At 74.1% G+C, this 55,679-nt stretch carries 58 protein-coding genes and 1 tRNA gene (1 of these 59 running past the window's edge); 30 read left to right on the top strand and 29 right to left on the bottom strand.

Translation table 11 applies throughout. The features are described from left to right. From JQN70_RS19305 to JQN70_RS19285, 5 genes are all read right to left on the bottom strand, one after another. A protein-coding gene (locus tag JQN70_RS19305) for a MurR/RpiR family transcriptional regulator (protein ID WP_204133018.1) crosses the window boundary here: on the bottom strand, positions 1-69 show its 5' portion. Its footprint begins 807 nt before the window's first position; 69 of the gene's 876 nt are visible here — the first part of the coding sequence; its start codon is at positions 67-69; its stop codon lies beyond the left edge, outside the window. Positions 70-78: 9 nt separating this feature from the next. After that, a complete protein-coding gene (locus tag JQN70_RS19300) occupies positions 79-1,821 on the bottom strand; it encodes a serine hydrolase domain-containing protein (RefSeq protein WP_307836105.1) in 1,743 nt (580 codons plus the stop codon). Next, the gene (locus JQN70_RS19295; protein ID WP_204133017.1) at positions 1,818-3,128 is read right to left on the bottom strand and encodes an exo-beta-N-acetylmuramidase NamZ family protein; all 1,311 of its coding nucleotides are present in this window, start codon (positions 3,126-3,128) and stop codon (positions 1,818-1,820) included. Before JQN70_RS19295 ends, JQN70_RS19300 begins: the two co-directional genes overlap by 4 nt. A gap of 31 nt (positions 3,129-3,159) precedes the next feature. Next, positions 3,160-4,968: a glycoside hydrolase family 3 protein gene (locus JQN70_RS19290; RefSeq protein ID WP_204133016.1), complete on the bottom strand. Its 1,809-nt coding sequence runs from the start codon at positions 4,966-4,968 to the stop codon at positions 3,160-3,162. A 185-nt stretch (positions 4,969-5,153) separates the two neighbouring features. Continuing rightward, a complete protein-coding gene (locus JQN70_RS19285) occupies positions 5,154-5,990 on the bottom strand; it encodes a helix-turn-helix domain-containing protein (protein WP_204133015.1) in 837 nt (278 codons plus the stop codon). A gap of 55 nt (positions 5,991-6,045) precedes the next feature. Here JQN70_RS19285 and JQN70_RS19280 point away from each other — a divergent pair, with 55 nt between their 5' ends. From JQN70_RS19280 to JQN70_RS20430, 6 genes are all read left to right on the top strand, one after another. Next, positions 6,046-6,417 (top strand): VOC family protein, encoded by a 372-nt coding sequence (locus tag JQN70_RS19280; RefSeq protein ID WP_204133014.1) that lies wholly within the window; start codon positions 6,046-6,048, stop codon positions 6,415-6,417. Positions 6,418-6,528: 111 nt separating this feature from the next. After that, entirely contained in the window at positions 6,529-8,436 is a 1,908-nt protein-coding gene (locus tag JQN70_RS19275; protein ID WP_204133013.1) for a propionyl-CoA synthetase, read from the top strand. A gap of 53 nt (positions 8,437-8,489) precedes the next feature. Then, on the top strand, positions 8,490-9,413 hold the full coding sequence (locus JQN70_RS19270; protein ID WP_204133012.1) for an AEC family transporter: 924 nt from the start codon (positions 8,490-8,492) through the stop codon (positions 9,411-9,413). 10 nt (positions 9,414-9,423) lie between these two features. Next, entirely contained in the window at positions 9,424-9,816 is a 393-nt protein-coding gene (locus JQN70_RS19265) for a hypothetical protein (protein ID WP_204133011.1), read from the top strand. Between the two features lie 5 nt (positions 9,817-9,821). Then, a complete protein-coding gene (locus JQN70_RS19260) occupies positions 9,822-10,277 on the top strand; it encodes a guanyl-specific ribonuclease (protein WP_204133010.1) in 456 nt (151 codons plus the stop codon). Beyond that, entirely contained in the window at positions 10,274-10,624 is a 351-nt protein-coding gene (locus JQN70_RS20430) for a barstar family protein (protein ID WP_204133009.1), read from the top strand. The genes JQN70_RS19260 and JQN70_RS20430 overlap by 4 nt, the downstream gene beginning before the upstream one ends. A 152-nt stretch (positions 10,625-10,776) precedes the next feature. Here JQN70_RS20430 and JQN70_RS19250 read toward each other — a convergent pair whose 3' ends face one another. After that, on the bottom strand, positions 10,777-12,426 hold the full coding sequence (locus JQN70_RS19250) for a helicase HerA-like domain-containing protein (RefSeq protein WP_239111886.1): 1,650 nt from the start codon (positions 12,424-12,426) through the stop codon (positions 10,777-10,779). Between the two features lie 62 nt (positions 12,427-12,488). Here JQN70_RS19250 and JQN70_RS19245 point away from each other — a divergent pair, with 62 nt between their 5' ends. After that, complete coding sequence (locus JQN70_RS19245; RefSeq protein ID WP_204133007.1) at positions 12,489-12,779, top strand: type II toxin-antitoxin system VapB family antitoxin; 291 nt, start codon at positions 12,489-12,491, stop codon at positions 12,777-12,779. 8 nt (positions 12,780-12,787) lie between these two features. Further along, positions 12,788-13,339, top strand: a complete 552-nt coding sequence (locus JQN70_RS19240) for a LytR C-terminal domain-containing protein (protein ID WP_204133006.1) — start codon at positions 12,788-12,790, stop codon at positions 13,337-13,339. Between the two features lie 4 nt (positions 13,340-13,343). On the opposite strand, the gene JQN70_RS19235 is transcribed toward JQN70_RS19240, so the two are convergent. From JQN70_RS19235 to JQN70_RS19205, 7 genes are all read right to left on the bottom strand, one after another. Next, on the bottom strand, positions 13,344-14,006 hold the full coding sequence (locus JQN70_RS19235; RefSeq protein WP_307836104.1) for a DedA family protein: 663 nt from the start codon (positions 14,004-14,006) through the stop codon (positions 13,344-13,346). A gap of 300 nt (positions 14,007-14,306) precedes the next feature. Continuing rightward, positions 14,307-15,698, bottom strand: coding sequence for a PAS domain-containing sensor histidine kinase (locus JQN70_RS19230; protein WP_204133004.1), 1,392 nt, complete (start codon positions 15,696-15,698; stop codon positions 14,307-14,309). A gap of 83 nt (positions 15,699-15,781) precedes the next feature. Then, positions 15,782-16,192 (bottom strand): response regulator, encoded by a 411-nt coding sequence (locus tag JQN70_RS19225; RefSeq protein ID WP_204133003.1) that lies wholly within the window; start codon positions 16,190-16,192, stop codon positions 15,782-15,784. Next, positions 16,189-16,887, bottom strand: a complete 699-nt coding sequence (locus JQN70_RS20425) for a response regulator transcription factor (protein WP_307836103.1) — start codon at positions 16,885-16,887, stop codon at positions 16,189-16,191. Before JQN70_RS20425 ends, JQN70_RS19225 begins: the two co-directional genes overlap by 4 nt. A gap of 424 nt (positions 16,888-17,311) precedes the next feature. After that, positions 17,312-17,401, bottom strand: a tRNA-Ser gene (locus JQN70_RS19215). 62 nt (positions 17,402-17,463) lie between these two features. After that, positions 17,464-17,724: a GlsB/YeaQ/YmgE family stress response membrane protein gene (locus tag JQN70_RS19210; RefSeq protein WP_204133002.1), complete on the bottom strand. Its 261-nt coding sequence runs from the start codon at positions 17,722-17,724 to the stop codon at positions 17,464-17,466. 134 nt (positions 17,725-17,858) lie between these two features. Further along, the gene (locus tag JQN70_RS19205) at positions 17,859-18,290 is read right to left on the bottom strand and encodes a nucleoside deaminase (RefSeq protein ID WP_204133037.1); all 432 of its coding nucleotides are present in this window, start codon (positions 18,288-18,290) and stop codon (positions 17,859-17,861) included. Positions 18,291-18,342: 52 nt separating this feature from the next. Between JQN70_RS19205 and upp the strand changes: the two genes are divergently transcribed. From upp to JQN70_RS19180, 5 genes are all read left to right on the top strand, one after another. Beyond that, positions 18,343-18,984, top strand: a complete 642-nt coding sequence (gene upp / locus JQN70_RS19200; RefSeq protein WP_204133001.1) for a uracil phosphoribosyltransferase — start codon at positions 18,343-18,345, stop codon at positions 18,982-18,984. 121 nt (positions 18,985-19,105) lie between these two features. Then, positions 19,106-19,273 carry a hypothetical protein gene (locus JQN70_RS19195; RefSeq protein ID WP_204133000.1) on the top strand — a complete coding sequence of 56 codons (168 nt, stop codon included), beginning with the start codon at positions 19,106-19,108 and terminating at the stop codon, positions 19,271-19,273. A gap of 3 nt (positions 19,274-19,276) precedes the next feature. Continuing rightward, positions 19,277-20,197: a PH domain-containing protein gene (locus JQN70_RS19190; protein ID WP_204132999.1), complete on the top strand. Its 921-nt coding sequence runs from the start codon at positions 19,277-19,279 to the stop codon at positions 20,195-20,197. 95 nt (positions 20,198-20,292) lie between these two features. Beyond that, positions 20,293-21,789, top strand: a complete 1,497-nt coding sequence (locus JQN70_RS19185; RefSeq protein ID WP_204132998.1) for an amino acid permease — start codon at positions 20,293-20,295, stop codon at positions 21,787-21,789. Between the two features lie 152 nt (positions 21,790-21,941). Further along, the gene (locus JQN70_RS19180) at positions 21,942-22,889 is read left to right on the top strand and encodes a hypothetical protein (RefSeq protein ID WP_204132997.1); all 948 of its coding nucleotides are present in this window, start codon (positions 21,942-21,944) and stop codon (positions 22,887-22,889) included. A 148-nt stretch (positions 22,890-23,037) separates the two neighbouring features. Here the strand turns inward: JQN70_RS19180 and purF are convergent, their stop codons facing one another. Continuing rightward, positions 23,038-24,666, bottom strand: coding sequence for an amidophosphoribosyltransferase (gene purF / locus JQN70_RS19175; protein WP_204132996.1), 1,629 nt, complete (start codon positions 24,664-24,666; stop codon positions 23,038-23,040). Between the two features lie 25 nt (positions 24,667-24,691). Further along, the gene (locus JQN70_RS19170) at positions 24,692-24,934 is read right to left on the bottom strand and encodes a hypothetical protein (RefSeq protein WP_204132995.1); all 243 of its coding nucleotides are present in this window, start codon (positions 24,932-24,934) and stop codon (positions 24,692-24,694) included. Positions 24,935-25,060: 126 nt separating this feature from the next. Here JQN70_RS19170 and JQN70_RS19165 point away from each other — a divergent pair, with 126 nt between their 5' ends. From JQN70_RS19165 to JQN70_RS19150, 4 genes are all read left to right on the top strand, one after another. Further along, on the top strand, positions 25,061-26,665 hold the full coding sequence (locus JQN70_RS19165) for a molybdopterin-dependent oxidoreductase (protein ID WP_204132994.1): 1,605 nt from the start codon (positions 25,061-25,063) through the stop codon (positions 26,663-26,665). 198 nt (positions 26,666-26,863) lie between these two features. Next, positions 26,864-27,505 (top strand): fasciclin domain-containing protein, encoded by a 642-nt coding sequence (locus tag JQN70_RS19160; protein WP_204132993.1) that lies wholly within the window; start codon positions 26,864-26,866, stop codon positions 27,503-27,505. A gap of 22 nt (positions 27,506-27,527) precedes the next feature. Beyond that, positions 27,528-28,130, top strand: a complete 603-nt coding sequence (gene sigK, locus JQN70_RS19155; protein ID WP_204132992.1) for an ECF RNA polymerase sigma factor SigK — start codon at positions 27,528-27,530, stop codon at positions 28,128-28,130. After that, positions 28,127-28,876: an anti-sigma factor gene (locus tag JQN70_RS19150; RefSeq protein ID WP_204132991.1), complete on the top strand. Its 750-nt coding sequence runs from the start codon at positions 28,127-28,129 to the stop codon at positions 28,874-28,876. The genes sigK and JQN70_RS19150 overlap by 4 nt, the downstream gene beginning before the upstream one ends. Positions 28,877-28,880: 4 nt before the next feature. On the opposite strand, the gene JQN70_RS19145 is transcribed toward JQN70_RS19150, so the two are convergent. Together JQN70_RS19145 and JQN70_RS19140 are read right to left on the bottom strand one after the other, a co-directional pair. Beyond that, the gene (locus JQN70_RS19145) at positions 28,881-29,741 is read right to left on the bottom strand and encodes an LLM class flavin-dependent oxidoreductase (protein ID WP_307836100.1); all 861 of its coding nucleotides are present in this window, start codon (positions 29,739-29,741) and stop codon (positions 28,881-28,883) included. Beyond that, positions 29,738-30,115: a sterol carrier family protein gene (locus tag JQN70_RS19140; RefSeq protein ID WP_204132990.1), complete on the bottom strand. Its 378-nt coding sequence runs from the start codon at positions 30,113-30,115 to the stop codon at positions 29,738-29,740. The genes JQN70_RS19145 and JQN70_RS19140 overlap by 4 nt, the downstream gene beginning before the upstream one ends. Before the next feature lie 52 nt (positions 30,116-30,167). On the opposite strand from JQN70_RS19140, the gene JQN70_RS19135 reads away from it, so the two are divergent. Next, the gene (locus JQN70_RS19135; RefSeq protein ID WP_307836099.1) at positions 30,168-30,974 is read left to right on the top strand and encodes a spermidine synthase; all 807 of its coding nucleotides are present in this window, start codon (positions 30,168-30,170) and stop codon (positions 30,972-30,974) included. A 3-nt stretch (positions 30,975-30,977) separates the two neighbouring features. Here JQN70_RS19135 and JQN70_RS19130 read toward each other — a convergent pair whose 3' ends face one another. From JQN70_RS19130 to JQN70_RS19110, 5 genes are all read right to left on the bottom strand, one after another. Then, positions 30,978-32,096, bottom strand: coding sequence for a DNA glycosylase AlkZ-like family protein (locus JQN70_RS19130; protein ID WP_204132988.1), 1,119 nt, complete (start codon positions 32,094-32,096; stop codon positions 30,978-30,980). 49 nt (positions 32,097-32,145) lie between these two features. After that, positions 32,146-33,258, bottom strand: a complete 1,113-nt coding sequence (locus tag JQN70_RS19125) for a winged helix DNA-binding domain-containing protein (protein ID WP_204132987.1) — start codon at positions 33,256-33,258, stop codon at positions 32,146-32,148. Next, complete coding sequence (locus tag JQN70_RS19120; protein ID WP_204132986.1) at positions 33,255-33,674, bottom strand: DivIVA domain-containing protein; 420 nt, start codon at positions 33,672-33,674, stop codon at positions 33,255-33,257. The genes JQN70_RS19125 and JQN70_RS19120 overlap by 4 nt, the downstream gene beginning before the upstream one ends. A 14-nt stretch (positions 33,675-33,688) precedes the next feature. After that, positions 33,689-37,603, bottom strand: a complete 3,915-nt coding sequence (purL, locus tag JQN70_RS19115) for a phosphoribosylformylglycinamidine synthase (RefSeq protein WP_204132985.1) — start codon at positions 37,601-37,603, stop codon at positions 33,689-33,691. 123 nt (positions 37,604-37,726) lie between these two features. Continuing rightward, positions 37,727-38,359, bottom strand: coding sequence for a TetR/AcrR family transcriptional regulator (locus JQN70_RS19110; RefSeq protein WP_204132984.1), 633 nt, complete (start codon positions 38,357-38,359; stop codon positions 37,727-37,729). An 82-nt stretch (positions 38,360-38,441) separates the two neighbouring features. On the opposite strand from JQN70_RS19110, the gene JQN70_RS19105 reads away from it, so the two are divergent. Genes JQN70_RS19105 through JQN70_RS19095 form a run of 3 tightly spaced genes read left to right on the top strand, consistent with a single transcriptional unit; the run spans position 38,442 to position 39,860 of the window. After that, entirely contained in the window at positions 38,442-38,825 is a 384-nt protein-coding gene (locus tag JQN70_RS19105) for a VOC family protein (protein WP_204132983.1), read from the top strand. Positions 38,826-38,856: 31 nt separating this feature from the next. Further along, on the top strand, positions 38,857-39,288 hold the full coding sequence (locus JQN70_RS19100) for an SRPBCC family protein (RefSeq protein ID WP_204132982.1): 432 nt from the start codon (positions 38,857-38,859) through the stop codon (positions 39,286-39,288). Further along, the gene (locus JQN70_RS19095; RefSeq protein WP_204132981.1) at positions 39,285-39,860 is read left to right on the top strand and encodes a TetR/AcrR family transcriptional regulator; all 576 of its coding nucleotides are present in this window, start codon (positions 39,285-39,287) and stop codon (positions 39,858-39,860) included. The genes JQN70_RS19100 and JQN70_RS19095 overlap by 4 nt, the downstream gene beginning before the upstream one ends. A gap of 24 nt (positions 39,861-39,884) precedes the next feature. Here JQN70_RS19095 and JQN70_RS19090 read toward each other — a convergent pair whose 3' ends face one another. Then, positions 39,885-40,271 carry a YbjQ family protein gene (locus tag JQN70_RS19090; RefSeq protein ID WP_204132980.1) on the bottom strand — a complete coding sequence of 129 codons (387 nt, stop codon included), beginning with the start codon at positions 40,269-40,271 and terminating at the stop codon, positions 39,885-39,887. Further along, positions 40,268-41,236 carry a phosphoribosylaminoimidazolesuccinocarboxamide synthase gene (locus JQN70_RS19085; protein ID WP_204132979.1) on the bottom strand — a complete coding sequence of 323 codons (969 nt, stop codon included), beginning with the start codon at positions 41,234-41,236 and terminating at the stop codon, positions 40,268-40,270. Before JQN70_RS19085 ends, JQN70_RS19090 begins: the two co-directional genes overlap by 4 nt. A gap of 171 nt (positions 41,237-41,407) precedes the next feature. Between JQN70_RS19085 and JQN70_RS19080 the strand changes: the two genes are divergently transcribed. Genes JQN70_RS19080 through JQN70_RS19070 form a run of 3 tightly spaced genes read left to right on the top strand, consistent with a single transcriptional unit; the run spans position 41,408 to position 44,071 of the window. Continuing rightward, a complete protein-coding gene (locus tag JQN70_RS19080; protein ID WP_307836098.1) occupies positions 41,408-41,863 on the top strand; it encodes a MarR family winged helix-turn-helix transcriptional regulator in 456 nt (151 codons plus the stop codon). A gap of 29 nt (positions 41,864-41,892) precedes the next feature. Beyond that, positions 41,893-43,107 (top strand): MFS transporter, encoded by a 1,215-nt coding sequence (locus JQN70_RS19075; protein ID WP_204132977.1) that lies wholly within the window; start codon positions 41,893-41,895, stop codon positions 43,105-43,107. Positions 43,108-43,150: 43 nt separating this feature from the next. Next, on the top strand, positions 43,151-44,071 hold the full coding sequence (locus JQN70_RS19070) for an acetamidase/formamidase family protein (RefSeq protein ID WP_204132976.1): 921 nt from the start codon (positions 43,151-43,153) through the stop codon (positions 44,069-44,071). Positions 44,072-44,092: 21 nt separating this feature from the next. Here JQN70_RS19070 and soxR read toward each other — a convergent pair whose 3' ends face one another. Next, positions 44,093-44,548: a redox-sensitive transcriptional activator SoxR gene (gene soxR, locus JQN70_RS19065; RefSeq protein ID WP_204132975.1), complete on the bottom strand. Its 456-nt coding sequence runs from the start codon at positions 44,546-44,548 to the stop codon at positions 44,093-44,095. A gap of 54 nt (positions 44,549-44,602) precedes the next feature. Here soxR and JQN70_RS19060 point away from each other — a divergent pair, with 54 nt between their 5' ends. Next, positions 44,603-46,036 (top strand): MFS transporter, encoded by a 1,434-nt coding sequence (locus JQN70_RS19060; protein WP_204132974.1) that lies wholly within the window; start codon positions 44,603-44,605, stop codon positions 46,034-46,036. Positions 46,037-46,045: 9 nt separating this feature from the next. Beyond that, on the top strand, positions 46,046-46,966 hold the full coding sequence (locus JQN70_RS19055; RefSeq protein ID WP_204132973.1) for an LLM class F420-dependent oxidoreductase: 921 nt from the start codon (positions 46,046-46,048) through the stop codon (positions 46,964-46,966). 25 nt (positions 46,967-46,991) lie between these two features. Here JQN70_RS19055 and purD read toward each other — a convergent pair whose 3' ends face one another. After that, complete coding sequence (gene purD / locus JQN70_RS19050; protein ID WP_204132972.1) at positions 46,992-48,278, bottom strand: phosphoribosylamine--glycine ligase; 1,287 nt, start codon at positions 48,276-48,278, stop codon at positions 46,992-46,994. 150 nt (positions 48,279-48,428) lie between these two features. Here purD and JQN70_RS19045 point away from each other — a divergent pair, with 150 nt between their 5' ends. Next, positions 48,429-50,642, top strand: a complete 2,214-nt coding sequence (locus JQN70_RS19045; RefSeq protein WP_204132971.1) for a HelD family protein — start codon at positions 48,429-48,431, stop codon at positions 50,640-50,642. Positions 50,643-50,794: 152 nt separating this feature from the next. On the opposite strand, the gene JQN70_RS19040 is transcribed toward JQN70_RS19045, so the two are convergent. The 3 genes from JQN70_RS19040 to JQN70_RS19030 all read right to left on the bottom strand — a co-directional run bounded on the left by JQN70_RS19040 (position 50,795) and on the right by JQN70_RS19030 (position 53,698). After that, a complete protein-coding gene (locus tag JQN70_RS19040) occupies positions 50,795-52,099 on the bottom strand; it encodes an adenylosuccinate synthase (RefSeq protein WP_204132970.1) in 1,305 nt (434 codons plus the stop codon). 161 nt (positions 52,100-52,260) lie between these two features. Next, positions 52,261-53,040: a DUF6879 family protein gene (locus JQN70_RS19035; RefSeq protein WP_204132969.1), complete on the bottom strand. Its 780-nt coding sequence runs from the start codon at positions 53,038-53,040 to the stop codon at positions 52,261-52,263. 250 nt (positions 53,041-53,290) lie between these two features. Further along, positions 53,291-53,698, bottom strand: coding sequence for a DUF3151 domain-containing protein (locus tag JQN70_RS19030; RefSeq protein ID WP_204132968.1), 408 nt, complete (start codon positions 53,696-53,698; stop codon positions 53,291-53,293). 204 nt (positions 53,699-53,902) lie between these two features. On the opposite strand from JQN70_RS19030, the gene JQN70_RS19025 reads away from it, so the two are divergent. The 3 genes from JQN70_RS19025 (at position 53,903) to JQN70_RS19015 (ending at position 55,616) form a co-directional block, all read left to right on the top strand. Continuing rightward, a complete protein-coding gene (locus tag JQN70_RS19025) occupies positions 53,903-54,529 on the top strand; it encodes a hypothetical protein (protein WP_204132967.1) in 627 nt (208 codons plus the stop codon). Beyond that, a complete protein-coding gene (locus tag JQN70_RS19020; RefSeq protein WP_204132966.1) occupies positions 54,526-55,017 on the top strand; it encodes a roadblock/LC7 domain-containing protein in 492 nt (163 codons plus the stop codon). The genes JQN70_RS19025 and JQN70_RS19020 overlap by 4 nt, the downstream gene beginning before the upstream one ends. Positions 55,018-55,256: 239 nt before the next feature. Continuing rightward, a complete protein-coding gene (locus JQN70_RS19015; protein WP_204132965.1) occupies positions 55,257-55,616 on the top strand; it encodes a hypothetical protein in 360 nt (119 codons plus the stop codon). Positions 55,617-55,679: the final 63 nt, after the last annotated feature.

Here is a 55,679-nt window from a genome sequence, read left to right as displayed (position 1 = left end):
GAGCGAGGGCCGGACGCCGCGGAGCCGGACGAGGAGCGAGGGAGCACCGTCGAGGGGCTGGCTGGCCATGAGCACAACCTAGGTCCCTCTGCGCACGACGCTCCACCCGCGGGGGTCGAACACGGACGCGTGCCGCTCGCCGTCGAGCAGCACGTGGTGTCCGGCCGTGGCGCGCACGCCGTCGACGAGGACGCCGCGCCCCAGGTACTGGGCGTCGGTCGTCATCCGCCACCGGAGCAGCAGGTCACCGGCCGGGAGGTCGGCCCGGGCCTGGGCCCAGCGCCGCTCGTGGTACCCGGAGACGGTGCCGTCGGTGGTCGTCTCGGTCCCCCGCTCGCGCAGGGCGAAGGGCAGCGGGGTCCACGTCGTGCCGCCGTCGGCGGAGGTCTCGAGGGTGAGGACGTCGGTGTCCTCGGTGTCGACGAAGAGGTCGAAGGCGAGCCGCCCGCCGCGGGCCGGCACCTGCACCGGAGCGGTCAGCGTGGCGGTCGTGGCGTCGGCGTGCCCGGACTCCCAGGCCGTGCGCCCGTGCCGGGGGTCGACGGGCATCGCGAGCGCGAGGCCGCGGGCCCACTCGCGGCGCGCCTGGTTGTTGCTGCCCCACTCGCGCGAGGGGTGCACCCGGTTGGTGAGGAGGACGGCGAAGGAGCGGCTGTCGAAGTCGATGACGATCGAGGTGCCGGTGTACCCGGTGTGCCCGGCCGTGCGGGGACCCGAGAGGCCGTCCATGTACCAGCGCTGGTCGAGCTCGAACCCGAGGCCGTGCGCGTCGCCCGGGAAGGCCTGGTTGAAGTTCGTGACGAGCAGCTCGACGCTCCTGCGGTCGAGGATCCGGTGGCCCCGGTAGGTGCCGCCGTTGAGCAGCGCCTGGGCGAGGACCGCGAGGTCGTCGGCCGTCGAGAAGACACCGGCGTGCCCGGCGACGCCGCCGAGCGACCAGGCGTTCTCGTCGTGCACCTCGCCCCACACGAGCCCGCGCGGCGGCGCCGTCTGGTACTCGGTGGCGGCCGTGCGCTCCCTGTCGGCCGGGTTGTACCCCGTGTCGCGCATCCCCAGCGGGGCCGTGATGCGGTCGTGCACCAGCCGGTCGAGGGTCGTGCCGGTGAGGCGCTCGGCCATCACGCCGAGGGTGATGAGGTTGAGGTCGCTGTAGAGGTAGGTCGAGCCGGCCGGGTTGGTGAGCGGCTGGTCCATGACGGCCTGGATGCGCGACGCCTCGTCGGGGTACTTCGACCACAGCGGCAGCCACGAGGTGAAGCCGGAGGTGTGCGTCAGCAGCTGGCGGACGGTGACCGCCTCCTTGCCGTTCGCGGCGAACTCCGGGAGGTAGGTCGCCACGGGGGCGTCGAGGTCGACCTCCCCCTGCTCGACGAGCTGCACGGTGACGAGCGAGGTGAACAGCTTGCTCACCGACGCGAGGTCGAAGACGGTGTCCTCGCGCATCGGCACCCACTCGTCGCGGGGGAGCTCGGTCGTCGCGTCCTGCCAGCGCACCGCCCACCCGCTGGCGTGCCGGGCGACGACCGCGCCGTCGTGGCCCATGACGCCCACGGCTCCGCCGTACATCGGGTGGCCGTCGGGCGTCGGGGCCTCCTCGTGGGAGGCGATGAGGCGTTCGGCCTCGGCGATGGGCGCGGGGTCGAGGCCGACCTTCTGCGGCGCGCGGTCGCGCAGGACGGTGCTGGCGGGCATGAACCCCTTCTCGGGTCGGTCGACGTCGTTCGCGGTCGCGGGCGAGGCGGCGACGACGGACGCGGCGAGCACGCCGGTCGTCGCGAGGACGGCCCAGGCCCGTCGGCGGGCGCCGGTCGGGGCGGTCACCGGCGGCCGCCGCGGTAGAGCAGGTAGGGCTTCCGACGGCGGTCGAACGCCGCGAGCTCCTCGCGCCAGGCGCCGACGACCTCGTCGGCCGGGGCGCCGGCGTCGACCATCTCCCGCAGGCGCGGCGACCCGGTCAGCTTGTCGACCCAGAACGGACGGGCGGGGTCGTAGCTGTCCTGGCGCCAGGCGAAGTCGGCGTAGAGGGCCTTGGCGGCGACGAGCATCTCGGCCCCGAGCCGCGGCCCGTCGAGCCGCAGCGGGTCGGTGACGTGCACCTGCACGCCACCGCAGACCTTCCCGACGTGCTTGTTGACGACCGGGTTGAAGTACGCCTCGCGGAACGCGACGCCGGGGACGTCGCGGGCGACGAGCCGCTCGGCCCAGCGGTGGTCGACGAACGGGGCGCCGACGAGCTCGAACGGGGCCGTCGTGCCACGCCCCTCGGAGAGGTTCGTGCCCTCGAACAGGCAGGTGCCGGGGTAGACGAGCGCGGTGTTCGGCGTCGGCATGTTCGGGCTCGGCAGCACCCACGTGAGCCCGGTGTCGGCGAAGACGGTGTCGCGGCGCCAGCCGGAGACCTCCACGACCTCGAGCCGGTCGCCGAGCGTCCGCCCCTCCTCGGCCTCGAGGAACTCGCCGTCGAAGAAGCGGGCCAGCTCGCCGACGGTCATGCCGTGGGCCTGGACGATCTCCTTCGCGCCGACGCCGGTCGTGAAGGCGGTCGTCATCATCGGGCCGCGGGCCGTCCCGCCGATGGGGTTCGGGCGGTCGAGGACGACGAACGAGGCGCCGGCGCGCAGGGCCGCCCGCATCGCCGTGTACATCGTCCAGACGTAGGTGTAGAAGCGCGCGCCGACGTCCTGGATGTCGAAGACGACGGTGTCGACGCCGGCCTCGCGGACCATCCGGGTCAGTGAGTCCGCGGTGGCGCCGTAGGCGTCGTAGACCGTCACGCCGGTGCGCGGGTCGGTGTAGGTCTCCTCGGCGTCGCCCGCCTGGGCGGTGCCGCGGAAGCCGTGCTCGGGACCGAAGACCGCGTGCAGGTCGACGGCGCCGGAGTCGTGCATCTCGTCCACGATGCTGCGGAGGTTGCGCAGGATGCCGGTCGGGTTGGTGACCACCCCGACCTTCCGTCCGCGCAGGACCTTCCAGCGGTCGGCGGCGGCCCGGTCGGCGCCGGGGACGACGCCCTTCCCGTGACCGTGGCCGGAGGTGGCGGAGGCGGGGGCGGCCCCGACGGTGGCGGCGGTGGCCGCGGCGCCGAGGGCGCCGGCCGCGAAGAGGGTGCGGCGGTCGAGCGAGGTCATGCGTTCTCCTGGGGTCTCGGGGTGGCCGGCGTCAGTAGCCGAGGCCGAAGCCGAACGGGTAGAGGACGGTCGTGGGGTCGCCGGCGACGGGGACGTCGACGGGCAGCTTGCCCGTCGGCGACACCGCGCCGGTGATGACCCGGGCCGCGGCCTGCAGGGCGACGGGGCTGTAGCTGTACGTGGCGAGGTAGGTCTCGCAGTCGCCGAGGTACGCGACGTCGTAGGGGTCGCGCGTGGCGACGACGACGACGGGAACCCCCGTCTGCCGCAGGGCGGCCACGAGCTTCTGCTGGCCGCGGGTCTTGTCGGTGACCGTGGTGTCCCAGGCCTTCATCGTCGTGACGACCACCGCGTCGCGCCCGGCCGCCGCGGAGACGGCCGCCGCGATCTGGGCGTCGGTGGGCGAGGAGCCGGTGGTGAGGACCGTCGTGCTCGCGCCCTGGCCGGCGAGGCCGGCGGCGAGGGTCTTCGTCGTCGTGTCGCCGTAGCCGGTGACGAGGAGGTTCTTGCCGGAGACCGCCATCGGCAGGACGCCGTCGTCGTTGCGCACGAGCGTCGTCGTGCGGTTCGACACGGCGTCGGCGACCGCGAGGTGCGCGGCGGTGCCGACGACGTCGTCGACCCGGCGGGGGTCGGACCAGGGACGCCGCACGACGCCGCGCTCGGCCTTGAGGGTGAGGACGCGGCGGACCTTCGCGTCGAGGTCGCGCCGGCTGATCCGGCCGGACTCGACGGCAGCGACGACGGCCTCGAAGGCCTTCGGGAGCGCCGGGCTCATCAGCAGCTGGTCGGCGCCGGCCTCGAGCGCGCGCACCGCCACCTCCTCGTCGCCGTACTTGTCGCGCACGCCCTGCATCTCGAGGGAGTCGGTGATGATGACGCCCTCGAAGCCGAGCTCCTCGCGCAGCAGGCCGGTGAGGATCGGCTTGCTCAGCGTGGCGGGGTCGCCGCTGTCGTCGAGGGCCGGGAAGGCGAGGTGGGCGGTCATCACCATGTCGATGCCGGCCTCGATCGCGGCCCGGAACGGCGGGGCGTCGATGGTCTCCCACTGCTCGCGCGTGTGCGTGATGACCGGGAACGCGACGTGGCTGTCGGTGGCGGTGTCGCCGTGCCCCGGGAAGTGCTTGGCGGCGGCCATCACGCCCCCGTCGCGCTGGTAGCCCGTGACCTGGGCGGCGACCATCTGCGACGCGAGCGCCGGGTCGGAGGAGAACGACCGGGTGCCGATGACCGGGTTGAGCGGGTTGACGTTGGTGTCGGCGTCGGGCGCGAAGTTCGTCGTGATGCCCATCGCGCGCAGCTCCTGCCCGGTGATGGCGGCGGCGCTGCGGGCGTCCTTCGTGCTGCGGCCGGCGCCGAGGGCCATCGAGCCGGGGAACTGGGTGGCCGGCGGGCCGATGCGCGTGACGACTCCCTGCTCCTGGTCGACCCCGACGGTGAGCGGGACGCGGGCCTTCGTGCGGCGGGTCAGCGCCGCCTTCTGGAGGCCGTTGCTCAGGGCGGTGATCTGGTCGGGGTCCTTGACGCTGTCGGTCCACGCGAAGTAGATGACGCCCCCGAGCATGTACTTCTGCACGACCTCGGCCGGGGTCGCGACGCCGTAGAGCGTGGTGTTCTCGGTGCGCGCGGTGGTGGCGGTGTCGCCGTAGACCTGCTGCACGAAGAGCTGGCCGACCTTCTCGCGCAAGCTCATCCGGGCCAGGGTCGAGGTGACCCAGCCGTGGTGGTGACCGTGGTCGGGGTGACGACCGCCGGCCTCGGCGATCGGTGCTCCGGCCCCCGCGAGGGCGACGGCCAGGCCTCCGGTGAGGGCGGTGCGGCGGGTGGGCGTCCAGGTCACGGTTCCTCCAGATGCGTAACTTGTTCACGTCGTTGTGAGATACGACGTAACTTAGTCACGCTCGGAGGATCCGGCAACGGGAGCGCCCCACCCGTCCCAGCTTTCTCTCCGGATGCCGGAACCTTCTGCGACCGATCGGTTGCAACCGGCAGGTCGCCGAACCTTCCCTCCGGATGCCGGACCCTTCAGCGGCGGCTGCGGTACCGCCCGGGCGTCACACCGACGAGGGCGGTGAAGTCGCGGGTGAAGTGCGCCTGGTCGTACCAGCCGAAGCGGTGCGCGAGGTCGGTGAGGGTGCCGTCGTAGCCGTCGTCCAGGGCCGTGACCACGTCGTGCATCCGGTACCGGGCGAGCACCCACTTCGGCCCGACCCCCACGTAGTGCGTGAAGAGCCGCTGGAGGCTGCGCGGCGTCGTGCCGTGGCGTGCGGCGACGTCGGCGACGGTGAGCAGCGACCGGTCCTCGAGCACGTCCGCCACGATGCGCAGCAGCTCCTCGTGCCGCGGGTCGGGCGCGGGAACGACGGCCGCCAGCTCCTCCTCCACGGCCGCCCGCCACGCCGCAGGGTCCTCCACGAGGGCGGGGTCGGCGAGGCGCGCGACGAGCCGCTCGGGCAGCACGTCGCGGGCCGGCACCGAGCGGTCGACCCATCCCGAGGCCGGACGCCCGGTGAGGGCCGTCAGCCCGCCCGGGCGGAACCGCACCCCGTGGACGACCCCCTCGCCGCGGATCTCGACGTCGAAGCGCCGGGTGCACACCCCGGTGACGACGACGGTCTCGCCCTCCGGCATCCCCGCGCGCCGGTGCCCGTGCTCGACGGTGAGCGAGCACGTCGGGTGCGGCAGCACCTCGCTCGCGAACCACCGCCCGTCCGGCAGCGCCCACCGCAGGCCCCAGTGGTTCTCGACCCACGGCGCGACGCCCGGGCCGGCGGGCGAGCGCTCGAGCCGGACGTGCCGCGCGAACTCGTCCGGGCGCAGCACTCCGGCGGTCGACGCCGTCGCGTTTGTCCTATCCGGCACGCCGCCAGCCTAGGGAGGATGGGCGACACCGACCGACCCCGACGAGAGGAACCCCATGGCCACCGCCGCCCTCAAGATGGTCACGCTCGACAGCTCCGACGTGCGCCGCGACATCGCCTTCTGGCACGCCGTGCTCGGCTGGGACGTCGCGCACGAGCAGGACGAGTACGGGATGCTCACGAGCCCGGACGGCCTCGCCCTCGGGTTCGGGCTCGTCGAGGGGTACGAGGCGCCGGGCTGGCCGAACGAGAACGGCAGCAAGCAGTTCCACCTCGACCTCGCGGTCGACGACCTCGACGCCGCGGCGCAGGAGGTCGTCGGGCTCGGCGGCACGCTGCCCCACGAGCAGCCGGGCGAGACCTGGCGGGTCCTCCTCGACCCCAGCGGCCATCCGTTCTGCCTCACGCAGGCCGCGAACTGGGGCTGAGGCACCGGCCGAGCGGCAGGTGCACCCGCTCGGCGCACGCGAGCGGCCGTCCACGGAGACCTCGGTCACGACCCGTGGACGGCCCGCGCGCCGCGACGCGACGATGGCTCCATGAGCACCGGCGCCCACGCAGCGGCCCACAAGCAGTCGATCACCGACCCCACCGCGTTCTGGGGCGCGGCGGCCTCCGGCATCGAGTGGGTCACCGAGCCCACGACCGTCCTCGACGACTCGAACCCGCCGTTCTACCGGTGGTTCCGCGGCGGCGTGCTCAACACCTGCTTCAACGCCCTCGACCGGCACGTGCGCGACGGCCGCGGCGACCAGCCCGCCCTGCACTACGACTCCCCCGTCACCGGCACGACGGCGACCTTCACCTACGGCGAGCTGCTCGAGCGGGTGGCGCGGTTCGCCGGCGCGCTCGCCTCCCTCGGTGTCGAGAAGGGCGACCGCGTCGTCGTCTACATGCCGATGGTCCCGGAGGCGGTCGTCGCGATGCTCGCCTGCGCCCGCATCGGCGCCGTGCACTCGGTCGTCTTCGGCGGCTTCGCGCCCGCCGAGCTCGCGGCCCGCATCGAGGACGCCGAGCCCAAGGTCATCGTCTCGGCGTCCTGCGGCATCGAGCCGAGCCGGGTCGTCGAGTACAAGCCGATGCTCGACGGCGCCCTCGACCGCAGCAGCCACAAGCCCGAGTCGGTCATCGTCCTCCAGCGCCCGCAGGCCCCGGCCGAGGTCGGCGTCCGCGACACCGAGTGGGAGGAGATGACCTGGGACGAGGTCGACGCGGACGCCGAGCCGGCCGACTGCGTCCCCGTCGAGGCCACCGACCCGCTCTACGTGCTCTACACGTCCGGCACGACCGGCCGGCCCAAGGGCATCGTCCGCGACAACGGCGGCCACGCCGTGGCATTGCGCTGGTCGATGGAGAACGTCTACGACATCGGGCCGGGCGACGTGTGGTTCACGGCCTCGGACGTCGGATGGGTCGTCGGCCACTCGTACATCGTCTACGCCCCGCTGCTCACCGGTGCGACCACCGTTCTCTACGAGGGGAAGCCGGTCGGCACTCCCGACGCCAGCGCGTTCTGGCGAGTCGTCTCGCAGTACCGGTGCAAGGCGATGTTCACCGCTCCCACGGCCTACCGCGCCATCAAGCGCGAGGACTCCGCCGGCGAGCTGATGAAGGGGTACGACCTGTCCTGCCTGGAGACCGTCTTCCTCGCCGGCGAGCGCCTCGACCCCGACACCTACGAGTGGGCCACGTCGGTGCTCGGCGTGCCGGTCGTCGACAACTGGTGGCAGACCGAGACCGGGTGGCCCATCGCGGCCAACCTCCGCGGCCTGGACCCGATGCCGATCAAGGCGGGCTCGCCGTCGGTGCCGGTGCCGGGGTACGACGTGCAGGTCCTCGACGAGTCCGCGCACCAGGTGCCGCCCGGCACCGAGGGCGCCATCGCCATCCGGTTGCCCCTGCCCCCCGGCACCCTGCCGACGCTGTGGCAGGACGACGAGCGGTACGTCGCGAGCTACCTGTCGGTCTACGACGGCTACTACCTCACCGGCGACGGCGGGATGATCGACGAGGACGGCTACGTCTACGTCATGGGCCGCACCGACGACGTGCTCAACGTCGCCGGGCACCGGCTGTCGACCGGTTCGATCGAGGCGGCGCTCGCCGGCCACCCGGCGGTCGCCGAGTGCGCCGTCATCGGGGTCACGGACGACTTCAAGGGCCAGGTGCCGCGGGGGCTCGTCGTGCTCAAGGGTGGGGTCGACGCCGAGGCCGACGGCGAGCGGATCCGCCGCGAGCTCGTCCAGCGGGTGCGCGACGAGGTCGGCGCGGTGGCCAGCCTCAAGCAGGTCGACATCGTCGGCGGCCTGCCGAAGACGCGCTCGGGGAAGATCCTGCGCAAGACGATGCGCGAGCTCGCCGACGGGAAGACGCCGGTGGTCCCCGGCACCATCGAGGACGTGTCGGTGCTCGACCGGCTCGCGTCGGTGCTGCGGCCCGAGGGCTGACCGGCTGACGGACCCCGCTGCGGCACAGCGCCGTCGGGGTGCAGCATGGCCGGGTGCAGGGCGTCCTCCTGGGGTTCGTGACGATCGCGGCCGTCATCGGCCTCGGCGCCCTCGTGGCGCACCTCGGGGTCGTCGGGCTCGAGGCCCAGGTGGTCCTCAGCAAGGTCGCGTTCTTCGTCGCCTCGCCGGCACTGCTCGTCACGACCCTGGCCCGGACCGACGTCCACGACGTGCTGTCCCGCAACCTCGTCGCGACCGCCGCGGGGGTGGCGGTGGCAGCGGCCGTGTATGTGGGCGTCGCCCGCCGGCGGTGGCGCCGCAACGTCGGCGAGCTGGTCGTCGGGGCGCTGGCGAGCTCGTACGTCAACGCCGGCAACCTCGGCCTCCCGGTCGCGGCGTACATGCTCGGCGACGCGGCCTTCGTCGCACCGACCCTGCTGCTCCAGCTCCTCGTCCTCCAGCCGCTTGCCCTCGCCCTGCTCGACGCCGACGTGCGCGGGCGGCGGCCGTCGGTCGGGCAGCTGCTGCGCCGGCCGCTGACCAACCCGCTGACCATCGGCACGCTCGTCGGGGTGGTGCTGTCCGTGACGGGGTGGCGGCTGCCCGAGCTGGTCCGGTCGCCCGTCGAGCTCGTCGGGGCGATGGCCGTCCCGGCGATGCTGCTCGCGTACGGGGTGGCGCTGCGGCTGGGTCCGGGCTTCGGGGGCGGCGTGCCGCTCGGCGAGGTGGGGCTCGCGTCGGCACTCAAGCTCGGGGTGCAGCCGCTCGTCGTCTGGGCGGTGGCGCACCTGATGCTCGGGCTCGACGGCCACCCGCTGCTCGCCGTCGTCGTCTGCTCGGCGCTGCCGACGGCGCAGAACATCTTCGTCCACGCGACGCGCTACCAGCGCTCGACGACGCTCGCGCGCGACACCATCCTCGTGACGACCGTCGGCTGCGTGCCCCTCGTCGTCGCGCTGACGGCCGTCCTCGGGTGAGGATGGACCCGTGATCTCCGTCGAGCTGGCCAGGGCCCTCGTCGACTCCGGCGTGCTCTGGGAGCCGGCGGCGGGCGACCGCTTCGTCATCGACGCCCAGCTGCTCACCGGCCAGGTGTTCTGGATCTCCGACCTCACCGTCGAGGTGCAGACCTTCCGCGACCAGTCCCTCCTCGGGTTCAACGGCACCACCGAGTGGGCCCTCGACTCGGTGACCCTCGACCAGGCGCTCTGGCTGCCCCGCGAGGACCAGCTCCGCGAGCTGCTCGGCGACCGGCTCGAGACGGTGCGGCGCACGGACGCCGGCTGGGAGGCCACCTACGCCGTCCGGCCCGGGTACGTGCAGAGCGTCACCGACGCCGACATCGAGTGCGCCTACGCGCGCGCGGTCCTCAGCCTCTGAGCCGGATGCCGTTGTCGCGCAACCCGTCCCGGTCCGCCGCTGTCGCGCTGCTCGCCGTCGCGGCCGTCGTCCTCGCTGCCGTCTGGTGGCTCGGGCGGACGACCGACGACGTCGGGCAGGCCACGGCGCGACCGACGGTGCCGTCAACGGCCGCCGCCTCGGTCGACCCGGCGTCCGGGTTGCCGGTCGTGCGGGTCGCCGACCTGCCGCCCGAGGCCCGCGACACCCTCGCCCTCATCGACGCCGGCGGCCCGTTCCCGTCCGACCGCGACGGGGCCGTCTTCCAGAACCGCGAACGCCTGCTGCCCGCGCAGGCCCGTGGCTGGTACCACGAGTACACGGTGCCGACCCCCGGTGAGACCGACCGCGGGGCCCGACGCATCGTCACCGGCCGCGACGGTCTGGCCTACTGGTCGCCCGACCACTACGCGAGCTTCGGCGTCATCGAGGAGGACCCGTGAGCACCGTGCTCGGCCCCGCCACCGACCTCGGCGCGCTCGTCCGCCGCCTGCGCGGGCAGGGCGCGGTCCACGTCGTCCCCGCCGGCGTCGACAAGGCCGAGACCCTCGCGCGGTTCGGCGAGGCGCTGCACTTCCCGGACTGGTACGGCCTCAACTACGACGCCCTCTTCGACTGCCTCCTCCAGCACGTGCACGACGCGGCCGGTGGGGCGCCGGTGCACCTCGTCTGGGACGGCGTCACCGCGCTGCGCGAGGCGCACCCGGAGGTGTACGAGATGGTCCGGCGCATCCTCGGGGACGCCGAGGACGAGAAGCCGCGGCTACGGGTCACCGTCGTCGACCGCTGACGTCCGCCGCCGACCCCTCCGCGCCTGGTCGAGGTGAAACCCGACCGCCATCGGGTCGCCCTTCACCTCGACCGGCCGACTCCGTCCCGGGTCGAGGTGAAACCCGGACCGGGATCGGGTCGCCCTTCACCTCGACCGGACGGACCCGCAGGTCAGCGCTTGCGGCTGGTGCCGAACACCGAGCGGGTGATCTCGCGCCCGAGCGCGGTGCCGGCCGAGCGCAGCATCGACCGGAACGCCGAGGACTTGACGACCTGCTCGACCATCCCGGGCTCGGCGGCCTTCCGGCGCTCCTCGGCCGCGCGGGCCTTCTCGGCGGCGAGCCGCTCCTTCTCCGCGGCCTTCTCCGCGGCGGCCCGGGCCTTCTCGGCCTCCTTCGCGGCGGCGGCGTCGACCTTGGCCTGCTCCGCCGCCGCCGTGGCGGCCGCATCGGCCGCAGCCCGCTCCTGCGTGGCCTTGCCGAGCATCTCCGCCGCCGACTCGCGCTCGACGGCGGTCGCGTACTGGGCCGACAGGGGCGAGGCCGCCACCGTGGAGTCGATGAGCGCGTCGGGCGAGGGCGCCATGAGCGACTGCGGCGCCCGCATCCGGGTCCACGCCACCGGGGTCGGCGCCCCCTTCTCGGACAGGACGGTGACGACCGCCTCCCCGGTGCCGAGCTGGGTGAGCAGCTCCTCGAGGTCGTAGGCGGTCTTCGGGTACGTCTTGACGGCGGCCTTGAGCGCTGCGGCGTCGTCGGGCGTGAAGGCCCGCAGCGCGTGCTGCACGCGGTTGCCGAGCTGGGCCAGCACGTCGGCGGGCACGTCCTTCGGCGACTGGGTGACGAAGAAGACGCCGACGCCCTTGGACCGGATGAGCCGCACGGTCTGCTGGATCGCGTCGAGGAAGTCCTTGCTCGCGTCGTTGAACAGCAGGTGCGCCTCGTCGAAGAAGAAGACGAGCTTCGGCTTGTCGAGGTCGCCGACCTCCGGGAGGTCGTGGAAGAGGTCGGCGAGCAGCCACATGAGGAAGGTCGAGAACAGCTGCGGGCGGTCCTGGACGGCCGGCAGCTCGAGCATCGAAGCCAGCCCACGGCCGTCCGGCGCTGTGCGCAGCAGGGCGGCGGTGTCGAACTCGGGCAGGCCGAAGAACGCGTCGGCACCCTGGTCGGAGAAGGTGATCAGCTCGCGGAGGATGACGCCCGCCGTCGCCGACGAGAGCCCGCCGAGCTCCTTGAGGTCCTCCTTGCCCTCGTCGGACGTCAGGTGCTGCACGACCGCCCGCAGGTCGGCGACGGTGTCGAGCCACAAGCCCCGCGCATCCGCGTAGTGGAAGACCAGCCCGAGGCTCGACTCCTGGGTCGCGTTGAGCCCCAGCACCTTCGAGAGCAGCGTGGGCCCGAAGGTCGACACCGTGGCCCGGATGGGGATGCCCTTGCCCTGGCCGCCGAGCGAGTAGAACTCGACGGGGTACGCGGTGGACTCCCAGGCCATCCCGACATCCTGCGAGCGCGCGGTGACCTTGTCGTTGGGCTCGCCCGGGCTGGCCATCCCCGAGAGGTCGCCCTTGATGTCGGCGAGGAAGACCGGCACGCCCTGCGCGAGGAGCTGCTCGGCCATCAGCTGGAGGGTCTTGGTCTTGCCCGTGCCCGTGGCGCCGGCGACGAGGCCGTGCCGGTTCATCGCGGCCAGGGGGATCCGGACCGGCGCGTCGGGGTGCGCGGTGCCGTCGACCACCGCCGCCCCGAACTCGAGGGCCGGGCCCTCGAACCCGTAGCCGGCGCGGATCTCGTCGATGAGGCTGCTGTCGCTCACGAGCGCCAATGTAGTGCTCCCCCGGGGTTTCGCACCGTGGTCCCACGGCGGGGTCGCCCTAGAGTGGACGCGTGATCTTCAAGGCCGTCGGCGACTCCCGCCCGTACCCGGACCACGGGTACTCGGGGCGGCAGTGGTCCGGTGTGCCCCCGCGGCTGGTCCGCCTCGACGAGCTCGTCACGACCAAGCGCGAGCTCGACCTCCACCAGCTCCTCGCCGAGGACTCGACGTTCTACGGCGACCTCTTCGCGCACGTCGTCGAGTGGGAGGGCACCCTCTACCTCGAGGACGGCCTGCACCGCGCGCTGCGGGCCGCGCTGCACCAGCGCCCCACCCTCCACGCCCGGGTGCTCAGCCTCTAGGACCCGCGATGAGCGAGTACACGACGGAGTCCCCCGCATCGGTCGCCGCGCGCCAGCGCCGCCGGCGCTCGCTGCTGACCATCGGGGTCGTCCTCCTCGGGCTGTTCTTCGCGTTCTGGTACGGCCTGTCCTACTACGAGGCCGACAACAAGGCCCGGGCCGCGCGCCCGCCGGCGCCCACCTGCCGCCCGTTCGACCCGAACGAGGTCACCGCCGACGAGGTCACCGTCAACGTCTACAACGCGACGGGGCGCACCGGGCTCGCCGGGAGCACCGCCAAGCTCGTCGCCGACCGCGGCTTCGTCGTCGGCAAGGTCGCCAACGACCCGACGACCCGCAAGACGCCCGCGGTCGCCGAGGTGCGGCACGGCCCCACCGGCGCCGCCGCCGCCAAGCTCGTCGCCGGCGTCATGCCCTCGGGCACCAAGCTCGTCGCCGACAAGCGCAAGGACGCCACCGTCGACATCGCCCTCGGCACGAAGTTCAAGACGCTCAAGCCGGCGGCCGCCCCGACCCAGCAGCTGCCGATGTGCCCCGACCCCTCGGCCACCCCCAGCTGAGCGCTCAGGCGCGCTCGGTGGCCTCGACGTCGCCGGCGCCCGCCGTGCCGGCCGCGTCGACCGCCCGCTCGGCCCGACGTCGGCGCAGGTGCAGGACGACCGCCGCGACCACGACGACGCCGACGACCACGAGGGCCCCGGTGCCGAGCCAGGACTCCAGCCGCTGGTAGGACCGGCCGGCGAGGTAGCCGCCGACGACGCAGGTCAGCCCCCACGCGAGGCCGCCGATGGCGTTCCACACGAGGAAGGTCGGGTAGGGCAGCCGCGAGGAGCCGGCGAGCGCCGGGACGACGGCCCGCAGGAAGGCGGTCCACCGGGCGAGGAACACCGACGCGGCGCCACGGCGGACGAGGAAGGCCTGCGCGGCCTCGACCCGGGGCCGCGCCCGGCGCAGCGGCCGGAGCTCGACGAGGCGCGGACCGAGGACCCGGCCCACCTCGTAGCCGACCGAGTCGCCGATGATCGCGGTGGCGACGACGACGACCGCGACCCAGGTCAGCGAGGTGTGACCGAGCACGGCCGAGACCCCGCCGAGGATCGCGGCGGTCTCACCCGGCACGACGAAGCCGACGAAGAGGGCGTCCTCGACGAACACGAGGAGCCCGACGACGAGGTAGACCACCCAGGCGGGCTGGCCGAGGATCTGCTCGAGGAGGCCGGAGAGCACGGCCCCATCCTGCCCCCCGAGTCTGGGTCCTCGCTGGACCCGGGCACGAGCGGGAGCCCGGTCCCACGAGAGGGGGGGTGGGGGACCGGGCTCCCTGACGTCGGGGGTCTCCGTCCCCCGTGCAGGGGTTCGGGGGCTGGAGTCCCGTCGTGTGCGCCGTGGGACACGCCCCCCGTGCAGGGGTTCGGAGGCCGGGGCCCCGGGGCACGGCTCCATCCTCGCCGGGTGGGTCCGCCGGCGACAGATACGGGTGGCCCCATCTCGGTGATGCATCTGCATCACGGCCGCCCGCGTGGGGTTTCAGGCCCGCGAGAGCACGAGCGAGACGGTGGTCCCGCCGCCCGGGGGGCTCTCGATGCGCAGCCGTCCCCCGAGGTCCTCGGCGCGGGTGGCCATCGACGTCATGCCGAGGTGGCCGGGGTCGGGGTTCGGCACGGCTCCGCCCACACCGTCGTCGGCGACCGAGAGGACGACGTCCCCGTCCCGCTCCTCGAGGTCGACGACCACCTGCGCGGCCCGGGCGTGCCGGCGGGCGTTGACCAGCGCCTCGCGCAGGATCCGGTAGGCGCGAGCCTGCGTCTCGGCGGCGAGCGGCACCCCGAGGGCGTCGACCACCTCGACCGTCGTCGGCGTCCCCATGAAGATGCCGTCCGCCAGCGTGCGCAGCCCCGGGGCCAGGCCGTCGCTCAGGTCGGGTGGGCTCAGCGCCGCGACGAGGTTCCGGAGCCGCTCCACGCTCTGCTCGAGGAGGGAGACGACCTGGTCGACCGGCTCCGACAGGTCCGGGGCCAGCCGCGGCTCGAGGACCTCGAGCCGGAGCATCGCCGCGACGACGAGCTGCAGCGGCTCGTCGTGGACGACCTCGGCGAGCAGGGAGCGCTCCCGGGACTCGATGTGCTCCTCGGCCTCGCGGCGCCGGCGCTCGGCATCGCGCCGCTCGGTGACGTCCTCGACGAAGCCGCGGTAGCTCTGGATCTCCCCCGTGACCGAGAGGCGCGGTGTCAGGACCGCGCGGACCCACACCGTCCCCCCGTCCCGGCGCCGCATCTGCGCCTCGATCATCCGCGGCCGGCCGCCCGTCTCGCTCGCGAGACCACGCAGGCGGTCCTCGGGGTCGACGTACAGGTCGTTCGCCGACGACACGTGCGCGAGGAGGTCGGCGGCGTCGTCGTACCCGAGCAGGTGCGCGAGGGAGTCGTTGACGACGAGCAGGTCACCACTCGGCGAGGTCTCCTTCCACCCCTCCGCCATGGAGTCCAGGAGGTCGCGGTAGCGCACCTCGGCCGCCTCGGCGCGCTCGAGGGCGTCGCGGAGGGAGTCGGGGACGTCCGGTCCGGCGGAGGGACGCCCCTCGTCGACGAGCACCGTGACCCCGTCGTCCGTGGGGTAGAGCCTGCGGCGCAGCCAGCGGCCGACCCGCGGGGCGAAGGACTCGAACTCCTCGACCTCCCCGGAGGCCAGGGCGCGGTCGAGGACGTGGAGGAAGTCGAGGTCGCGACTCTGCGCCGCGAGGTCGTGGACGCTGCGCCCGACGAGGTCGTCCCACTCCATCCGCGCCAGCGCGAGGATCGCCTCGTTGACGTACAGCACGGTGCCGTCCCGGGACAGGGAGAACACGCCGCCGGACATGCGCTCGAGCGCCTGCGCAGCGGCGGCCCCGCGTCCCGTCCGGTCGGCGTCGTGCTCGGCCACTGGCCCTCCCCGGGACCGTCACAGAAGTCCCGTCCCGCGCCATGGTAGGACCCCGCGGTGCCGACGGAAAGACCCTCACCCGGTCACTGATCAGGCACTTTGTGCCGGAGGAGGGCCTCCCGCAGCGGGGCGAGCCGCCCGGTCTTCACGACGTAGTCGTCGGCGCCGGCCTCCCGCAGCGCCCGGCGCAGGGCGGGGTCGGCGTGCGCCGAGTAGGCGACGATGACGAGGGCCGGATGCTCGGCCCGGACGCTGGCGGTGAGCTCCGGCCCGCCGCCCGGCATGCTGACGTCCTGCACCAGCAGGTCCGGCCGGTGCCGGCGCAGCCCCCGGAGACAGCCGTCGCCGTCCCCGGCGGTGCCCACGACCCGGAAGCCGGGCACCGACTCGACCGCCTCGTGCAGGGCGACCAGCACGTCCGCCTGGTCGTCGCAGATGAACACCCGGGTCGTGTCGCGGTCCGGCTCCGGGGTGACGTGGCTCGCCGCGGTCACGGCCCGCTCACGATGTTCTCCCGCAGGGCGATCGTCACCGCCTCGAGCGTGCTGTGCGCCCCGAGCTTGCCGATGACCGACTGGACGTGGTTGCGCGCCGTCGCGTACGAGATCGACAGGCGGGAGGCGATCTCGCGCGGGGCGAGCCCCTGGACGAGCAGGCCGAGGACCTCGCGCTCCCGGGGTGTGAGGTCCTCCCCCGGGCCCGGCCGGTGGCCCCCGGAGGGCGGCAGCAGCCGCTTCACGTCGCGCGCGCTGAGGACCGTCACGCCCTCGGCCGCGCGGAGGATCGCGTCGCGCAGGGCCGAGACCCGCTGACCCTTGCGCACGATGCCCATCACCCCGGCGCGTACCGCCCGGTGCAGGACGTCGACGGTGTCGTCGCCGGTCACGAGGAGGACCGCGGTCTCCGGGCTGGCCTCCAGCAACCGCGGCACGAGGTCGGTGCCGAGGCCGTCGGGGAGCCGCTGGTCGAGCAGGCACACGCGCGGGCGGTGGCGGCGCACCTGGGCCAGCCCCTCGGCACAGCTGCCGGCGACGGCGAGCACGGCGAGTCCGTGGTCGCCGTGCAGGCCGGATGCCACGGCGTCGGCGACCAACAGGTGGTCGTCGACGATGACCACCGTGATGGTCCCGGTGCCGGGTCGCACCGCTGAGGCGCTGGGGGGCATCTCCCACTCCCTGCCGTCGGTCACCTGCATTCTCCGACTCCGCACACCCGCCCCGACAGACCCCGATGCATCACCCGTCGTGATGCAGGTGCACCAGGGGGACGGGTGCGCGCGGTGCCCCCGATGCCGATCGCCGACCCCTCGGGAGGGGTGGCGACCTCGACGTCCACGCTATCGCCGACGCCTCGGTCCGTCGACGGTCCGACGACGCCGGACGAGAGTGCGCGACATGCCGAGGCTCCGGGCGCGCGGTCCGCAGGTCGCGCGACCTCGATGCGGTGTGTGGCGGTCGCGGGGGGACGCCGCCGTCGGCCTGCGCCGCGTCGGGGTGGCGGTGGGACGCCGCCGTCGGCCTGCGCCCTCGTGCCTCGGGCGCAGCCCTCCGGCTCCCGGCATCCCCCCTCACCGCCAAACGCAGAACGCCCCGCTGGCGCGGGGCGTTTGCGTTTGGCGGTGGCGGTGGGATTTGAACCCACGGACGGGTTGCCCCGTCACACGCTTTCGAGGCGTGCTCCTTAGGCCGCTCGGACACGCCACCGCCGGAGAGGCTACCCGAGGCCCGCGCCGCTCCCGAAATCGCCCGGGAGCGGCGCCGCGGGGTCAGGCCCGCTTGGTGACGGCCTTGACGATGAACAGCAGGATCACCGCTCCGAGCAGGGCCGTGAGGAAGCTGGCGATGACACCGGCCCCGGCCATGTCCATGCCGAAGAGGCCGAGCAGCCAGCCACCGAGGAGGCCGCCGATGATGCCGACGACGATGTTGAGGATGATGCCCTGCTGCGCGTCGGTGTTCATGATCTTGCTCGCGACCCAACCGGCGAGGCCGCCGATGATGATCCAGCCGATGATGCCCAAGCCCATGGTGCAGCCTTTCGTCGAGAGACCGACCCCGATCTGGAGCCGGCGCGACCCGACGCTAGCGGAACCTTCGACAGAGATTCGACGTGAGGTGCAGACGAGTTTCCCGGGTCCCCTGGGCGCCACGTTCCCGCAGGTCAGCGGTGGTCGGCGAAGAAGTCTCGGACGAGGGCCCCGCACTCCTCCCCGAGCACCCCGCCGACGACCTCGACCCGGTGGGTCACCCGCCGGTCGCGCGGGACGTCCCACACCGAGCCGCACGCGCCGAGCTTGGGGTCCCACCCGCCGATGACCACGCGAGCGACCCGGGCGAGCACGAGGGCGCCGGCGCACATCGGGCAGGGCTCCATCGTCACGACGAGGTCGCAGCCCTCGAGCCGCCAGGTGCCGAGCGCCGCGGCGGCCGCCCGCAGCGCGACGACCTCCGCGTGCCCGGTCGGGTCGCCGACCGCCTCCCGGACGTTCCAGCCCTCGCCGAGCACCTCGCCGGACGCGCCGACGACGACCGCCCCGACGGGTACGTCCCCGGCCGCCGCGGCCCGCTCGGCCAGCGCCAGCGCACGGCGCATCAGCGCCAGGTCGGCGGGGTCGGCGGGAGGGCTCACGCGCTAAGTTTCACCCATGCGCGTCATCAACCCGGACCACCGGCTCATCGCCCACAAGCTGACCTACCTCCGGGACCAGCGCACGGACTCGCCGACCTTCCGCCGGCTCGCCGAGGAGCTGATGACCCTCCTCGCCTACGAGGCGACCCGCGAGGTGCGCGTCGAGCCCTTCGAGATCGAGACCCCGGTCGCGCCGACGACGGGCATCAAGCTCTCCAACCCCAAGCCGCTCATCGTGCCGATCCTCCGTGCGGGCCTCGGCATGCTCGAGGGGATGGTGCGCCTGCTGCCGAGCGCCGAGGTCGGCTTCCTCGGGATGCAGCGCGACGAGGAGACCCTCGAGGCCGTCACCTACGCCAACCGCCTGCCCGACGACCTCTCCGGCCGGCAGGTCTACGTCCTCGACCCGATGCTCGCCACCGGCGGCTCGATGGCCGACGCCATCCACTACCTCGTCGAGCGCGGCGCCGACGACATCACCGCCGTCTGCCTGCTCGCCGCCCCCGAGGGCATCGCGCACCTCGAGGAGTCGGTCGCCGGCATCGAGGCGCCGGTCACCCTCGTCACCGGCGCCATCGACGAGAAGCTCAACGAGGTCGGCTACATCGTGCCGGGCCTCGGCGACGCGGGCGACCGGCTCTACGGCGTCGCCCAGTAGGTCGCCCCGCGCACGGCACCCCGACACGCCCGATGCCCGACCTCATCCGTCACACGAGTCACGTCTGGGACCATCGACGGCGAGGCGTGCACAGGGTGCGCCCGCAGCAGGAGGACTCGCCATGCCCCCGGTCAAGAAGATCGTGATGTGGCTCGTCGTCGTCTTCCTGCTCTACGCGATCCTCACCTCGCCCGACTCGGCCGCGAACATCTTCGGCTCGGCGTGGGACGTCGTCGCGGGCGGCGTGAGCAACATCGGCCGCTTCTTCGACAGCCTGCTGAGAGGCTGACCCGTGCCGCGGGTTCACGCCGTCACGGACGGGACCCCGGACAGCGTCGAGGACGACCTCGCGGTGATGCCCGGCCGCGTGCGGAACAGCCTCCTGCGCCAGCTCGCCGAGGGTGAGCGCATCGTCATCCGCACCCGGCAGCACCCCTCCGTGCTCGTGCGCCACCTGCTCTGGCCGGTGCTCGCCGGCTGGCTGTGGTGGTGGCTCGTCGTCGACGTCAAGGCCGCGCCCCGGCTCATCGACCTCGTCTTCGTCGGGTTCCTCGTCGGGCTCGCCCGGCTCGGGTGGACCGAGCTGCAGCGCCGGTACCGGTGGTTCGTCGCGACGAACAAGCGCATCCTCATCCACGAGGGGGTGCTCAGCCTCAGCGTCCCGATGATGCGGCTCACCAAGGTCACGGACATGACCTACCACCGCAGCTTCGTCGGCGAGCTGCTCGGCTTCGGCACGATCGTCATCGAGAGCGCCGGCCAGCAGCAGGCCATCCGCGAGCTGACCCACATCCCCGAGCCCGACGAGGTCAACGCGGCGCTCAACTCCGAGATCTTCGGCGAGAAGCCGCGCACCAAGCGGCGCGACGCCGACCGGCCGTGGCCCAAGCTGCCCCGCCGGAGCCGGCGTCGCGAGGACCCGCCGGACGACGGTGACGGCGGTCCGCCGCGCGGCCGGGGTCCCGGTCCGGCGCCGCGCGACGACGGCCCCGGCACCGGCGGGGTCGACGTCTCGCCGGCGGGCCACCCGACGATGCCGCGCACCAGCCCCGAGACCTGGTACCGCAGCTCGAACCTCGGACCGCTCGGCCGGCTCGGCGACACCGGGGAGATCCCGGTCGTCCGGGCCGAGGACCTGCGCGAGGACGACGCCCGGGCCATCCCACTCTTCCCGCCGCGCGAGTGGGTCGACGAGCAGCACCCGGGGCGCTGACCGTCCCGAACCCGTCTGCACCGCAGGCCTCTCCCGCCCCGCGAGTTCGCTAGCGTCGTCCGGCGACAGGCCACCCGCCAGGCGAGGAGGACGACATGGGCGTCATGCGCACCAAGTCGATCGAGCAGTCCATCCGCGAGACCGACGAACCGGAGTTCCAGCTCAAGAAGAAGCTCACCGCCCTCGACCTCACCGTCTTCGGCATCGGCGTCATCATCGGCGCCGGCATCTTCACCCTCACGGGTCGGGCGGCCGCCGACTACGCCGGCCCGTCGATCGCCATCTCGTTCGTCCTCGCGGCGGTCTGCTGCGGGCTCGCCGCGCTCTGCTACGCCGAGTTCGCCTCCACCGTGCCGGTGTCCGGGTCCGCGTACACGTTCTCGTACGCCTCCCTCGGCGAGCTGGTCGCGTGGATCATCGGCTGGGACCTCCTCCTCGAGCTGATGCTCGGCGCGAGCGTCGTGGCCCAGGGCTGGTCGCAGTACGCGACCCTCTTCCTCGAGAAGCTGAGCATCACCGTGCCCGCGGCGGTGGCGCCGGGGTCGCACTTCGACCTGCCGGCGTTCGTCCTCGTCGCCGTGCTCACGGCGCTCATCGCGATCGGCATCAAGGAGTCGCTGCGGGTCAACCTCGTCCTCGTGGCGGTCAAGCTCTTCATCGTCCTGTTCGTCATCATCGCCGGCATCTCGTTCGTCAACTCCGCGAACTACTCGCCGTTCATCCCGCCGGCCCAGGCCGGGAAGGCCACCGAGGGGCTGGCCGCACCGCTCATCCAGGTGCTCTTCGGGCTGGAACCGACGACCTACGGCGTCCTCGGCATCGTCTCCGGGGCCTCGATCGTCTTCTTCGCCTACATCGGGTTCGACGTCGTGGCCACGACGGCCGAGGAGGCGAAGAACCCCCAGCGCGACCTGCCGATCGGGATCATCGCCTCGCTCGTCATCTGCACCGTGCTCTACGTCGCGACGACGCTCGTCATCACCGGGATGGTTCCCTACGACAAGATCGACCCCGAGGCCGCGCTCGCCGCTGCGTTCGAGTCGGTCGGCAAGCCCGGGTACGCGACGATCATCGCCGCCGGCGCGGTGGCCGGCCTGATGACGGTCGTCATGACGCTGATCATCGGGGCGACCCGCGTGACCTTCGCGATGTCGCGCGACTGGCTGCTGCCCCGCGGGCTCGGCCGGACCAACCCCCGCACCGGGACCCCGGTGCGCCTCACCCTCATCATCGGCACCGCCGTCGCGCTCATCGCCTCGCTGACGCCCATCGGCAAGCTCGAGGAGATGGTCAACATCGGCACCCTGTCGGCGTTCGCGCTGGTGTCGCTCGCGGTGCCGGTGCTGCGCTCGCGGCGTCCGGACCTCGAGCGCGCCTTCCGGGTGCCGTTCTCGCCGGTGCTGCCCGTGCTCGCCGCGCTGATCAGCCTCTACCTCATGGTCAACCTGTCGGTCGAGACCTGGCTGCGGTTCATCATCTGGATGGCCCTCGGCTTCGTCATCTACTTCACCTACGGCGTGCGCCGCAGCCGGATGGCGGTCGGCGCCACCGGTGAGCAGGAGCCCTCGACCACCTCCTCCACGACGACCTGACGCTTCGCCCCCCCGGGTCGAGGTGAAGGGCGACCGACATCCGGTCGGGTTTCACCTCGACCCGTCGTCCACAGGCGACGACCGACGGGCCGTCGTCCACAGGTCCGTCATCCGCTGAGGCGTCCGGGTCGGGCGCGCGGCACCGTAGGATGATGGACGCCAAGTCACCGCACCGCGAGCCGGTGCGCCGTCGCCGCGAGCGGTCACGCGCCCTGGCCGACGAGTTCGACGGTGTCGTCTCGCGCGGGCTGCTCCGCACGGTCGGTGTCGACCACCGGATGGTCCGTCGCGAGGTGGCCGCCGGTCGCTGGGCCCTGCACGGGGTGCAGACCGTCGCCACGGTCACCGGAGCGCTCGGCCCGCTCGCGCACCGGTGGCGTGCGGTCTGGGAGGTCGGTGCCGACATCGCCGCCGTCGACGGCGTGACCGCGCTCCAGCACGCCGGCATGACCGGGTTCGACGACGACGTCGTCCACGTGTCCGTCAAGCACACCGCCGAGGTCTGCCCCGTCGACGGTGTCCACCTCCACAAGGTCGTCCGGCGGGTCGACGGCGAGCTCGTGGCCGGCGGGCTCCCCCGCACGCGGCCGGCGGTCGCGGCGGTGCGTGCGGCCCACTGGGCGGTCAGCGACCCGCAGGCGGCGTTGCTCCTCGTCATGCCTGTGCAGCAGCGGCTGTGCACCGGTGCGCAGCTGCTCGACGCGGTCGGTCGCGTCCGGGGCAGGAGCCGCCGGGCCTTCGTCCGCCAGGTCGTCTCCGACGTGGCCGACGGCGCCCACTCGCTCGGCGAGCTCGACGTCGCGGCGGCGTGCCTGCGCCGGGGCCTGCCGCCGCCCGCGCGACAGACGGTGCGGCGTCTCCCGGACGGACGGGCGTACCTCGACCTCGAGTGGCCGGAGGCCCGCCTGGTCGTCGAGGTCGACGGCACCGGGCACCTGCTGGCCCTCGCGACCTCGGACGACACCCTGCGCCAGAACTCCGTGGCCCTGGGCGCCTCGCTCGTCCTGCGGGTCGGCCTCCTCGGCTGGCGCCTCACGCCAGAGGCCTACCTCGACCAGATCTGCGCCGCGTACTGGCACCGCGTCCAGCGCTCGGCCTGACCGGCTGGTGCCCGTTCGAGGTGAAGGGCGACCCGCATCCGGTCGGGTTTCACCTCGACCGCGCAGCCCTCACTTGGTTCGAGGTGAAGGGCGACCCGCATCCGGTCGGGTTTCACCTCGACCCGAGGGAGCCGGGAGCCGGGAGCCGTCAGGGGCGGAGGACGGCCTCGGCCGCGCCACCCCCGGCGGAGGTCGGGACCCCCTCGACGTCGAGCACCGGCACGTCGACGAGCGGGGCCTGCCGGTGCGGGTGGCGCTCGCCGACGGCGCGACCACCGCCGTCACCGTCCCCGCCGACGCCGTCACCCAGCGGCAGCTCGAGCTCGAGGACCCCCTTGCCGAGCCGGCCGTCCTCGGGCAGCGCGACGGGGTAGGAGCCGGTGAAGCACGCCGTGCACAGGCGCTCGCGCGGCTGGTTCGTGGCCGCGACCATCCCGTCCTCGGAGATGTACCCGAGGCTGTCGGCGCCGATCGAGTTGCACACCTCGTCGACCCCGAGCCCGGTGGCGATCAGCTCGGCACGCGTCGCGAAGTCGATGCCGTAGAAGCACGGCCAGCGCACCGGCGGCGACGAGATGCGCACGTGCACCTCGGCGGCCCCGGCCTCGCGCAGCATCCGCACGAGCGCTCGCTGCGTGTTGCCCCGGACGATCGAGTCGTCGACGACCACGAGCCGCTTGCCCTTGATGACGTCACGAAGAGGGTTGAGCTTCAACCGGATACCGAGCTGCCGGATGGTCTGCGACGGCGCGATGAAGGTCCGCCCGACGTACGAGTTCTTGACCAGCCCCTGCCCGTACGGGATCCCCGACTCCTGCGCGTACCCGATGGCCGCCGGTGTCCCCGACTCGGGCGTCGGCATCACGAGGTCGGCCTCGACCGGGTGCTCGCGCGCCAGCGCCCGTCCCATCTCGACCCGCGACTCGTGGACGACCTGCCCCGCGATCGTCGTGTCCGGCCGCGCGAGGTACACGTACTCGAAGACGCACCCCTTGGGCTGGGCCTGCGCGAAGTGCTGCGAGCGCAGGCCGTCCTCGTCGACGGCGATGAGCTCGCCGGGCTCGACCTCGCGGACGAACGAGGCACCGACGATGTCGAGCGCTGCGGTCTCGGACGCGACGACCCAGCCGCGCTCGAGCCGCCCGATGACGAGCGGCCGGATGCCCTGGGGGTCGCGGGCGGCGTAGAGGGTGTGCTCGTCCATGAAGACGAGGCAGAAGGCGCCGCGCAGCAGCGGCAGCACCTCGAGGGCCGCGGCCTCGACGGTGCGGTCGGGGTCGGCGGTGAGCAGGGCGGTGACGAGCGCGGTGTCGGTGGTGTTGCCGCGCGCCATCTCGCCGCGGTGGCCCTCGACCCGCCGGCCGAGGACGACGTCGCGCAGCTCGGCGGAGTTGATGAGGTTGCCGTTGTGCGCCAGCGCGACCGTGCTGCCGTCGTGCCCGTCGAGGGTGGGCTGGGCGTTCTCCCAGGTCGACCCGCCGGTCGTCGAGTAGCGGCAGTGGCCGACGGCGAGGTGCCCGCGCAGCGAGGCGAGCGAGCGCTCGTCGAAGACCTGCGACACCAGCCCCATGTCCTTGTAGACGAGGAGCCGCTTGCCGTCGGAGGTCGCGATGCCCGCCGACTCCTGGCCGCGGTGCTGGAGCGCGTAGAGCCCGTAGTAGGTCAGCTTGGCGACGTCCTCGCCGGGGGCCCAGACCCCGAACACCCCGCAGGCGTCCTGGGGGCCCTTCTCACCGGGAAGCAGGTCGTGGCTGAGGCGTCCGTCTCCGCGTGGCACGTGCTCCATCCTCTCACGGGGTCGGTCAGGGGCGTCGGGACAACCGCTCGACGAACAGGGCGACGAGCGCCGCGACGAGCGCCAGCAGGGCCGCGCCGAGGAGGCCGAGGTAGCCGATAGCGGCGGTGGGCGAGTACTGGTTCTGCGCCAACGCCGTGTCGGTGTCCTCGAGCCACCCGAAGTCGGCGATCGCGGCGCCGAGCGCGAAACCGAGGACCGCACCCGTGAGGATGAACGGGAGGAAGCGGGGACGCCGGGCAGGTTTCACGGTCCTTACGGTACGGCCCGCCACCTCCCGCACCGGCCCCGGGCCGCCCACACTGGAGGGCGTGCACCCCCTCGTGAGACGCGTCGTCCGACCATCCGCCGCCCTCGTCCGCTCCGAACCGACGACATGACCACCTCGCAGGCCAGCCCGCAGAGCCCACCCCGCCCGACGGACGCCCGTCGCGCGTCCCGTCGGTGGTACGCGGTCGGCGCCCTGCTGGCCACCGCGGCCGGCGCCGGCGCCGGGCACCTCGTCGCGGGCCTCGTCTCGCCGGAGGCCTCCCCCGTGCTCGCCGTCGGCTCGACGGTCATCGACGCCACCCCCACGCCGGTCAAGGAGTGGGCGGTCTCGACCTTCGGCACGGCCGACAAGCCGATCCTCATCGGGTCGGTCGCGCTCGTCACCCTCCTCGCCGCGGCCGCGATCGGCATCGTGGCCCGCACCCGGCGCACCCTCGGTCTCGCCCTCATCGGGGTTCTCGCGCTGCTCGCCGTCGCCGCGGCGGCCACCCGTCCGACCGCCCAGCCCGTCGACCTCCTCCCCGGGCTGGTCACGGCCCTCGTCGGCGTCTTCGGTGCGTCGTGGCTGTTCGCGGCCCTCGACCGCTGGGCGGCGGCCGACGCCGACCCGACCGCCGGAGCGGGCCCGAACCGCACCGCCGCGGGCGACGGCACGAGCGGCCGGCGCTCGGTCATCGTCGCCGCGGCCGGCCTCGGCGCCGTCGCCGCCACGGGCGGTGGGCTCGGCCAGGCCCTCGTCCGCCGTGCGACGGTGACCTCCGACGTCGTCCTCCCGACCCCGGCCACCCCGCTCCCGCCGCTGCCGCAGGGGCTGGAGGAGATGGTCAAGGGGGTGTCCTCCTTTCGCACCGCGAACGACGCCTTCTACCGGATCGACACCGCCCTCGTCATCCCCCGGGTCAGCACGACCGGGTGGGAGCTGAGCATCGACGGGATGGTCGACAACCCCTTCACGCTGTCCTTCGACGAGCTGCTCGACCTCCCGATGATCGAGAAGGACATCACCCTCACCTGCGTCTCGAACGAGGTCGGCGGACCGTACATCAGCAGCGCCCGCTGGCTCGGGGTGCGCGTGCGCGACCTCCTCGAGCGGGCCGGCGTGCAGCAGGGAGTCGACCAGATCTTCAGCACCTCCACCGAGGGCATGACCATCTCGACACCGCTCCAGGCCCTCATGGACGACCGCGACGCCCTCGTCGCCGTCGGGATGAACGGCGAGCCCCTCCCCCCGGTGCACGGCTTCCCCGCCCGGCTCGTCACCCCCGGCCTCTACGGCTTCGTCGGCGCGACGAAGTGGCTCACGAAGCTCACGGCGACGACGTACGCGAAGGAGACCGCGTACTGGACCGGCCGCGACTGGGCCACCGACGCCCCGATCTACACCGAGAGCCGCATCGACACCCCGAAGCCGCTGTCCACGGTCGCGGCCGGGCGGGTCGTCATCGGGGGCGTCGCCTGGGCGCAGCAACGCGGCGTCGCGAAGGTCGAGGTGCGCGTCGACGGCGGCCGCTGGATGGAGACGCGGCTCGGCCCGGACGCCGGCATCGACTACTGGCGCCAGTGGTACCTGCCCTGGGACGCCCTGCCGGGGCGGCACACCCTCGAGGTGCGGGCCACCGACGAGGACGGGCAGGCCCAGACCGACGCACGACAGACGCCGTTCCCCAAGGGAGCGACCGGCTGGCACTCGGTCATCGTCACCGTCGAGTGACCTCTCCGGCCCACGACGCCCACCGGCTGCACCTGCAGCCGGTGGGCGTCGTCGTGTGCGCGACGCCACACTCCCGGGCCGTGACCGACTCGTGACCAGGAACGGCCGGAAAAGTTGCCCCACAACCAATCCGCGTCGCACGGCGCCTCGAACGACAGGTGTACGAAGCAAGACACCCTCCATCAAGGAGCACTCCCCATGCGTTCCACCCGCCTGACGGTCGCCGCCCTGGCGCTGGCCCTCCCCCTGACCCTCGCCGCCTGCGGCTCCGACGACAGCGGCTCGGGCTCCGGCTCGAGCGACACGATGACCTCGGCGGCCCCCTCGGCCAGCCCCTCGGAGTCGATGAGCTCCTCGATGGACGAGCCCTTCGGCCCCGCCTGCGCCGGTGTCCCGACCAGTGGTGCCGGCTCGTTCGACGGCATGTCCAAGGACCCGGTCGCCACCGCCGCGAGCAACAACCCGGCCCTGAAGACCCTCGTCACCGCGGTCGGCGAGGCCGGCCTCGGCGACACGCTGAACAGCGCGAAGGACATCACCGTCTTCGCCCCGACCGACGACGCGTTCGCGGCGCTCGACAAGGCGACCCTCGACAAGGCGATGGCCGACCCCAAGGGCCTGCTCACCACCGTCCTCACCAACCACGTCGTCGAGGGCCGGCTCTCCCCGGACCAGCTGTCCGGCGAGCACAAGACCCTCTCCGGCAAGTCGATCAACGTCATGGGCTCGGGCGAGGACTTCACCGTCACCCCGGGTGACGCCAAGGTCGTCTGCGGCAACGTGCAGACCGCCAACGCGACCGTGTACATCATCGACAAGGTTCTCGTCCCGGAGATGTGACGGATCAGCGATGATGGAGGACATGACGGCTGCTTCCCCCGGACCACGAACCTCGGTGTCCGGGGGGGCGGCCGCCTCCCCGGCCGACCTCGCGGAGCTGCTCCGCCGGTCGGCACGTGGTGACGAGGCGGCCTTCGCCGACCTCTACGACGCCACCTCCCGCCGGGTGTTCGGGCTGGTCCTGCGGATCGTCCGGGACCACGCGATGTCGGAGGAGGTGACCCAGGAGGTCTACCTCGACGTGTGGCGCAGCAGCGCCCGCTTCGACCCCGCCCGGGGCAGTGCCCTCTCATGGCTGATGACCATCGCGCACCGCGCGGCCGTCGACCGGGTCCGCTCGAGCGAGGCCTCCCGTCGGCGCGACGACGCCCACGCGGCCGCCACCCGCCCCGTCGAGTTCGACGAGACCTCGGAGGCCGCCACCACCGCCCTCGAGGCGCAGCGGGTCCGCAAGGCCCTGCTCACCCTCACCGAGGCCCAGCGCTCCGCCGTGGAGCTGGCCTACCTCGGTGGGTACACGCACACCGAGGTCGCCGGCCTGCTGGGCCTGCCCCTCGGCACCGCGAAGACCAGGATCCGGGACGGACTCATCCGCCTCCGGGACACGTTGGGAGTACCGGCATGAGCCCCGATCTGCACCACCTCAGCGGTGCGTACGCGGTCGACGCGCTCGACCGCGCCGAGCGCGAGTCGTTCGAGCACCACCTGTCGGTCTGCGACGCCTGCCGCGCGGAGGTCGCCGAGCTCAGCGATGCCGCCCACTCGCTCGCCGTCCTCGGGGAGGCGACGCCACCGGCGTCCCTCCGCACGTCCGTGCTCGCCGGCATCGCCCAGGTCCGGCCACTGCCTCCCCTGGTCACCGACTCCTCGCTCGTCTCCGCCGCCGACGACCCGTCCACGCCCGTGGCCCCGGTCGTGCCCCTGTTCCGTCGCGCGAGCACCTGGCTGGCTGCCGCGGCGGCCGCCGCCGCCATCGCGGTGGGCGGCATCGCCTGGAGCCCCTGGTCCGGCGACGCGCCGACCCTCAGCGCGGTGCAGCAGGTCGAACGGGCCGACGACGCGGCCACGGTCACGAGCCACAAGGGTGCGGTGACCGCGACGCTCGCCTACAGCCGGCGGCTCGACCGCTCGGCCATCACCGTCGCCGGGATGCCCCCCGCGCCCGACGGCAAGACCTACCAGCTCTGGTACGTCGGCTCCGACGAGGTCGCCCGCTCGGCCGGCTTCCTCACCGCCGGCGCCGACGGCCACGGCGAAGCCGTGCTCGAGGGTGGCATCGACGGCGCGTCCGCGGTGGGCGTCACCGTCGAGCCGACCGGTGGCTCGCAGGCCCCGACGACCGACCCGATCATGGTGATGGCCGTCGCCTGACGCGTCACGCCCCGAGCGACCCCGCCACCTCCTCGAGGACGGCGGGGTCGCCCGCGTACGGGCCCTCCGCCCGCGGCCAGTGGACGACGACGTCGGTGAAGCCCAGCGCGGCGGCCCGGCCGGTCATCTCGGCGTGCAGGCCGGCCGACTCGAGCGAGAACCGGGGCGAGGAGTCGAGGGAGAGGTAGCGGTCGAGCGGGCCGCGCCCGGACTCCGCGACGGCGGCCTCGAAGCGCTCGACGAGCTCGGCGACGTGGGCGAACCACGCATCGAGCGTGTCGCCCTTCCCGCCGTAGGTGACCCATCCGTCGGCGTGCGCGGCGGCGAGCCGGATGGACCGGGGGCCGTTGGCCGCGACGAGCAGGGGCACCCGGTGGCGCACCGGGCCGGGGAGGGTGCGGGCGTCCCGCGTGGTGTACCACTCACCGTCGTGCGTGACGTGGTCCTCGCGCAGCAGCCGGTCGAGGAGGGGGACGAACTCGTGGAAGCGCTCGACCCGCTGGCGCAGGACGAGGTCGGCCCCGAGGAGCCGGGAGTCGAGGTCGCCCCCGGTGCCGAGACCGCAGAGGAACCGGCCCCCCGTGAGGTCGTCGAGGGTGATGACGTCGCGGGCGTACGTGTACGGGTGGTTCTGGTTGGGCGAGGAGACGAAGGTGCCGAGGCCGATGCGCTCGGTGACGCCCGCCGCGGCCGCCAGCGTGGGCAGCGCGCTGAACCACGGGCTGTCGGGGAGGCCGCCCCAGACGAGGTGGTCGTAGGTCCACGCGTGGTCGAAGCCCATCTCCTCGACGGCCCGCCAGCGTGGGGCGCTCTCGCGCCACGGCTCGTCGGTGAGGAGGACGACGCCCTGCCGCAGCCCGCTCACATGGCCTCCTCGCGGGTGAGGGGCAGCAGGGGCGAGAGGTCGGCGCGGGTGCCGCTGACCCGCAGCACCCCCTCGGCGAGGGCCTGCGCCCAGGCGAGGGTGCCGGTGGCGAGCCGCAGCCACGACTCGGCGTCGGTCTCGACGACGTTGGGCGGGGTGCCGCGGGTGTGCCGCGGACCCTCGACGCACTGGACGACGCCGAAGGGCGGCACCCGCACCTCGACGCTGTTGCCCGGGGCTCGCGCGGCGAGCTCGTCGAGGGTGTGCCGGACGGCGGTGGCCCGGGTGGCGCGGTCGGTGCCCTCGGGGTCGGCACGCCAGGCGGCCAGGGCCGCCGTGCCGGCGGCGGGGTCGGTGCGACGGCGGGGTGGCATGCCGACGACGCTACCCGCGGCCGCCGACGACCGTGCCCGTAGCCTCCTGACCGTGGTCGACGTGCGCTTCGAGGAGGACGGGGGTGCCGTCACCGTCCTCGTCGACGGCTTCCCCCAGTCAGCGGTCGACCTCGCGGACCCCGCCGCGCTGCACTTCGAGTACGTGCAGCACCTCGCCCTCGCCGTCGACGCGCTGGCGCCGGCGGGGCGGCTGCGCGTCACCCACGTCGGGGGCGCCGGGCTGACCCTCGCGCGGTGGCTGCACCACACCCGGCCGGGGTCGACCCAGGTGGTCCTCGAGCCCGACGCCGCCCTCACCGAGTCCGTGCGCCGCGAGCTGCCCCTCCCCCGCGGCCACCGCATCCGGGTCCGGCCGGTGCGCGGCGAGGACGGGGTCGCCGCGCTGCGCGACGCGAGCGCGGACGTCGTCGTCCTCGACGCCTTCGCGGAGGGTCGGGTCCCCGCCGGTCTGGGCACCGTGGAGTGGCTCACCGACGTCCGCCGGGTGCTCGGCGACACCGGTCTCCTCCTCGCCAACCTCACCGACGAGCCGGGGATGCGGTACGTCGCGCGGGTCGTGGCCGGGGCGCGAGAGGCGTTCGGGCACACCGCACTCGTCGGCCTGCACGAGGTCCTCAAGGGGCGGCGGTTCGGCAACCTCGTCCTCGTCGCGTCGGCCTCCCCGCTCGACCTCTACACGCTGCGCCGGGCCGCGGCCTCGGCCGCGCTGCCCACCGGGGTGCTGCCGGGCGCGGACGTCGCCCGTCGGGTGCCCTCCGCCCGCCCGCTGCGGGCCTCCGACGCGACGGCCGCCGCGTCCCCCGAGCCCCCGGACCCCGGGTCCTGGCGTCGACGCTGACGGTCAGCCGGCGGTGAGGTGCAGGCGCAGGTCGACCCCGAGGACGCCGGCCAGCCGCTCGGCCTCCGCGGCGACCGCGGCCTCGGGGACGGGCGCGTCGTCGAGCCACTCGACGGTCAGGGCCTCGCCCCGGCGCGTCCACACGCCGCGCACGACGCCACCGGCCACGACGATGTTCGCCTTGCGCGTCACGGCCTCCCGGCGCGCGGGCGGCACGATGCGCTCGTCCGCCGTGCCCGGCGCCATCACCCACTGGTCGTGGCCCGGGAGCAGGCGCACCTCGTCGGACGGTTCGGCGGCGTCCAGCGCGGTGACGTCCTCGGCGAGCACGTACGCCGTCGTGCCCTCGACGTCGACGGCGACGAGCCGGTCGCCGAGGGCCGCGAGCCAGCCCTCGATCCTCCGCCGACCCGCGCTGAGCCCGTCACCGAGCCAGTGGTGGACGTGCTCCGGGGTCGCCGGGCCGTAGGTCCGCAGGAAGGAGGTGACGGCGTACTCCCCCGCGGCGTCGAGGTCGGGCAGCCCGCCCCAGTGCGGGTTGGTGTCGAGGCGCTGGAAGGTGGAGCGCCCCTCCCGTGGGGGGCCGAAGACCATGTCGCCCTGCCAGGTGAGGGGCTTGACGAGGGTGCCCGCCCCCTCCGCGAACACCGGGGTGAGGTGGCGGTAGGCCGGGCGCCGGGTGACGGCCTCCCCGAGCTCGGTGACGGTCAGCGGACCGCCGGCCAGGGCGTCGCGGACCGTGGCCCGGAAGTCCGGCCACGCGTCCGCCGAGAGCCCGTAGTGCTCGACCCAGCTGCGCCGCTCCCACTGCCGGCCGGCCGCACGCAGGACGAGGAACGCGCCTCCCTCGGCGGCCGACAGGTGGTGCACCGCGCCCCGGAAGGCGAAGGCCGTGATGACCGACCCCTCGGCCCGGGCCGCGGCCAGCTCGCCCGGGCGCGACGACCGTCGGCGGGTCCGGATCGCGAGCTCCGCCAGCGAGGCGTCCATCGCCGGGACGGCCCCGAGGCGACGCACCACCTCGGCCACCGACTCGGTCCCGACGGGGTCGAGGAGGTTCCGTCCGAGCCGCCAGCCGAGGGCCCGGGCCCAGGTCGTCGATGCCTGCGGTCGTCGGTCCATCCGCGCAGCGTGGCACGGGTTGCGGACGGTCGCCGTCCGGGTCGGCCGGTCAGTCGCCGGTGACGGAGACGTGGGCCTCGCGGTCGAGGTACGCCCCGTAGGCGCGGGCCTCCCCGTCGAGCGCCCGTCGCTCGGCCGCGGTGAGGGGACGGTAGGGAGCGACCTCGAACGCCACCGAGTGCGGGCGGACCGTGCGACGCACGGTGCCGGCGATCTGGGCGTCGCAGACGAGCAGGCCGATGGACGGCTCCCGGCCCACCGGGTGCAGCCCGGCGGCGTCGACGACCATCCGGGAGTCCTGGTGGCCGCGGTACCACTCGTCGAGGAGGTGGATGAGGTGCACGCGCGGGGTGCGGGGGCGCGGTGGGGGCTCCTCGCCGGGGGCGTGCCAGAACGTGCGCCCGTCGTGCTCGAAGGACTCGAGCTGCGTTGCGGCGGAGGCGAGCCCGCGACGCACGTCGGTGAGCGTGAGGGTCGCCCAGTAGGCGAGGTCGCGCTCGGTGGCCGGTCCGTGGCCGAGGACGTACCGGGCGGCCAGGGCCGTGAGGGCCTCGTCCCGGTCGGGGTACGGCGACGGGTCGAGCCGGTCGTCGAGGAGGCGGTAGGTCTGGGTACCGGTGCCACCGTCCGGGCGCGGGGCCCCGCTACCGACGAGCAGGCCCATCTCGACGTGGGCGAGGACGACCATGAGGCGCATGCCGTCGAGGACGTGCCCGGCGCGCCCGAGGGACGCGCCGAGCTCGTCCCGGGTGAGGTCCGCGGTGCCGTCGAGGGCCGTGAGCACGGCGTCGGTGCACGCGGCGACCGTGGCGGCGTCGAGCCCGAGGTCGCGCTCGAGCTGGCGCCCCACCTGCTGCCGGACGCGCGGCCCGGTGAGCTCGAGGAGCCAGCGCAGGTCGGCCCGGTGCACGAGGTGCCACGTCGGACGCAGCACGTGGGTGCGCACCAGCGTGCCGTCGGCGAGCAGGTCGACGAGCGCCGGCGGGGTGAGGCCCGGCGCCCGGGAGGCCAGCGCCCATCCCGTCTGGTCGAGGTTCTCGGCCTGGACGGCGAGGAGGGAGCGGACGGCCGTGGGGGCGTCCGGTGCGGACCGGCCGTCGAGCAGCTGCGTGCGGAAGCGCCAGCGGGCGATCGCCCGGTCGTCGACCGCCGCGGGGCTCACCGCCGGGGATCCCCGCGCAGGACCCGCAGGAGCCGGGCCCCGAGTCCCTCGCGGGGGCCCGGGGTGGCCGAGAAGGCCGGGTCGACCGTCACCGGGCGACTGTCCGAGGCGGCCTTCCCGGTCGCCGTGGTGGACCGGGACGCCTCGCGCTCGGCCAGCGCGTCGGCGACCCGGGCGAGCAGGGCGTCGACCTCGCGCACGTCGTAGCCGCGCCGGAAGGAGGTCACCGACAGGCGCCGGTCGCGGACGGCGGCGGCGGTGAGCGGCCGGCGGGGCGCCGTCGCCGAGGAGCCGTCGAGGTGGCGGAGGGTCGCGACGACCTCGTCGAGCAAGTCGTCGACCTCGCGCTCGTCGTAGCCCTCCCGGAACTGCGTCTGCGTGAAGTGGGTGTTCTGGACGTCCTCGGGCGTGAGCACCCGGCCCCCTCTCGTCAGCCCACGAAGACGCGGGCGTTGCGGAACATCCGCAGCCAGGGGCTCTCGTCCTCGACGGTCCCGCTGGTCCACGACATCTGGACGTTACGGGAGACCCGCTCCGGGTGGGGCATCATCGCGGTGAACCGGCCGTCGGTGCTCGTGACCGCCGTCAGGCCGCCGGGCGAGCCGTTCGGGTTGAACGGGTGCGTGGTCGCGGGCTCGCCGTGGTGGTCGACGAAGCGGGCGACCCTCGCCACCGACGCGAGGTCGCCCCGGGCCGAGAAGTCCGCGAACCCCTCGCCGTGCGCCACCGCGATCGGGAGGCGGCTCCCGGCCATCCCCGCGGTGAGCACCGAGGGGCTGTCGAGGACCTCGACGAGGGTGAGCCGGGCCTCGTACTGCTCGGAGCGGTTGCGGGTGAAGCGCGGCCACGCCTCGGCACCCGGGACGAGGTCGGCCAGCGCGGCGAACATCTGGCACCCGTTGCAGATGCCGAGGCCGAACGTGCCGTCGCGGTGGAAGAACTCGTGGAACTGCTCGGTGAGCCTCTCGGAGAACAGGACCGAACGCGCCCAGCCCTCGCCGGCGCCGAGCGTGTCGCCGTACGAGAAGCCACCGGCCGCCACGAGCCCCTCGACGTCCGCGAGGTCGGCACGGCCGCTCTGGAGGTCGGTCATGTGCACGTCGTAGGCGTCGAAGCCCGCGCGGTCGAGCATGAACGCGGTCTCGACGTGGCTGTTGACCCCCTGCTCGCGCAGCACGGCGACCTTCGGGCGGACGCCGGTGGCGAGGTACGGCAGCGCGACGTCGTCGGTGGGGTCGAAGGACGGGGCCACCGTGAGGCCGGGGTCGTCGTCCGCACCGACGGCCGCATGCTCCTCGTCGGCGCAGCCCGGGTTGTCGCGCAGGACGCTGATCCGCCACGACACCTCGTCCCAGGCCTGCGCGAGGTCGCGGAGGCTCTCGTCGAGGGCGGGGCGCTCGGCGACGTCGGCGACGGACACCCGGACCCGGCGGTCGGTCGCGGTGCGTCCGACGCCGTGGGTGAGGTCGTCGAGCCCGTGCGCGGCGAGCACCTCGCGGACCGCCGGGACGTCGTCGGGGGCGACCCCGAGGACGACGCCGAGCTCCTCGGCGAAGAGGGCGGCGACGGAGGGCGCGGAGACGTCGACCCCGACCCCACCGGCGAAGGCCATCTCGCACACCGCGGCCCAGAGCCCACCGTCGGACCGGTCGTGGTAGGCGAGCTCGACTCCACGGGAACGGATCTCGCGCAAGGCCGCCGCGAGGGACACGAGGCGCTGCGGGTCGTCGACGTCGGGGACCTCACGGCCGAAGGCCCCGGACACCTGGGCGAGCATCGAGCCGCCGATCCGGTCGCGGCCGGCGCCGAGGTCGACGACCACGAGCTCGTCCCCGGGGCGCAGCTGCGGGGTCCACGTGGTGCGGACGTCGGGCAGCGAGGCGAACGCGGTGACGACGAGGGAGACCGGGGAGGTCACCTGCTTCGGGTCGCCGCTCACCGGGTCGGTCCACCGGGTGCGCATCGACAGCGAGTCCTTGCCGACCGGCACCGAGACGCCGAGCGCCGGGCACAGCTCCATCGCGACGGCCGACACCGTGTCGTACAGCGCGGCGTCCTCGCCGTCCTCGCCGCACGCGGCCATCCAGTTGCAGGAGAGCTTGACCCGGCCGAGCTCGGCCACGGGGGCGGCGAGCAGGTTGGTCAGCGCCTCGCCGACGGCCATCCGCCCGGAGGCCGGGGCGTCGACCGAGGCGAGGGGCATCCGCTCGCCGCTGGCCATCGCCTCCCCGGCGAAGCCGACGTGGTCGGCCAGGGTGACCGCGACGTCGGCGACGGGCACCTGCCAGGGACCGACCATCTGGTCGCGGTGCGTGAGCCCCCCGACCGTGCGGTCGGCGATCGTCACGAGGAACCGCTTGCTCGCGACCGTCGGGTGCCGGAGCACCGCGTACGCGGCCTCGCGCAGGTCGAGGGCGTCGGGGTCGAGGTCGTCGCCGTGTCGCGGCACGCGGGTGACGTCGCGGGTCATCCGCGGAGGCTTGCCGAGCAGGGTCTCCATCGGCATGTCGATGGGCCGGTCCTCGCCCTCGACGTCGTCCGGGCCGTCGGCCAGGACCAGCTGCCCGTCGGCCTTCGCGACCCCGACCACGGCGTACGGGCACCGCTCGCGCTCGCACAGGGCCGCGAGCCGGGCGAGCGACGTCGGGGCGATGGCGACGACGTACCGCTCCTGGGACTCGTTGCACCACACCTCCTTCGGCGCGAGACCCGACTCCTCGAGGGGGACGGCGGAGAGGTCGAACCGGGCGCCGAGGCCGGCCCCGTCGACGAGCTCGGGGAAGGCGTTCGAGAGGCCGCCGGCGCCGACGTCGTGGATGGCCAGGATGGGGTTCTCGTCCGGGCCCAGGCTCCAGCAGTGGTTGACGACCTCCTGGGCCCGTCGCTCGATCTCGGGGTTGCCCCGCTGCACGGAGTCGAAGTCGAGGTCGGCGGCGTTGGCGCCCGCGGCCATCGACGACGCCGCACCACCACCCATCCCGATGCGCATGCCGGGTCCACCGAGCTGGACGAGGAGGGTGCCTGCGGGGAAGAGCACCTTGTGCGTGAGGTCGGCGCTGATGGTGCCGAGCCCGCCCGCGGACATGATCGGCTTGTGGAAGCCGCGGCGGACGCCGTCGACGGTCTGCTCGTAGACCCGGAAGAAGCCGCCGAGGCCCGGCCGGCCGAACTCGTTGTTGAACGCGGCGGCGCCGATGGGCCCGTCGAGCATGATCTCGAGGGGGCTCGCCACGTGGGCCGGGGCGCCGTACTCCTCGCTCTCCCAGGGCTCCTCGGTGCCCGGCAGGTGCAGGTTGGAGACGACGAACCCGGTGAGCCCGGCCTTGGGCTGCGAGCCGCGGCCGGTCGCGCCCTCGTCACGGATCTCGCCGCCGGCGCCGGTGGCCGCTCCCGGGAACGGGCTGATGGCCGTCGGGTGGTTGTGCGTCTCGACCTTCATGAGGACGTGCACGTCGTCCTCGCGCCCGCGGTAGGCACTCGGGCCGTCGGTGTCCTCCGGCAGCCACCGGACCCGCCGGCCGCCCTCCATCACGCTGGCGTTGTCGGAGTAGGCGACGACCGTGCCGGCCGGCGACACCTCCTCCGTGTGGCGGATCATCCCGAAGAGCGACCGCGGTTGCGGCTCACCGTCGACGACGAAGTCGGCGTTGAAGATCTTGTGCCGGCAGTGCTCGGAGTTCGCCTGCGCGAACATCATCAGCTCGACGTCGGTGGGGTTGCGGCGCAGGCCGGTGAACGCCTCGACGAGGTAGTCGACCTCGTCGTCGGAGAGGGCGAGGCCGAACGCGCGGTCGGCCTCATCGAGCGCCTCCCGGCCGCGGCCGAGCACGTCGACGTGCGCCATCGGCTCGGCCTCGCGCTCGTCGAAGAGGTGGGCGGCCGCGTCACGGTCGGGGAGGGCGGACTCGGTCATCCGGTCGTGCAGCAGGTCGGCGCAGGCGGCCCACTCGGCCTCGGAGAGCGGGTCGTCGGAGACGAGGTGGTACTCGGTGACCCGCTCGACGCGGCGGACCGCGACCCCGCAGCTGTGCGCGATGTCGGTGGCCTTCGACGCCCAGGGCGAGAGGGTGCCGAGGCGTGGCGCGACGACGACGAGGGCGGTGTGCGGGCCGGCCGGCTCGGCCGGGACGAAGGGCGCGCCGTAGGTCAGCAGGCGCCGGACCGTGGCCGCCGTGGCGGTGTCGAGGGCGCCCTCGCTGGCGACCCAGTGCACGTGCTCGGCGGCCACCGCCGTGACCGAGGGCGCCACGACCCGCAGCCGGGCGAGCAGGCCGACGGCGCGGAAGGAGGAGAGGGCGGCGCCCCCGGGGACGGTGGTCAGCACGAGGTCGTGCGACGAGGCCATGGCGGGGGTTCTCCCGGGGGGTGCGGCGGGGCGGCGGGACACGGCGGGGCGCCGGTGCTCAGGCTACCGGCGTGGGCGCCGCACCCGACGTCCGCGTCCGGGGCCGGGGGGCCCGACGGCCCGTCAGCCCTGCCAGCGGGCGGCCAGCTCCTCCCCGCCGGCGGCGGCCCCCGGCAGCGCGCCCGCCGCGGGCGCTCGCAGCGACTGCAGCACGAGCGCGAGGTAGCGCTGGCGCAGCTCGCCGATCCGGGTGGAGTCGGGCAGGTCGACGAGCATGACGACCTCGAGGAGGAGGATGACGTCGGCCGCGCTCACGTCGTCGCGCAGCACCCCGGCCTCCCGGACCCGTCGGTGCAGTGCGCGGTACAGCCCGTCGGCCCGGGTGGCCAGGTCGCCGAGGTCCGCATCAGGGGTGAACGTGCCGGCGAGACGTTGTGCGAGCGCCTGGCTCCCGCCCTCGACGACCGCCGCCAGCGTCGCGCAGTACGCCGTCCACGCGTCGCGCTCGTCGGCGAGACCGGCCTCGAGCGCCGCCGCGAACCGCTGGAGGCCGTCGCGGGTCAGCTCGCGCAGGAGAGCCTCCTTGCTCGGGTAGCGGCGGTAGAGCGCACTGATGCCGACGCCGGCGCGACGGGCCACGTCGGCGATGGGGGCCGCCGGGTCGGCGAGGAAGACGGCACGGGCGGCGTCGAGGATCAGGCCGTCGTTGACCGATGCCTGGCGTCGTCGGCCGTCGAGCCGTGCAGAGTCACTCACGGGGCCAGCCTACCTCTGGAACGGTGCGTTCCGTTCTGCTACATTAGTGGAACGGAACATTCCGCTACTCAAGGAGATCACCATGGACATGCGCCTCGAGGTCGTCGGCCTGAGCGTCTCGGACGTCGACGCGGCCGTCGCCTTCTACACCGAGCAGGTCGGCTTCCACCTCGACCACGACATCTCGCCCGCGCCGGGGATGCGGGTCGTCCAGCTCACGCCTCCCGGCTCCCCCACGTCCGTCGTCCTCGGCAGCGGCCTGCCGCTCGGCGAGCCGGGCACGACCCGCGGCGTGCAGCTCGTCGTCGAGGACATCGACGCCGCCCGGGCCGCACTCGCCGGCCGCGGGGTCGAGATCACCGAGGTGCAGCAGCTCGGCCCCGAGGGCCAGCCGGGCAGCCGGTTCGCCTTCTTCGGCGACCCCGACGGGAACGGGTGGTCGCTCCAGGAGCTCCGTCGGTCTTGACGCCGGTCGTCGATCATGTACCATTTGGTACATGATCGACGTGAGCCGCACGACCCCGCTCCCCGCGACGACGCTCTGGCCGCTGCTCTCCGACGTCCGCCGCTGGGGCGACTGGCTGCCGACCGTCGACTCCGTCACCCCGGTCGAGCCCGACCGACCGGACGAGGTGGGCGCCTCCTACGTGGTCGTGCAGCCCGGGCTCCCCCGCGCCACGTGGACGATCACGGCGTGGACGCCCGGCCGGTCCTTCACCTGGGAGTCGCGGGCGAGGGGGGTCCGCAGCACCGGCACGCACGACCTCGTCGAGGGACCGGACGGCACGACCATCCGGCTCGGCATCCGGTGGGAGGGACCGCTGGCCGGCCTCGTCCGGTGGCTCGTCGGGCGCAAGGCCGCCGACTACGTGACCCGCGAGGCCGCCGCCCTCGAGTCGACCGCCGCGGCCCGCACGACCGGCGCGTGACCCCGCCGCACGACGGCGCTGCCCGCGACGAGCTGCTCGGGCGGGCCGTCGCGTGGTTCGCCGAGCACGGGGTCGGCGACACCAGCCTGCGCACCCTGGCCACCGGCATCGGCACCAGCCACCGGATGCTGAACTACCACTTCGGGTCGCGCGCAGGGCTGCTCGGGGCGGTGGTGGAGGCCGTCGAACGCGCGGAGCAGGACGCCCTCCTCCAGCTGGCCGCCACGCACGAGGACCCGTACCAGGCCGGGGCGCTGTTCTGGCGGCACGTCGCCGACCGGGCCGCGGTCTTCGCGCCGCTCTTCTTCGAGCTCTCGACCCACGCGATGCGCGGCGAGCCGCACGCCGAGCCGCTGCGCCGGTGGTTCGCCGAGGGGTGGACCGACGCGCTGGCCGACGCCTACCGCCGGCTCGGGGTCGACGACGCCGAGGCCCGGACCCTGGCCCTGCAGTCGCTGGCCATGGCCCGCGGGCTGCTCTTCGAGGTCGCCGTCACCGGCGACCGGGCGGCGGCGGACGTCGCGATGGAACGCTGGACGGCGATGGTGCGGCACGAGATCGAGACGCGGTGACCGCATCGGGCCGGAGGCGGAGGATCAGGGTCGGCGGGCTCCGACGACGACCGCCGTCCCGTAGCAGTGGATCTCGATGATCTGGCCCTGCCCGACCTCGTTGGAGTCGAAGCGCACCCCGAGGAGGGCGTTGCCGCCGTGCCGCTGCGCCTCGCCGACGACCCGCTGGAGCGCGTGGTGGCGGGCCTCGGCGAGGAGGGCCGTCATGTCGACGACCTCGCCGCGGGAGAGCGCGGAGAAGGACGCCGACACGCCACGCGCCAGGCCGAGGCTCGTCGCGTAGACGCCGGACACCGCCCCGATCGTCGTGCGCACCTCGAGGTCGGGGAAGTCGAAGGCGGTCGTGACGGGGATCGGCCAGCCGGCCGTGCGCCAGTCGGGGCCCTGCCGCGGTGCGGACTGCTCGCTCATCGGTCCGCCCCTCGCGGTCGGAACGTCTCTCCGGTCAGGCGCTCGTAGGCCTCGACGTACTTGGCCCGGGTGCGCTCGAGGACGTCGTCGGGCAGCGACGGCGGCGCCTCGCCCGACGCCTTGTCCCATCCGCTCGCCCGCGACAGCAGCCACTCGCGGACGAACTCCTTGTCGAAGCTCGGCTGCGGGTGGCCGGGCTCCCACTGGTCGGCCGGCCAGAAGCGCGAGGAGTCGGGGGTCAGCACCTCGTCGGCGAGCACCAGCTCGTCGGCCTCGACGCCGAACTCGACCTTGGTATCGGCGACGATGATGCCGCGTGCCTGCGCGATCTCGTTGCCCCGGGCCAGGATCCGCGTCGTCAGGTCACGGGCGCGTGCGGCGAGCGACGGGCCGACGGCCGCCTCGACCTCGGCGTAGCTCATCGGCTCGTCGTGCTGCCCCTCGGGCGCCTTGGTCGACGGGGTGAAGAGCGGCTCGGGGAAGCGTGACCCATCGGTGAGGCCCTCGGGGAGGGTCAGCCCGCTGACCGTGCCGTCGGCCCGGTACTCGCGCAGGCCACCGCCGGTGAGGTACGCGCGGGCAACGCACTCGACGGGAAGCATCTCGAGCCGCCGGACGAGGACCGCCCGCCCGCGCACGGCGTCCGGCACGTCGGTGGACACGACGTGGTTGGGCACGAGGTCGGCGAGCTGCTCGAACCACCAGAGCGACATCCGGGTGAGCACCTCACCCTTGTCGGGCACCGGGGTGTCGAGCACGAAGTCGAAGGCCGAGATGCGGTCGGAGGCGACGAGCAGCAGGAGGTCGTCGCGAGGAGCGCCGGCGTCGTCGAGCGGCGCGTAGAGGTCGCGCACCTTGCCCGAGTAGACGTGGGCGTACCCGTCGAGCACCGGCGCGGCCGGTCCGGCGGGCACCGCGCCGGAGGGGGCGGAGGCGTCGGACGAGGGCGTCGGGGCATCGGCCATGCCCCTATCCAACCAGCCCCGCCCCCGCCACAGCTTTCCCTCCGGATGCCGAAAGGTTCAGCCACCTGCCGGTTGTGAGCGGCAGGTCACCGAAGGTTCCGGCATCCGGAGAGAATGTTCGGCCCTGCGCGCGAGTTGAGGTGCATAGGATTCCTATGTATCGTGGAACGGGTGAGCACCGACGACCTCGCCGACGACCTGCTGCGCTCGGCCGCCCGGCTCTCCCGCTGGGCGAGCCGGCACGCCGCGCACGACCTGCCGTGGGCCCAGGCCCGCGTCCTGTCCCTCGTCGAGGAGCTCGGCCCGGCGCGCATCACGACGCTCGCCGCAGCCGACGACACGAGCCAGCCGACGATGACCACCCAGGTACAGCGGCTCGAGGCCGAGGGCTTCGTCACCCGCAGCTCCGACCCGGCCGACGCGCGCGCCAGCCTCGTCGAGCTGACGCCGTCCGGCACCGCGGCGCTCGCCGCCGCCCGACGGGCCCGCGCCCGCACCCTCGAGCCGGTGCTCACCGGCCTCGACGCCGACCCCGCCCGGGTGCGCGCGGCCGTCGACCTGCTCGTCGAGCTCGTCGAGGCCACCCGCACCGCCGCCGTGCCCGAGCCGGCCGGCACCGCCTCCTGACCACCACCACCGGAAGGACCACCCAGCCCATGTGGCGTCAACCCAAGACCGTCTGGAGCGTGGCGTTCGCCTGCGTCGTCGCGTTCATGGGGATCGGCCTCGTCGACCCCATCCTCAAGCCGATCGCCGACGAGCTCGGCGCCTCGCCGTCCCAGGTCAGCCTGCTCTTCACGAGCTACATGGCCGTCATGGGCGTCGCGATGCTCGTCACCGGCTTCGTCTCGAGCCGCATCGGCGCCAAGCGCACCCTGCTCCTCGGGCTGGCCATCATCATCGTCGGCGCCGGCCTGGCCGGGATGTCCGACACGGTCGGGGCCATCGTCGGCTTCCGCGCCGTCTGGGGCCTCGGCAACGCGCTGTTCATCGCCACCGCCCTCGCGACGATCGTCAGCGCGGCCCGGGGCTCGGTCGCGCAGGCGATCATCCTGTACGAGGCGGCCCTCGGCCTCGGCATCGCCGCCGGCCCGCTCGTCGGCGGCGCCCTCGGCGGGATCTCCTGGCGCGGACCGTTCTTCGGCGTCAGCGCGCTGATGGCCGTCGCCCTCGTCGCCACGTGGGTCACCCTCCCCGCGGCGAACGAGCGTCCGCACCCGACCCCGATCAGCGCCCCGCTCAAGGCCCTCCGCCACCGTGGGCTGCTCACCGTGGGCCTCACCGCGCTGCTCTACAACTTCGGCTTCTTCACGCTGCTCGCCTTCACGCCGTTCCCGCTCGACATGTCGGCGCACGGCACCGGGCTGGTGTTCTTCGGCTGGGGCCTGCTGCTCGCGCTCGCGAGCGTCGTCGTCGCCCCGTGGGTGCAGCGCCACGTCGGCACCTTCACCGGGATGGTCGTCGCGCTGCTCGGCTTCGCCGCCATCCTCGCGGTGATGGCCGTCTTCACCGAGGACAAGCGGGTGCTCGTCGTCGGGGTCGTGCTCGCCGGCGGCTTCCTCGGCGTCAACAACACGCTCATCACCGAGACGGTCATGAAGGTCTCGCCCGTGGAGCGCGGTGTCGCGTCGGCGGCCTACAGCTTCGTCCGGTTCAGCGGTGGCGCCGTCGCCCCGTGGCTGGCCGGGACCCTCGGCGAGCGCTCGGTGCACATCCCCTTCTGGGTCGGCGCCGGCGCGGTCGTCCTCGCGGTCGCCGTCCTCTCCACCGGCCACTCCTTCGTGCGGACCATCGACGCCGAGCCCGGCCACGGCGCCGAGCCGCTCGACTCCGAGACCGAGGCCGAGGCCGTCACGGTCGGGTCGGCCTGACCCCGACGCCCCACCCGGCCGGCGTCCCGGCGAGGATGACCCGATGAGGGAGCACCGCCTGGACGCCGGCCCCGGGACCGCGGTCGACGTGTTCGACCCCCGGCACACCCCGTGCCTGCGCATCGACCCCGGCGACCGGCTCACCGTCACCTCGCTCGACGCCTCCGGGCACCTCGAGCGCCAGCGGGTACCCGGCGAGCAGCGCCCCCTCCTCCTCCCGGACCGGCGCGGGCACTGCCTCACCGGGCCGGTCGCGGTCACCGGCGCCCGACCCGGCGACCACCTCGCCCTCCACGTCGAGCACCTCGAGCCCCTCGGCTGGGGCTGGACGGTCGCCGGCGGACAGAGCGCGTTCGCCGACCGGCTCGGCATCGGCGGCGCGCCCGCGACGTGGCTGCTCTGGGACATCGCGGACGGCGAGGCGGTCGAGAGCCGCGGGTTCCGACGGCCGACCGCGCCCTTCCTCGGCGTCATGGGCACCGCCCCGGCCGAGCCCGAGGAGCACTCGACGATCCCGCCGCGCGCGGGCAACGGCGGCAACATCGACTGCCGCGAGCTCGTCGCCGGCAGCACGGTGTACCTGCCGGTCACGGTGCCGGACGCCCTGCTCTCCCTCGGCGACGGCCACGCCGCGCAGGGCGACGGCGAGGTCGGCGGCACGGCCATCGAGTGCCCGATGCGCACCACCCTGACCGTCGACGTCGTCCGTGACCGTCCGCTCGACGGCGTCCACGCCGAGACCCCCGCGGGGCTCGTGACCTTCGGCTTCGACGCCGACCTCACCACCGCCACCGGTGACGCCCTCGACGCGATGTGCCGCTGGCTGTGCCGGCTCCACGACCTCGACACCGCCACCGCGCTGGCCCTCGCGAGCACCGTCGTCGACCTGCGCGTCACCCAGGTGGCGAACCGGACCTGGGGCGTGCACGCGCTCCTGCCGGCGGGGCTCCTCGGCCGCGGCTGAACGCCCCGCGCACCGACCCGGTCAGCCGTCGCGCGCGGCCGCCGGCCAGCGCCGGGGTCCCGGCCCCTCGGCGGCCAGCTCGTCGTCGTGGTTGTAGACCGGGCAGGCCTTGAGCGACAGGCAGCCGCAGCCGATGCACGACGACAGCCCGTCACGCACCCGCTCCATCGCCTCGATGCGGGCCGTGAGCGCCGCGTGCCATGAGCGGGAGAGCCGCTCCCAGTCGCGCTTGGTCGGCGGGTGGTCGACGGGCAGGCCGGCGAGCGCCTCCCCGATCTCGGCCAGCCCCATCCCGAAGCGCTGGCCGGCCCGGACCACGGCGATGCGCCGCAGCACGTGCCGCTCGAAGCGGCGCCGGCCGGCCGCGTCACGGGTCGAGGTGATGAGCCCCTTCTCCTCGTAGAAGCGGACGGTCGGGACACTCACCCCGGAGCGCCGCGCGACCTCGCCGATGCCGAGCAGGTCGTGTCGGTCCATGGGTCCAGAGTATCCAGTTTACCTCAAGTGCACTTGAGGTGTGACGATGGGTTCATGACCACCACCGAGGCCTCCGCCGTGCCCGCACGGGGCGACCGGCTGCTCGACCGGCGCAACCTGCCGGTGGTCGTGGGGGTCGTCGCCCTCGTCACGCTGGCGGCGTTCGAGAACCGCGCGGTGCAGACCATCCTCCCCGTCGTCGTGCGCGACCTCGACGGCTGGGCGCTGTTCGGCGCCTCGACCGGCGCCTCGCTCGTCACCTTCACCATCGCCGCGGCCTTCTCCGGGGGCTGGACCGACCGGTTCGGCCCGCGCCCGGTCCTTTTCGGCGGTCTCGCGGCCTTCGCTGCGGCACAAGTGGTCTCGGCCCTCGCACCGACGATGCTCGTCTTCGTCGCCGGGCGTGCGCTCTCCGGGGCCGCCGAGGCGATCATCGACACGACCCTCATGGTGCTCGTGGCCCGGGCGCTCCCGGAGTCGCTGCGCGCCAAGGTGTTCGCCTCCTTCGCCGCCGCGTGGATCCTCCCCTCCCTCGTCGGCCCGGGGCTGGCGGGCGGGATCGAGGCCCTCGCCGGATGGCGGGTCGTCTTCGCCGGACCGCTGCTCGTCGTCGTCCCCGCCCTGCTCCTGCTCCGTCCCGCGCTGCGCCACGGTGGCCGCACCGACGAGGGGACGGTCGCCGACCCCGGGGCGCGCGGACGGCTCGCCGCCTCGGTGCTCCTGGCCGCCGGGCTGGCCGTGACCACCTTCAGCGCACCGCTCCTCGCCTCCCCGGGCTCACGCCCGGCCGGGCTTGCCGTCGTCCTGGCCGGTGCCGTGGTCGTCGTCGCCGCGGCGGCGCGGGCGCTGCCCCGCGGGACGGCCCGGCTGACCCGCGGGGTGCCGGCCGTGGTCGGCGTGCGCCTGCTCGTGTCGGCCGCCTTCACCGGCGTCGGGGCCGTCCTGCCGCTCATGCTCGTGACGACGCACCACGTCTCGACGGCCGTCGCCGGCATCGCGCTCACCGTCACCGGGCTGTTCTGGGCGTTCGGCTCCTGGGTCAACAGCATCGGCGCGGTGCAGCACCGGGTCGACGCCGGCGTGCGCGCCCGCCTCGGCGGTCTGCTCATCGCCGTCGGGTCGCTCGGGCCCGTGCTGCTCGCGCTCGACCTCGTCGGCCTCGTCGTCGGCTTCGTCGGGTGGGCGGCCGCCTCCACCGGGATGGGCCTGGTCACGCCGACCCTGTCGACCGAGCTGCTCGCCCAGGCGCCGGCCGGTGAGCAGGGGCGGGCCAGCGCCGCCAACGGCCTCGCGAGCTCGACGGGGGTCGCCCTCCAGACCGCGCTCGTCGGCGCCGTCGTCGCGTGGTTCGGGCCGTCGATGGACGGCCCGCGCTTCGCCCTCCTCATGGCCGCCGGCGCACTCACGGCGCTCGTCGTCGCGGCCGGGGGCGGCCGGGTGGCGGCGGGGGCGGGGTCCCGGGCGGACGGCGGGCCGGTCGTTCCGTAGCGTGGGTCCATGGACCTGCGCATCTTCACCGAGCCCCAGCAGGGCGCCACCTACGACGACCTCCTCGCGGTCGCCCGCGCCGCCGAGGACCTCGGCTACGACGCCTTCTTCCGATCCGACCACTACCTGCACATGTCCGGTGACGGCGGGGCCGGGCCCACGGACGCGTGGACGACGCTCGCCGGGCTGGCCCGCGACACGCGGCGCATCCGGCTCGGCACCCTCGTCACCTCGGCGACCTTCCGCCTCCCCGGGCCGCTCGCGGTCACCGTCGCCGGGGTCGACCAGATGAGTGGCGGCCGGGTCGAGCTCGGCCTCGGGGCCGGGTGGTTCGAGGCCGAGCACCGGGCCTTCGGCATCCCCTTCCCGCCGCTCGGCGAGCGCTTCGACCGGCTCGAGGAGCAGCTGGCCGTCATCACCGGGATGTGGTCGGCGCCACCGGGGTCGACGTACGAGCACGACGGCTCGCACTACCCGGTCCACGGGTCGCCGGCGCTCGTGCGCCCGGTGCAGGAGGGCGGGGTGCCGGTCATCGTCGGCGGGGCGGGGAAGCGGCGCACACCCTCGCTCGCCGCCCGCTACGCCGCCGAGTTCAACGTCCCGTTCTCGTCCGCGGAGGAGACCGGCGAGCTCTTCGCACGCGTCGACGCCGTCTGCGAGGAGCACGGCCGCGACCCGTTGAGCCTCGTCCACAGCGCCGCCCAGGTGCTCTGCGTCGGCCGGGACGACGCCGCCGTCCGTCGTCGGGCGGAGGCCATCGGACGCGAACCGGACGAGCTGCGCGCCAATGGCCTCGCGGGGGCGCCCGAGGAGGTGCGCGACCGCCTCGGCCGGCTCGCCGAGGCCGGCGCCTCGCGGGTCTACCTCCAGGTCCTCGACCTCGCCGACCTCGACCACCTCGCCGACGCGCACGCCGCCCTGACGGCCTGACGGCCTGAGCGGCCTGAGGGCGCCGTCAGGCGGGGAGGACGACCTCGCCGCGCTCGGCCTTCTCGGCGATGTCGCGCCGGTGGTGCGACCCGTCGAGCCCGACGGCGTCGACCGCCGCGTAGGCCCGCTCGCGCGCCTCGGCGAGGCCGGCCCCCCGCCCGACGACCGAGAGCACGCGCCCGCCGGAGGAGACGAGCACCCCCTCGGCGTCGCGCGAGGTGCCGGCGTGCAGGACGTAGGCGTCGGGAGCGCCCGGCACGTCCTCGACCCCGGTCACGGCGTCGCCGGTGCGCGGCGTCGCGGGGTAGTCGCGGGCCGCGACGACGACCGTCACGGCGTGCCCGTCCGACCAGCGCAGCGGCTCGAGGCCGGCGAGGCCCCCCGTCGCAGCCGCGAGCAGGAGCGTGCCGAGCGGCGTCCGGAGCCGGTCGAGGACGACCTGGGTCTCGGGGTCGCCGAAGCGGGCGTTGAACTCGATGACCCGCGGGCCGCGGGCGGTGAGCGCGAGGCCGACGTAGAGCACCCCGGCGAACGGCGTTCCGCGGCGGGCCATCTCGGCGACGACCGGCCGGGCGATGCGGGCGAGGACGTCGTCGACGAGCCCCTCGGGTGCCCAGTCGAGCGGGCTGTAGGCGCCCATCCCGCCGGTGTTCGGGCCGGTGTCGCCGTCGCCGACCCGCTTGAAGTCCTGGGCCGGGCTGAGGGCCACGACGTCCTCGCCGTCGCAGACGCAGAAGAGGGAGACCTCGGGGCCGTAGAGGAACTCCTCGACGACGACCCGGCCGTCGGGCTTGTCGAGGCAGACCCGGGCGTGCTCGAGGGCGGCGTCCCGGTCGTCGGTGACGACGACGCCCTTGCCGGCGGCCAGCCCGTCGTCCTTGACGACGTGGGGCGCACCGAGCGCGTCGAGGGCCTCCTCGACCTCCGCGAGGTCGGTGCACACGAGGGCCCGGCCGGTCGGCACGTCGGCGGCCGACATCACGTCCTTCGCGAAGGCCTTGCTGCCCTCGAGCCGGGCCGCCTGCGCCGACGGGCCGAAGCACGGGATGCCCGCGGCGCGCACGGCGTCGGCGACCCCCGCGACGAGGGGCGCCTCGGGGCCGACGACGACGAGCCCGACGCCGAGCCGGCGGGCGAGGTCGACGACGCCCTCGGCGTCGGTGACCCCGCCGGGCAGCGGTTCGCAGCGGGCGACGGCCTCGATGCCCGGGTTGCCCGGCGCGGCGACCACCGCGTCGACGGTGGGGTCGAGGGACAGCGCCCGGACGATGGCGTGCTCGCGAGCACCGGACCCGATGACGAGGACCTTCACGGGGCCCGATCCTAGGCGGCGCGAGCCGCCGCGGGCGGGGCCGCCCGCGATCGGCCGGTCCTCGCTCGTGGCGACCGGGCCCGGTCTAGACTGGTGAGTTCCGTGACCTGCGCCGACGGAGCGCCCCACGCCCCAGGAGACCACCCGCCCGTGACCGCCCACCACCCCGCCGAGGCCTCGCCCGAGGTCGCCGCCGAGGTCGCCGTCGAGCAGGCCCACGTCGACCGGGTCTACGCGGAGCTCGAGAAGGCCAGCCTGCGGGCCGCCGACGTCGAGGCCGACGGCCTGGCCCGAGGACGCACCGACCGCACCGGCGACGTCCGCGACGAGGAGATGACCGGCCTCTTCGAGCGCGACGCCCTCGTCTTCGCGGCCGCCCGACGCCGGGCGATGATCGACACCCAGTACGAGGGGCTCGTGTTCGGCCGCCTCGACCTCGGCGAGGAGGACTCCACCGCCGCCGAGCGCGAGGTGCGGCACATCGGGCGGCTCGGCGTCCGCGACGACGACTACGAGCCGCTCGTCGTCGACTGGCGCGCGCCGGCGGCGGCCGCGTTCTACCGCGCCACGCCCGTCGACCCGATGGGTGTCGTGCGCCGACGAGTGCTGCGCTGCACCGGTTCCCGCGTCGTCGGCGTCGAGGACGACCTCATGGTGCCGGTCGCCCCGGACGACATCGTCGTCGTCGGTGACGGTGCCCTGATGGCCGCCCTCACCCGCAGCCGGGGCCGGCAGATGCGCGACATCGTCGCGACCATCCAGCGCCACCAGGACGAGGCCATCCGCGCCCCCTCGCGCGGCGTCACCGAGATCACCGGCGGCCCGGGCACCGGCAAGACCGTCGTCGCCCTGCACCGCGCGGCGTACCTGCTCTACGCCGAGCGGCGGCGCTTCGAGCACGGCGGCATCCTCGTCATCGGCCCGTCGGCCGCGTACACCGCGTACATCGAGCGCGTGCTGCCCTCCCTCGGTGAGGAGTCGGTGGCGCTGCGAGCCCTCGGCGACGTCGTCGACGGGATGACCGCCCTGCGCCCGGACACCCCCGAGGTCGCCGAGGTCAAGGGCGCCGTGCGCATCCGGCGGCTGCTGTCGCGGCTGGCCGCGCGCACGCCCGACGGTGCGCCGGAGGCCTTCCGCGCGTTCGTCGCCGGGCACGCCGTGCGCCTCGACGCCGACGTGCTGCGCCGTGTCCGGGCCGAGGTGCTGCGCGGTCACCAGCACAACCTCGCCACCGACGCCGCCCGATCGGCGCTGGCCGAGGCCGCGTGGCGCTCGGTGCGCCAGGGCGAGCGCGACACCTTCCTCGACGCCTTCGACGCCTCGCGCGACGTCGACGAGTTCATGGCCGCCTGGTGGCGCCAGCTCGACCCGCGCGAGCTGCTCCTCACCCTCGCCGACACCGACCACGCGTACGCCGTCTCGCGCGGGGTCCTCGACCACGAGGAGGCCGCGGCCGTCGCGTACTCCTTCCGCGAGGCGCTCGAGACCGGCGAGTGGTCGGTGGCCGACGTCGCCCTCGCCGACGACCTGCTCGCCCGGCTCGGTCCGGTGCAGGACCCCGAGCGCGAGGACTCCGGCTTCTACGACATCGAGGAGCTCGACGACCTCTCGGCCTACGGGGTCTCCGACGTCCGGGCCGGGGTGCGCGGTGGCGGCCGGGCCGACGGGTCGCGCGCCGTCGTCACGCCGGCCGACGCCCGTGAGCGGCTGATGGCCGGCCGGCTCGAGCGGGCCTCCGGGTACGCGCACGTGCTCGTCGACGAGGCGCAGGACCTCTCGCCGATGCAGTGGCGGATGGTCGCGCGCCGCGGACGCTCGGCGTCGTGGACGGTCGTCGGCGACGCCGCGCAGGCCTCGTGGCCGGACCTCGCCGAGGCGACCCGGGCGCGCGAGGAGGCGTTCTCCGGGCTCGAGCGGCGGGCCTTCCACATGGACACGAACTACCGCAACGCCCGCGAGATCTTCGACCACGCGCGCGATGTCATCCTCCCGCTCGTGCCGGATGCCGACATCCCGGAGGCGGTGCGCGAGACGGGGATCCATCCGGTCGACCGGGTCGTCGACGGGTCCCTCGCCGAGGCGGCGGCCGATGCGGTGGAGCAGCTGCTCGGTGAGGTCGACGGGTCCATCGCCGTCGTCACGCCGCGGCGCTGGGCCGACCGGCTCGGGGCGCTCGACGGCGCCGGCGACGGGCGCGTGCAGGTCATCGACCCGTTGTCGACCAAGGGCCTGGAGTGGGACGCGACGGTCGTCGTCGACCCCGACGCCGTCACCGAGGAGTCACCGGGCGGCGTGCGCGTGCTCTACGTCGTGCTGACCCGCGCGGCGCACCGGATGCACGTCCTCCGCCCCGCGACCGCCTGACCGCGCCCCACCCGTCACCACCTCCCGCCGCGAGACCACACGAGTATCGGGTCACCCGATACGGCCGCGCTTCACCCGGGAACCGTTCCCGGGTGAAGCGCAGGGTTACCGGGTCACCCGATACTCGTGGGACGTCGAGCCCGCCCGAGGGGTCAGGCGTCGAGGAGGGGGTGGCGCTGGATGATCTCGTGCCGCCCCGGCCCGACGCCGATGGCCGACACGCGCGCCCCGATGAGCTCCTCGACCCGCAGCACGTAGGCCTGCGCCGCCGCGGGCAGCTCGTCGAACTCGCGACACCCCGAGATGTCCTCCCACCAGCCGTCGAGCAACTCGTAGACGGGCTTGGCGTGGTGGAAGTCGCTCTGCGACACCGGCATCTCGTCGTGCCGGACGCCGTCGACCTCGTACGCGACGCAGACGGGCACCTTGTCGAACCCGGTGAGCACGTCGAGCTTCGTGATGACGAAGTCCGTGACGCCGTTGACCCGCGTGGCGTAGCGCCCGATGACGGTGTCCATCCAGCCACAGCGCCGCGGCCGGCCGGTCGTCGTGCCGTACTCGGCGCCGGTCTTGCGCAGCGTCTCGCCGTCGTCGTCGAACAGCTCGGTGGGGAACGGACCCTCCCCGACCCGGGTCGTGTACGCCTTGAGGATCGCGATGACCCGCGACACCCGCGTCGGCGGGATGCCCGACCCGGTGCACGCCCCGCCCGCGGTCGCCGACGACGACGTGACGAACGGGTAGGTGCCGTGGTCGACGTCGAGCAGGGTCGCCTGGCCGGCCTCGAGCAGCACGTTCTGCCCGGCGTCCAGGGCCTGCTCGAGCACGAGCGCGGTGTCGGCGACCATCGGCCGCAGCCGCTCCGCGTACCCGAGAAGCTCCTCGACGACGAGGTCGACGTCGACGGCCCGCGTGTTGTAGATCTTCACGAGCACCTGGTTCTTGAAGCCCAGGGCGGCCTCGACCTTCTGCCGCAGGATGCCCTCGTCGAACAGGTCCTGGATGCGGATGCCGACCCGGTTCATCTTGTCGGCGTACGTCGGGCCGATGCCCCGACCGGTGGTGCCGATGCGGCGCTTGCCCAGGAAGCGCTCGGTGACCTTGTCGAGCGTGCGGTTGTACGGGGCGATGACGTGCGCGTTGGCCGACACGACGAGCTTGGAGGTGTCGACCCCGCGCGCCTCGAGCCCGTCGAGCTCCTGGAAGAGGACCTCGAGGTCGACGACCACGCCGTTGCCGATGACCGGCGTCACCGTCGGGGTGAGGATGCCCGACGGCAGCAGGTGCAGCGCGTACTTCTCGCGCGTCCCGTCCTCGCCCTCGATGACCACGGTGTGGCCGGCGTTGTTGCCCCCGTTGAACTTGACGACGTAGTCGACGTCGGTGCCCATGAGGTCGGTGGCCTTGCCCTTGCCCTCGTCGCCCCACTGGGCTCCGACCAGCACGATCGCCGGCATCCCGGCTCCTTCCGAACGCGTGCGCCGGGACGTCGGCGCCCCGGCGTGGCGAAGGCCCCTCGCGGATCGCGGTGGGGCCTCGTTCCACCCCACCCTACCGCGCCGGCCGCCGGGGCCACCGGGGCGGGACGGCTCGTCCGGCTCGGGACGGTCCGTCGGGGTCAGGACCGCCGGCTCGCGAGCACCCACCCGAGCTGGAACCGGGTGTCGACCCCGTTGACCGACATCAGCCGGGCCACCCGCCGCCGGACGGTGCGCAGGCTGACCCCGAGGTGGCGCGCGATGGCCTCGTCCTTGAGCCCGAGCTCGAGGAGCTCGACGAGGCGCGGGTCGCCGCCCTCGTCACCGGGCGAGGGCGCGGGCACCGCGTGCCGCCAGGCGAGGTCGAAGTACGCGGTGTAGAGGCGCACGACGAGCGGGTCGCGGAGCACGACGTACCCGCCGTCGACATCGTCCCAGTGCCCGAGCGCGACGACCGCGGTGTCCCCGAACACGGCGAACTCCGTTGCGGTGGTGGGCAGCACGCGCTGGTCCTCCCCGGCCTCGGCCCACAGCCCGAGCCAGCGCTGCCCCCGCACGGTCGTCAGCACCTCGGCCGGGTAGATCGCGCGCTGGGTGTCACCGCGCTCGATCCGCTCGCGGTTGGCGCGCACGGTCGAGTCGTCGAGGGCCGGTCCCTGGTCGACGGTGAGCACGAAGTTGCGGACCATCCCCCGGCTCTCGGTGAGCAGCCGGTTGACGACCGCCGGGGTGACCCCGCCCCCGAGCTCCTCGCCGCGGGTCTCGTGCGCCCCGAGGCTGCGGCTGGTCGCCCGGGTCAGCAGGTGGGCGGCCTCGTCGAGGTCGCGCCGACGGGCCTCGATGCGCTCGCGCTCGCGCCGCAGCTGCTCCTCGAGGACGAGCAGCACCCCACCGTCCGCGCCCGCCTCGTCGCCGCCCATCCGTGCACCGTCCCCCGTCGGTCCCGGCTCGGTCCCGCCGGGTGTGGCCATTTGCAGTCAATGGCCGCCAAGTGTCGCACGGAAGGGTGCAGTCGATGCACGATATCGGGACAACCGGGTGGCAGGGGACCACCGGATCGGCACGCCGCAGCGAGAGCGGGGCGCCGCCGGGCCCGGTGGAGGTCCCTGGTTGTCGAGGGCCCGGGCAGTCATGCCCGGGCCCTTTGCCGCACCCCGGCGTCGCTGCAGGTCACAGGCCCAGGGCTCGGGCTCCCTCGGCGCTCGAGGCCCGGAGGAACTCGGCGCAGCGGTGCCGTTCCTCCTCCTCGCCGATGTCGCCGGCGGCCCGCGACAGGGCCGCGAGCGCCCGGAGGAAGCCCTGGTTCGGGACGTGCTCCCACGGCACCGGGCCCTGCCCGCGCCAGCCGCTGCGGCGCAGCGCGTCCAGGCCCCGGTGGTAGCCGGTGCGCGCGTAGGCGTAGGCCTCGACGGCGCGGTCGTCGGCGAGCGCGTCCTCGGCGAGCACGGCCCAGGCGAGCGAGGACGCCGGGTGCGCGGCGGCCACCTGGTCCGGGGCGACCCCGGTCTCGAGGGGGCCGGCCGCCGGGTCGTCCGGCAGGTGGGTGGGCGGGATGCCGAGGAGGTCGCTGGTGCTCATGGGCGCCACGCTAGCCCGCCGCGGTCCCGGCACCTGCCGCCCGGGTCGAACCACGAGCCACCGAGAACTTCGACGCGGCGGCGGCCGTGGATGGGCGGGGTCCGGACGCCCTGGCCGTTCGGGTGAGGTGGTGCCCGGACCGTTCGGTCGACGCGGACCCTGACCTGCGTCTTTACCCGCCCTTGACCATCTCGACTCTTCCCCATGACCAAGAACACGAAGCGCCGAGGACCGCGCAAGCTCGCGGCCGTCATCGGCACGGTCGCCCAGGACCGCGTCGTCTTCTGCGGTCCTCTCGGGGTGGGGAAGACGACGGCCGTCCGGACCGTCTCCGACGTCGAGGTGGCCAACACGGACGTCACCCAGGCCGCCAACCCGCAGGGGGGTGGGTCCCGCTCGGAGAAGAGGACCACCACGGTCGGCATCGACTACGGCGAGTGGCACGAGGACGCGAGCTCGAACGTCGCGGTCTACGGCACCCCGGGGCAGGTGCGGTTCGACACCGTCCGCACGTCGACGATGTCCTTCTCCGTGCACGTCGTCCTCTGGCTCTTCGGCCAGAACGACTACGCGCTGGAGGAGGCCGACGAGTGGCTGCGCTACGTGGGCGCCCAGGACGCATCGGTGTACGACACGCTGACCGTCGCGGTGACCCGGCTCGACGAGCCGGGCGACCACCCCCGGCTCGAGGACTACCGGGAGACCCTCGATCGCTTCGGCTCCGGGATCCGCCTGCTCGCCGCCGACCCGAGGGATCGGGACGACGTGCGACGGGTGGTCGGCGTGGCCATCGGACGCGAGGGTGCGCTGCCCCAGGTGGTCGGGGCGTGACGGCCACGGCGGAGGCATCCCTCGGCTCGCGCGTCGAGCCGCACGAGGCGGCCCGCGGTGAGCCGACGGCCTCGCCCGACTGGGACGTCCTGTCGCGGCTGCTCGGGTCGGCTGCCCAGCCCGAGCTCGAGGCCCTCGGGGAGCGGGTGGAGGGCGTCGAGGCGGTGCTGTTCTGCACCGCGGACGGGCTGAACCTCTGCACCCTCGGGGTCTTCGAGCGCGACGTCGGCCGGCTGTCGGCGCTGACCGGATCGATCTTCAGCGTGGCGACGGCCCTGCGGAAGGCAGCACGCGCCGACGCCCACGGCCTGAGCGTCCACCTCTCGGCCGAGGACTCGCACACGATCCTCGTCTCGGTCGAGCTCCCCGGGGTCGGGAGCTTCGTGCTCGGGGCCCACGCGACGGACGTCCAGCACGGGGTGCTCCTCGTCGAGACCCGCAGGACCGCGGAGGCGATCACCCAGAAGCTGTCCACCGCGGACCGGTGAGCCGCCTGCGCCGCGTCCTGGGACTCGACCGGGGCGACCGGCCCCCGGACGCCTCGCCCACGGAGCCGCCTCCGCGAGCCCGGAACCCTGCCCCCGGGCCGCCCCCGGCCGTGGCCGTCGTCCTGTCGACCGTCACGGCCGGGAGCACCTCACCGACCAGCACCACACCGACCAGCACCACACCTGCACGACAACCACCCTCCGGCCCCACGGGCCACGACACCGAAGGAACACAGAGAATGGCTGACTACGAGAGCATCATCGAGGCGATCCAGTCCGACGTCACCGGCTTCATCGGGGCGACCATCGTCGACCTCGACTCCGGCATGTCCCTGGCCTCCCGGTCGGCGGTCGCGGACTTCGACCTCGACGTCGCGAGCGCCTACAACAGCGAGATGGTCAAGGGGAAGTTCAAGACGATGAAGGCCCTGGGTCTGGACTCCGAGCTCGAGGACATGCTCCTCACGCTGAGCGACCAGCTCCACCTCATCAAGGTGATGGACGGGAACACGACGTTCCTCTACCTCGCCGCGAACAAGGCCAACACCAACCTCGCCCTGCTGCGGCGGGCGGTGAACCAGCACACCGTCGGCCACTGACCCCCGCGCGGATGCGCCCTCCCTGTCGCGCATCCGCCGGACACACGAGGCCCGCCGCGGCCG

The sequence above is a fragment of the Phycicoccus sonneratiae genome (genome assembly GCF_016887965.1).
In the GTDB taxonomy this organism is placed as follows: Bacteria; Actinomycetota; Actinomycetes; order Actinomycetales; family Dermatophilaceae; genus Phycicoccus; species Phycicoccus sonneratiae.
Note: the sequence above shows the minus strand (reverse complement) of the source record. Positions and strands in the feature narration are given on the sequence as shown.

Coding starts and splice junctions, on each gene's coding strand:
- JQN70_RS19070 (WP_204132976.1), top strand. CDS start 43,151: ATGAGGGAGCACCGCCTGGACGCCGGCCCCGGGACCGCGGTCGACGTG.
- JQN70_RS19275 (WP_204133013.1), top strand. CDS start 6,529: ATGAGCACCGGCGCCCACGCAGCGGCCCACAAGCAGTCGATCACCGAC.
- JQN70_RS19085 (WP_204132979.1), bottom strand. CDS start 41,236: ATGGCCGATGCCCCGACGCCCTCGTCCGACGCCTCCGCCCCCTCCGGC.
- JQN70_RS19240 (WP_204133006.1), top strand. CDS start 12,788: ATGAGCGAGTACACGACGGAGTCCCCCGCATCGGTCGCCGCGCGCCAG.
- JQN70_RS19035 (WP_204132969.1), bottom strand. CDS start 53,040: ATGGGCGGCGACGAGGCGGGCGCGGACGGTGGGGTGCTGCTCGTCCTC.
- JQN70_RS19130 (WP_204132988.1), bottom strand. CDS start 32,096: ATGGACCGACGACCGCAGGCATCGACGACCTGGGCCCGGGCCCTCGGC.
- sigK (WP_204132992.1), top strand. CDS start 27,528: ATGACGGCTGCTTCCCCCGGACCACGAACCTCGGTGTCCGGGGGGGCG.
- JQN70_RS19060 (WP_204132974.1), top strand. CDS start 44,603: ATGACCACCACCGAGGCCTCCGCCGTGCCCGCACGGGGCGACCGGCTG.
- purL (WP_204132985.1), bottom strand. CDS start 37,603: ATGGCCTCGTCGCACGACCTCGTGCTGACCACCGTCCCCGGGGGCGCC.
- JQN70_RS19160 (WP_204132993.1), top strand. CDS start 26,864: ATGCGTTCCACCCGCCTGACGGTCGCCGCCCTGGCGCTGGCCCTCCCC.
- JQN70_RS19180 (WP_204132997.1), top strand. CDS start 21,942: ATGGACGCCAAGTCACCGCACCGCGAGCCGGTGCGCCGTCGCCGCGAG.
- JQN70_RS19195 (WP_204133000.1), top strand. CDS start 19,106: ATGCCCCCGGTCAAGAAGATCGTGATGTGGCTCGTCGTCGTCTTCCTG.
- JQN70_RS19015 (WP_204132965.1), top strand. CDS start 55,257: ATGGCTGACTACGAGAGCATCATCGAGGCGATCCAGTCCGACGTCACC.
- JQN70_RS19150 (WP_204132991.1), top strand. CDS start 28,127: ATGAGCCCCGATCTGCACCACCTCAGCGGTGCGTACGCGGTCGACGCG.
- JQN70_RS19100 (WP_204132982.1), top strand. CDS start 38,857: ATGATCGACGTGAGCCGCACGACCCCGCTCCCCGCGACGACGCTCTGG.
- JQN70_RS19280 (WP_204133014.1), top strand. CDS start 6,046: ATGGCCACCGCCGCCCTCAAGATGGTCACGCTCGACAGCTCCGACGTG.
- upp (WP_204133001.1), top strand. CDS start 18,343: ATGCGCGTCATCAACCCGGACCACCGGCTCATCGCCCACAAGCTGACC.
- JQN70_RS19165 (WP_204132994.1), top strand. CDS start 25,061: ATGACCACCTCGCAGGCCAGCCCGCAGAGCCCACCCCGCCCGACGGAC.
- JQN70_RS19260 (WP_204133010.1), top strand. CDS start 9,822: ATGCCGTTGTCGCGCAACCCGTCCCGGTCCGCCGCTGTCGCGCTGCTC.
- JQN70_RS19090 (WP_204132980.1), bottom strand. CDS start 40,271: ATGAGCGAGCAGTCCGCACCGCGGCAGGGCCCCGACTGGCGCACGGCC.
- JQN70_RS19040 (WP_204132970.1), bottom strand. CDS start 52,099: ATGCCGGCGATCGTGCTGGTCGGAGCCCAGTGGGGCGACGAGGGCAAG.
- JQN70_RS19030 (WP_204132968.1), bottom strand. CDS start 53,698: ATGAGCACCAGCGACCTCCTCGGCATCCCGCCCACCCACCTGCCGGAC.
- JQN70_RS19025 (WP_204132967.1), top strand. CDS start 53,903: ATGACCAAGAACACGAAGCGCCGAGGACCGCGCAAGCTCGCGGCCGTC.
- JQN70_RS19185 (WP_204132998.1), top strand. CDS start 20,293: ATGGGCGTCATGCGCACCAAGTCGATCGAGCAGTCCATCCGCGAGACC.
- JQN70_RS19205 (WP_204133037.1), bottom strand. CDS start 18,290: ATGCGCCGTGCGCTGGCGCTGGCCGAGCGGGCCGCGGCGGCCGGGGAC.
- soxR (WP_204132975.1), bottom strand. CDS start 44,548: ATGGACCGACACGACCTGCTCGGCATCGGCGAGGTCGCGCGGCGCTCC.
- JQN70_RS19210 (WP_204133002.1), bottom strand. CDS start 17,724: ATGGGCTTGGGCATCATCGGCTGGATCATCATCGGCGGCCTCGCCGGT.
- JQN70_RS19055 (WP_204132973.1), top strand. CDS start 46,046: ATGGACCTGCGCATCTTCACCGAGCCCCAGCAGGGCGCCACCTACGAC.
- JQN70_RS19295 (WP_204133017.1), bottom strand. CDS start 3,128: ATGACCTCGCTCGACCGCCGCACCCTCTTCGCGGCCGGCGCCCTCGGC.
- JQN70_RS19140 (WP_204132990.1), bottom strand. CDS start 30,115: ATGCCACCCCGCCGTCGCACCGACCCCGCCGCCGGCACGGCGGCCCTG.
- JQN70_RS19075 (WP_204132977.1), top strand. CDS start 41,893: ATGTGGCGTCAACCCAAGACCGTCTGGAGCGTGGCGTTCGCCTGCGTC.
- JQN70_RS19105 (WP_204132983.1), top strand. CDS start 38,442: ATGGACATGCGCCTCGAGGTCGTCGGCCTGAGCGTCTCGGACGTCGAC.